The sequence below is a fragment of the Rummeliibacillus sp. POC4 genome, from assembly GCF_003576525.1.
Lineage (GTDB): Bacteria > Bacillota > Bacilli > Bacillales_A > Planococcaceae > Rummeliibacillus.
In genome coordinates this window covers 1-46,468 of record NZ_QWUA01000032.1, presented here as the reverse complement: position 1 = coordinate 46,468, position 46,468 = coordinate 1, and the positions used below count along the sequence as shown (strand labels likewise).

The window sequence follows — 46,468 nt, the reverse complement described above, 5'->3', positions numbered from 1 at the left end:
AATAACTAAAAAACATGAATTCTTAGAGTAAAAAGAAGCTGAATAAACGATGTATATAAGTATTTTATCAAAAACACTCTAACAAAATAAAAAACGCCTGAGTATTTATTTATATACTCAGGCGTTTTTTTATTTAAAATATTAAAGACTAATTTTTAGAATTTAATCATTTTACTTGGGACAACCCATTCGTTGAATTGTTCTTCTGTTAGAAGACCAGTTTCAAGTGCTGCAGCTTTTAAAGTTAAGCCGTTTTTATGAGCATGTTTTGCGATTTTAGCAGCATTTTCATAACCGATGTATGGGTTAAGAGCTGTAACTAACATTAGTGAGTTGTTTAAGAAGTGTTCAAGTTTATCTTTGTTTGCAGTAATACCCACTAAGCAGTGTTCATCAAAGCTGCGGATTACATCAGATAATAATTCAACTGATTGCATGAAATTGTGAAGGATAATTGGTTTGAACACGTTCAATTCAAAGTTACCTTGTGATGCAGCAAAGCCGATTGTTACATCGTTACCCATAACTTGTACAGCTACCATTGTAACAGCTTCACATTGAGTAGGGTTTACTTTACCTGGCATGATAGATGAACCTGGTTCGTTTTCTGGAATTGAGATTTCACCAAATCCAGAACGTGGACCTGAAGCTAACCAACGAACATCGTTTGCGATTTTCATCAAATCAGCTGCTAATGCTTTCATCGCACCATGAGTAGTAGCGATTTGATCGTGTGATGTTAATGCATGGAATTTGTTTGGTGATGGTACGAAATCTAAGCCTGTTTCTTTTGAAATTTCAGCAACAACCTTTTCATCGAAGCCATCTGGAGTGTTAAGACCAGTACCTACTGCAGTACCACCGATAGCAAGTTCGCGCATGTTTAATGCTGCTTCTTTGATCATTTTTTCAGAAGACTCGATCATGTATAACCAACCACTAATTTCTTGGCCAAGTGTTATTGGAGTAGCATCTTGTAAGTGCGTACGACCAATTTTGATCAAGTGCATAAATTCTTCAGATTTAGCTTTTAATGTTGCTTTAATTTGCTCTAAAGCTGGGATTAAATTTTTCTCAACAGCGATAGAAGTAGCGATGTGCATAGCTGTTGGGAATGAGTCATTTGAACTTTGAGATTTGTTAACGTCGTCATTTGGATGAAGGCGTTCTTCAGAACCTTTTGCTTCTAAGTATTCATTACCAAGATGAGCGATTACTTCGTTAACGTTCATGTTTGTTTGAGTACCTGAACCTGTTTGATAAATCACTAATGGGAATTGATCATCCCATTTACCTGCTACGATTTCATCAGCAGCATGAGCGATTGCTTCATATTTGATTTCAGATAGAGTACCAAGTTCAACACATACTTTTGCTACGGATTTTTTAAGGATTGCATAGCCGTGGATAAAATCGATTGGCATATGGTCAGAACCGATGCGGAAGTTTTGTTTACTTCGTTGTGTTTGAGCACCCCATTTGCTGTCTGCTGGTACTTTAACTTCTCCCATAGAGTCATGTTCAATACGGTATTCCAAGACATTCATCTCCATTTCTTTTGCTACGAGTTTTGTTCTCACTCTAACAATATGATAGCGTTTTCCCCTCTAATTGTCTGCAATTCTGTATTAAATTATAGTAAAAACCTTTTGAAAAAGTAAAAATTCTAATTACTTTACATTTAACCCCTATTCTAAGAAGTACTATGATGGCATAGGAGTTGGTGTTGGTGTTGAATATCCTTCTTTATAATCCTGATCAATTTGTTTGCGTATCTCTTTAAGTGAGGCACCTTCTTGTGCCTGTTTAATGGATTTAATCGCAATTTCTACACAAACAATACAACGTGTTCCATGATCATCCCAAACAACAGCACCATTGTCTTTTACCTCTTTTATAAAGCAATTTAAATTACTTTTATGATTAGCACTTTCTGCACATCCACAATAACATGGCATCCATTTTAAAATCTCGGTAGCTTGTCCAGCAGCTTTATATACAAGTTTTAAGTCTTCAGTTTGATTTTCTAAAAAGCTAGGTAAGATTTCTGCTGATTTTGTTTCTTCTTGAAGATCACCATTCGCTAGTTTGTGTTGATGATTTGCATGATTAGTATGCTCCGTTGTTTCAGTTGTCTTTGTTTGATGATGGTCATTATGATCTTCCTTTGACGATTCTCCTGAATTGTTTCCGCAGGCTGCTAAAAGCATCGTGCCTGCTAATAACACCGATAACCATTTTTTCTTCAATTTAAAACTCCTTTAAATACCTTTTTTCTTCATTATACCTTAGGAGGGTATTATATATAATGACAAATAGAAGACAATCTTCCACAAAAAATTGCCCGGCAAACCACCATTGGTCTGCTCGGGCATATTAATCTATTCACCTTCAATAGTTGTTGCAGCTGATGCATCGTCTTGTTGTTTTACATTATCCGCTAATCGCTCGATACTTGGACGTATTGTATATTTACCAGAATAATTCTCTAACAATTCCTTCATATCAATACCTGATGATGCTTTTAGTGTTTCTTGTAAAGTGGCCATTAAGTCAGTTGCATATCCTGTTACCTTATTTGCGCCTCCACCTTCTCCACCACCTGTATCAACTACTGTAATCTTATCGATGTTCGCTAATGGGCTAGCTACTTGTTTTGCATATTCAGGCATCATACGGATAATCATATCTAAAACAGCTGCTTGACCAAATTGCTCGAAAGCTTCTGCAATTTTACGTTTTGCCTCTGCTTCTGCAAGACCTTTCAGACGGATAATTTCAGCTTCAGATTCCCCTTGTGCACGTTCTGAATCAGCTTTTGCCAAACCGTCCAAACGGATTTTTTCAGCTTCTGCCTTTGCTTTCGCTTCGATGCGATATTTTTCTGCATCTGCTTGTGTTAATTGTTTCATCTTTTCAGCTGCAGCATTTTGTTCGATAGCATAACGATCTGCATCTGCTTTTTTCTTTACCTCTGAGTCATATTGCTTTTCACGACGTAAAATTTCTTTTTCTTCCAATTCAATTTGCTTTTGACGTTCAATGATTTGAATTTGCATTTCTTGTTCTGTTACTTCTTGTTTTGCACGAGCAGTTTCAAGCTCGTATGCTTGGTCAGCACGGGCTTTTGCAATATCTTGTTCACGACGAAACTCTGCTACTTTTAGTTGATTTTCTTTTTCAGCTTCTGCAATCTCAGTTGCACGTTCAAGTTCTGCCTTTTGTGCTTCTTTATCCGCTTCTGCACGTTTAATACGAGTTTCCTTTTCTGCATCTGCTGTTGCAATATCCGCATCACGTCTAACCTGAGCTATTCTTGGTTTCCCAAGTGAATCTAAGTAACCGTTTTTATCTCTAACATCTTTTATCGTAAAGGATACGATTGTAAGGCCCATTTTCGCTAAATCTTGAGAAGCAACGCGTTGGACTTCTTGTGAGAATTTATCGCGATTTTTGTAAATTTCTTCAACTGTCATAGACCCAAGAATCGAACGTAAGTGACCTTCAAGTACTTCTTTTGCTTCGTTTTCACGGTCTTCTTTCGGTTTACCTAAAAACTGTTCTGCTGCTGTTGCAATTTCTGAAATTGAACCACCTATTTTAATAATGGCAATCCCATCAGCCATCACCGGTACACCTTGTTCTGTATAAACTTCAGGTGTTGTTACTTCTAGTTTACTGGATAGTAAACTAAGAGGTTCAGCTTGTTGAAATACTGGTAAAACAAACGTACCACCACCACGGATAATTTTAATACGGTTTCCACCTTCATCCGTATGTACGTTTTTAGACCCTAAATAACTCCCTGTCACAATAAGTGCTTCATCGGGACCTGCAGTTCGATATTTTGTTACATACACTCCGATTATAGCTAATAAAATAACCACTACAATTATCCCAACAATTAAAATCGGTGATGCTAAAAATGACATAATAATTCCCCCTATTTTTATATAAGTAAGCCATTAAAATAATGGTTCATACTCTCTGACATATAACGTTCCTTCTTTCACTTCTACTATGAGTACCTTTGAATCATATGGTATTGAAACATGATCATAACTTGTTGCACGTTTAGATATAATGCCGTTAACTGTCTCAACAACCACTTCACCAAAACCATCGATGGGAATAGGTACAATCACCTTTCCTACTTGACCACCCAAGGATTCTTCCGTATACGCCATCGATACTTCAGCTGATTTCAAAGGAACGAGGATGAAATAATACATCAGGATATCTAGTACGATTGAAAAAATGGCAGAAATAATGGCGATAACGTAACTGTTCAAGGAAGTAAATGTTTCAATAATAAAACCAGTTGCAGAGAAGAAGGTTAAAAAAGCTAGAATAACTGTCGGATTAAAAAATGGAATTCCTTCTCCAATCCCATCAGCAATGTCACCAAAAAAAAGATATAAAATCATACAAATTGCTAAGAATAATAATGAGTACAGATACCATTGTTCAATAGACCATAAATTCAGCTCAATCATCTTCACCCCCTTTTCTGTTAATTTGTTCCTTTCTTTCTATATGTTATACGTTTGAATACAGCGGAAAGTTTCAAATTTTTCTAATTATTACAAGCGTGATTTTCAAATGTTACGGGAATGTAAATTTTAAAAAAATTCACAGGATTATTGTATTGGTTTCTCGTACAATTTGTTATGATTATAGTTGCGTTCAAAAATAAGATAGTAATGATTTATAGACAAATTAGGAGGCTTTATATGTTTAGCTCAAAAAAAGAAGACCCTTTCTTTACTGCGCTTTTGAAAGTTGCTAAAAATGTAAATGAAGCAGCTCATTATGCTGATGATTTTAAAATAACAGGCGTTGCAGATTTGAAAGAGCTTAGCGTAACACTTAAAAAATATGAAACAGATGGAGATTCGTTAATCCACGAATTAATCCAAATGCTGAATAAATCATTTATGACGCCAATCGAACGTGAAGATATTTTGGAATTAGCTGTACGAATGGATGATATTTTGGATGGTGTTGAAGGTTGTATTGCTCACTTTGAAATGTTCTCACTTACAGAAGTAGATGATTATATGAGAGATTTCTTAAAATATATTGTGTTAAGTACAGATGAAATCGCAACTGCGATGGAACATTTAACGAATAAAAAATTAATCAACATGCGCGAACATGCCATTCTCATTAAGGATTACGAACGTAAATGCGATGAAGTATTACGTACTTCAATTAAACAATTGTTCTTACATGAAAAAGACCCTATCCGCATTATTCAATTTAAAGATATTTATGAACAACTAGAAGAAGTGGCTGACTACTGTCAAAATGTCGCCAATTCAATGGACACTATTATAATGCGTAATGCATAGGAGCTGTAGAAACACATGAATACTTTAATAATCGTAACTGTTCTAGTAGTAATATTCGCATTACTATTCGACTTCATAAACGGTTTCCATGATACTGCAAATGCTATTGCTACTGCAGTTTCTACCCGTGCGCTTTCGCCTCGTGTTGCTGTAGTTTTGGCTGCATCAATGAACTTCATCGGTGCCGTTACATTTACAGGCGTCGCTAAAGCATTGGCAAAAGATATTGTTGATCCATTTTCACTTACGAATGGTTCATTCATAATATTAGCTGCATTAATATCAGCAATTATATGGAACTTGATCACTTGGTACTTCGGTATACCTTCAAGTTCATCACACGCAATTATCGGTTCTCTAGCTGGTGCTGCCATTGCTGCTGCAGGTTTCTCTGCTATAAACTATAACGGCTTTCTTAAAATCATCAAAGCCTTAATCTTTTCACCATTTATCGCAATTATTGTCGGATATTTGATGATGTCTTTATTTAAATTACTATTTAAAAACTTAAATTTATATCGTACCAACAAAAGCTTCCGACGAGTACAAATTGCTACAGCCGCACTTCAAGCATTTACACATGGTACAAATGATGCCCAAAAGTCTATGGGGATTATTACTATGGCTTTAATTTCTGCAGGATTTTTAAGTGGCAGTGATGGTGTACCTTTATGGGTTCGTATTGCATGTGCTGTTGCAATGGGTCTTGGTACTTCGATTGGTGGATATAAAATTATTAAAACAGTTGGCGGTAAGATTATGAAAATCCGTCCTGTTAATGGTGTCGCAGCTGATTTGTCTTCTGCACTTATTATTTTTGGTGCTACACAAATACATCTTCCAGTTTCTACAACTCATGTTATTTCTTCATCTATCATGGGTGTTGGTGCTGCACAAAATGCTAAAGGGGTACACTGGGGTGTTGCACGGAGTATCGTTATCACTTGGGTGATTACATTACCTATATCTGCATTAGCTGGTGCCGCCATTTTCTCTATATTTAAGTTATTTTTATAATTTGCAACCTGAAAAACTGTTAGAATTCTAACAGTTTTTTTATATGATCAATTTATTATATGGTATTTAATTTAGTCAGATTAACATAAAAACTCACTTCACAAATTGAAGTGAGTTTCTTTAATACGGGGATTTTAATGTATAAATATTGTTCTTGATAAAGTTCCTTGTGTCACTTCTGTTGAAAAACCTAATGATTGTTGGTTTGGTTGATGAGGGTTATTTTTATAAAAAGCTGATATCGAAATATAAACAAGTAGCAAACAAATAAGGACAATACCAACAACGATTAGTGCCATTCTTTTACCTGACATCTAGATCCACCTCTTCCTTTCAGAGTCCAAACTATTTGTTAGAAGGTTTAAATCCTTCCGCCAATAGATACTCTTCAGCATCTGAGCGTGTACCAAAGCTTTCTTCTAAGTTAAATCCATGATAGATATTCCAGAAAGGCTCATCATTAACAAGTAGTAATTGATCACCTGTACGATTGCGCCATATTTGTTCAATTTTCACTTCTTCAACGGGTTCATCTACTTCTGATAAATACATAATAGAATCTTCAATTACTTCGCGCAATTCTTGTTCAGAGAAGTCACGAATATTGACTAGTCCCTTTTCATCTGCCTTATAGCGAAGTAAATCTCCAACATAAACGAAGCCATTGCCATTAGGATGTAGTTTTTCAACTACAATTTTCTTATCATATTGACTACCTTCAAAATGGTAGTTTAAACGATTCATTGAAATTTCTTTACGTGTTAGTTCAGGAAAACTTTCAATGATTTGTTGTTTTTGTTCAAATGTTAACATAGTGATCTCCTTTGTCTTTGACAGTCTTTATTAGTATAGCATTTTTTGTCACTCAATCCTCTAAGACTAAAAGAACGAAATGAGTTGATATTCAAATCTCTCAACTCATTTCGTTATTATTCTTCGTCATTTCAACATAAAAATACTTATAAAAACCTTTTCTTTAATATTGTTGTTAATAACGTCATATATTTGTTATTATAACGAACAAAATCGCTTGGCTTAGCATCTAGCGTGAAATTTACCTTTTCTCCATTTTCAAGAATCTTAAATCCAGTTAGGGGAAGCAATGGTAGATCTCCTTCAATAAATTGCACAACATCCATAAGCTTTGAACATACTATACCTGCAACTTCCTCTACTTGAAGATGAAAATCAGTGAATGCTCCTTTTTGAATGGCCAAGAATACATGAGCAAATTCTCGATCAATCATTAGAGGCTTCTCAATAATACATGGTATAACGGCAATTTTCTCTAAATCCTCTTTTAACAATGATAAGCCCAGTTCTTCTCTCAATTCTCTAATACCGTCCTCAGGACTTTCTGTTGCCAATAAATGACCTGCAGCTGTAATATCAAAAAGCGAAGGATAGTCTTTTTTATCTGCACTTCTTAACTGAAAGTACAAATAATACTCCCCGTTCACCTGACTAATTAGCCAACAATGGAATGTCTCATGCCATAATCCATTCGCATGTATTTCCGCTCTTGTGGCAACACCAGTTTGTTTATGATTTTCATCAAAGGTTTTTAAAATCTCTGTCTCCACTAATTTCACCTACACATTTTTAGTTGCAGTAGTACGAATCTCTTTCCAATGTTGATAGACATTTTTTACAACAACTTTACCTACAGCATATAATGGAACTCCTAATAGAATACCTACAAACCCAGCAATATTACCTGCAGCTAAAATAATCGTAATAACAGTTAGTGGATGTATATCAAGAGTTTTCCCCATTACATTTGGTGTAATAAAGTTACTATCAATTTGTTGTGCAACTAGTGTGACTACACATACCCAAACAGCTTGCATAGGGTCATGTATAAGACCTACTATTACTGCAGGAACCAACGCAATCCATGGTCCAATGAACGGTACCATATTCATAAAGAAGGCAAAGAGAGCTAACAGTAATGCATATTCTAGTCCAATAATTTTATAGCCGATGAAAATAATAACTGCCAAGATGAAACTTATCAATAATTGACCTTGAATATAATTTCGTAAAACATCATCAATTTCTGATAAAGTTTTCTTAATCCATGCACGTCTTGATCCAGTGAATATATTATAAATTGTTGGAGCAAACTTTTCGTGGTCCTTTAGCATGTAGATAAAGAAAAATGGAACTAGTATTAAAACAAATGCTCCTGAAACAATACTTGAAATAAATTGCACTAAAAATTTACTTGTAAATACTGCGTAACCTTGAATTGAATTTGTTAAATTGTCTATCGTGTCATTTAGTTGTTCTGGAAGGTTTTCACGGTTTTTCAAGACATAATCGACCATATCTGAAAGTTCGTTAGCCAATGTTGGCGTTGCTTTCACTAAATTATTAATCTGAGTATTAATCGGCGGTACAACAATAGCTATAAACCCATAAACTACAACACATAGTAGTACTATGATAGATAGTATACTTGCCCAACGTGGAAATTTTCTCTTTTCTAAAAAGCGTTGAATTGGCTCTGTTACATAGTATAATATTCCACCCGCTAATAACGGGATAAATATAGCACTCAAAATAACTACAATTGGATAAAAGAGAGATTTAATTTCAAGAAAATACTTCAAGATTAACAAACCTAGAAGTATACCTACGCCTGCTTGAAACCATAGTTTTTTTGTCAATTATTTGCACCTCATTCATAATATTACCGAATTGTTATTCTCATAGTTTAAGTATACGCTATACTCTAAAAAACAGGAAATAACAACATCCATAAAAAAAGAATCTACCTTATAGCAGATTCCATCTTACATATAAAACTATACTCCCCAATTTGACTAGATTATGCATATATAATCTTCGGCGCCTTGCGAATAGAAACTACCCAATTCGTACCCGTCCCAACATGGTAGGCATCTGCAAAAGAGCCTTGGTTAATCGCAATCCCTACATTATCCAATGAATTAATATATAATAGTGGCTCACCCACACGTAAATCTGCGAAGGAATGGCCATACGTCATAATACTTTGATAAATTTTGCGATTATCCGTACTAATCGTTACCTCAAAGGTATCTCCATATTTTTTTGCTAATCGTTTAAACAGACTACGACGAATATTTGTCCATAAATTTCCGAAAGGTTTATCCACAATATCGATAAATCCAGTAATAATGTCATCTTCTATCGTAGATTCTTTAATATTCAGTTCTACAATATCTGAAACTTTAAGGGCTGGGCCTACTTCTTCAAATGAAATAATTCCTGCAGCTAAGCGTGCTCCCGTATAGGCAAAGATATCACGGCCATGAAACGTATGAGATTCACCTGAATTCGGTAGACGGTTAATCGTTTCATCGATCTCACGAATTTCCGCAATGCCATAGTAACGCTTTATATGAGTTAATGTCCCATTATCAGGTGTTACAATAAATTGATCATTCACTGTTTTTACAACAACTGCTTTACGGTCTGAACCAACCCCTGGATCCACTACAGACACAAATACAGTTCCTTCTGGCCAATATTGCACTGTTTGTAGCAAACGATAGCTTCCTTCCCAAATATTAAATTGTGGAATTTGATGTGTAATATCATATATTTTAATATCAGGATCTACACAATGTGATACACCATACATCGCACTAACCGCACCATCACTAATACCAAAATCTGATTGTAATACAAGTAACCCTTTTCCCATTTGAAACATCTCCTTATTGAAAATATATCTACCTAGGAACATTAGAAGTAAACGAGCTGATCATTCCCAATAAAAATAAAAACTCGTCCCCTCAATCATTTTGATTGTTAAGGACGAGTTGTATACTCGTGTTACCACCTTTTATTTGCCACTTACTCACATAAGTAGCCTCCATCAGTACAGAATGCAAAATAGCTTCTAGACTGTGATATAGGTAACGGGTATCAAATCCCGCTGTATCCTACTATTGCTTATTGCAAGTTCAGAAACAGAGCTCAGAGGCCATCTTTCAATTGATCAACTCCTACTTCTTTTCAGCTACCGAAGCTCTCTTTTAAGAAATACAATCAATTTACTTCTTCTCATCATCGCTTTTCATATTTCAACTATTAATGTATAGCTAATTAGTATGGATGTCAATGAATTGTTTGAAAATTTTTTATAGTTTATCATCTTGTACTGCATCTAAATATTCTTTAATTGCTTCCATAACAGTTTCTACGCATCCTTCGTTGAATGGTGATTCAAGATTTGCTTCAGCTACTAGTTTTGTAAATGACATTTTACCGCCTAATTGACATAGGTGGATATAATCCTTCCACGCTTCTTCGTGATTTTCACGAGATTTCTTCCAGAATTGGAATGCACATACTTGAGCTAATGTATAGTCAATATAATAAAACGGACTATTATAAATATGTGCTTGACGTTGCCAGAACCCGCCGCCTTCTAAATAATCAATACCATCATAGTCACGATGTGGTAAATAGGTCTGTTCGATTTTCTTCCAAGCTTCTTTACGCTCTTGGGGTGTCATTTCTGGATTTTCATAAACTACATGCTGGAATTCATCTACCGCTACACCATATGGTAAAAATAATAAGGCTTCACTTAAATGAGAGAATTTATATTTTTCTGTATCTTCTTTAAAGAATAGTTTCATCCAAGGCCATGTGAAAAATTCCATACTCATTGAATGGATTTCACAAGATTCGTATGTTGGCCAAATATATTCTGGAATGCCAATATTACGACTAGTATATACCTGGAATGCGTGGCCTGCTTCATGTGTTAATACATCAATATCACCTGATGTTCCGTTAAAGTTTGAGAAGATAAATGGTGACTGATAATCTTCGATAAATGTACAGTAACCACCGCCTTCTTTCCCTTTCTTTGCAACCAAGTCCATAAGATCTCTATCAATCATAAAGTTAAAGAATTCTGCTGTTTCAGGAGATAATTCCTCATACATTTTCTTGCCGTTTTGAACAATCCACTCAGGTGTTCCCTTTGGTATGGCATTACCACTTAAGAATTTTAGACCTTCATCATGGAATTTTAGTTGATCTACACCAATTCGTTTTGCTTGTCTTTCGCGTAATTGTGTCGCATATGGTACTACAACATCTCGGATTTGATCTCGATAATTTTTCACCATTTCTGCATTATAATCAATGCGATTCATCAATACATAGCCGAGTTCTACGTAGTTTTTAAAACCTAGTTTAAGAGCCATTTGATGACGCACTTTAACTAGTTCATCATAAATACGGTCGAAGTCTTCCTCATGTTCTTTAAAGAAGCCAAAACGAGCTTCTGTTGCAGCCTTACGTACATCTCGATTTGTAGACTCTGTGTAAGGTCCTAATTGTGCTAACGTTAACTCTTTGCCATCAAAAGAAATTTGAGCCGAAGCTACAAGTTTAGAGTATTCAGAGCTTAGTTTATTTTCCTTTTGCATGAGTTCCATAATTTCAGGTGCAAAACCTTTAATTTGATTTTCAGCTAAATCAAATAATTGAGCACCCCACTTATCTTCTAATTCATTGCGGAAAGGAGAAGCTAAGAGCGCTTTATAATACTCTGTTGTCAGTTCTTCCATTTCAGGCGTTTTTTCATCTAAAAAATCTCGTTCTTGTTGATAGAATTCATCGTTAGTATCTATAGAAGCACGAATATATACTAAGTTATATTGAGTTGAAAAATCATTACGAAAGGCATTAATTTTTTCAATAACTTTACTTTGTTCGTCAACTGACTTTGAACTATTAAACTCCTTTAAAAGCTCGTAGAAGTATTTTTTCCCTTCTTCAAGATTCGGACGTTTGTATTCATAATCTTTGAAAGTAACCAAAGTCATTCCCCTTTTCTTATATTTTTCGAAGTTCGAAGTATTAGGTTAATTATTTATTATATTCTGATAAAATGCAACTGATGATGTGAAATATGCGCTATTTTTTTGGAAATAACCCCTTATTTCAAAATAGTATAATGAAAACACTTATTTTTTTCACGAAATTGTGCTAACCTAATTTTATGCCCAATTTTTAAAGAGAGGTGCTTTACATTGGTAGGTCGTAACGATCCTTGTCCATGTGGCAGTGGCAAAAAATACAAAAAGTGTCATGGTAAAAATGCGCTAGGCGATATCACTACGATTGTTAGTGAAGAAATCGATCGTATTGTAGAAGGATTTGTCAAGGAAACTTTCCATTCTGCAAATTATCATGAATTAGAAAAGAGAAATCATCTTTGGCAAAACACTTTGCATCATGCATTTACAGATAAATTACTTGATACAATAGCAATGGAAACATATATTTACATTGATCACCCAGAGCTTTGGCAAAATTATATAAATAAACAAATAACTAAACAAATGCGCCAACAAGTAAAAGACATATTACAATCATGGTTACAACCTGTCTTTATGCTTGCTAGAGTCGACTCCCAAAGTCCTGAAGTAATAGCTATTACAGATATTGTGACAAATAAAAGCTATGTAATGAACGGAACACCTGCTAAAACGTTCTCAGGTAAATGGTTGTTTGGTATTTTCATGCCAGATGCACGTAAAGGTGAAAATGGACTAACTGCAACAAGTAGTGTAGTTTTCTTGCCAAATGAAAAGGAAAACATCGTAGAAGCTTTACGTCTAAAACTTCAAAATGGTTATGCCGATTCAATGGATTTATACAAAACATTTTTAGAAGACAAAAACGAATCTAATTCTAAAGTAAACGAAAAACCAACAGATCCTACAAAAGACGTTAAGGATGAAGTTGCAGCAACCAAAGAAACTTCAACTGAAATGGCTCCATTTACTACAGAAGTACTAGAATTTGTTAACAAATATGTAAATGAGTATAAACTTGATGCAGCTGAATTCTTAGAATCTCTTACAAGTTTCTTAGAAAATACAGCTATTAAAGCGAAAAAAGCAGAAACAGTTGCTGCAGGTGCTGTTCTAGCTGGACAAGCAAATAGCGCCATTTCTGAAGGTGGTTTAACCAAAGTCAAAGATGTTGCAGCATACTTTGGAGTATCCGCATCATCTATTTCTAAATATCGTGATCAAATAACTGAATTTCTTGCTAAATAATGCCACAAAAAATGCGCCTCTGAGGATTCTCAGGAGGCGCATTTTTATATTTATCGAAATGCTCTAATTATTAATCTAGAATCTGTACTAAACATAGTTTCTATTTTCCTGTTACGAAAGATTTTAAAAGCGCGAAACGTTCTCGAAATCTCACTTTGTTTTCAATACTCTTAGGTGTTTTCGCCGAAATAACATCACATTTTATATGCAGTTCCTTAGAGAGCATTTTGGCACGAGCTAAATGATAATCGCTCGATACAATTGTTAACCCCTTCAATTCATCCCCAACAATTTCCTTTGAATTTAGTAAGTTCTCATAAGTAGACGTAGATTGATCCTCCACGATAATTTGAGATTCAGGAAAACCTCGATCGATTAAATATTGTTTCATAACGGAAGCTTCAGTCGCATCTTCGTCCGGCCCTTGACCACCTGAAACAATAATTTGGATGTCCGGATATTGCTTAGCATAATCTAATGCCGCATTTAAACGAAATGCCAATGCTTTTGAAGGAATGGCTCCCCTTTTCACTTTCGCTCCAAGAACGATAACATATTTGTACTTTCCATTTGCTTTTGGTTTTTCTCCATCTATTAACCATAAGGTTGTGATAGTCCAAAAGAATAAGATAGGTATACAAAAAATCAGTAAGATTACCATAAGCTTCTTCCTCACCTCAATGTCACCTTCTTTTTAATAGATACAATTACAGATCAAGCTATTTTATCTCAATAATAACTTATTACTTCTTTAAGTTTAATCCTTTCGAACAATTCCTAAAAGCTAACTTATCAATAGTATAAGTTATTAGTACTGGATATTTCCATCTACTTACTTAAAATTTTCAATATTTTTCTGAAAATTAGCCTAAAAAAATCCAGTGGACAAAACCACTGGATTTTAATATCTATAAATTATGATACGTATTACATTTCAACATTGTGATAAACTTGTTGAACATCTTCTAAATCATCTAAAAGGTCAATAAGTCTTTCAAATTTTTCAAGATCTTCGCCTTCTAGTTGAACTTCAGTTTGTGGTAGCATTGTTAACTCTGCAACACCAAATTCAGTAATACCTTGTGCTTTTAATGCTTCTTGAACCGCATTGAATTGATCAGGTTCAGCATAAATAATTGTTGAATCGCCTTCTTCGAAAACGTCGCGAACATCTACATCAGCTTCGATTAGAATTTCTAGAATATCATCTGCAGATTTACCTTCTAAAGCAAAAACTGCTGTTGCATCGAACATATATGCTACAGAGCCACTGACACCCATGTTACCGCCGTTTTTACCAAAAGTAGCGCGTACATCTGCTGCTGTACGGTTTACATTATTAGATAAAGCGTCAACAATAATCATTGAACCATTAGGACCGAAACCTTCATAACGTAGGTTATCGTAGTTTTCTTCGCCGCCGCCTTTTGCTTTTTCAATAGCGCGATCAATAATATGCTTTGGTACACTGTATGTTTTAGCACGTTCTAAAACAACTTTTAATGCTCCATTAGATTCTGGATCTGGTTCACCTTGTTTTGCAGCTACATAAATTTCTCGGCCAAATTTCGCATAGATACGTGCTGTTCCTTGGTCTTTTGCAGCTTTTTTCTCTTTAATATTATTCCATTTACGTCCCATTGGATTCACTCTCTTTCAATATAATATATATATAAATTAAGAATGGGTAAACACCCATATAGTTTAGGACATTAATTTACTGTTGTATTATACACTATAATAAAAATAATTTGTATATTTGTAAAAAGAGAAAACTGTCATAGGTAAGAGTATATTGTACTAAAAGTAATTCTAATTCTTACTATTAATCAATTAAAAAATACAATAATGTCTTCTACAGTCTACTTTACTTCTAACTTTCTATTAATGCTCCATATTATTATCTTCTTCAATTTTCTGCAATAATGCTTTACAGCCCTTTAAGCATAGCTGATAGGTCTCTTCAAAATCCCCTGTAAAATATGGGTCCGGTACATCTTTAGGAACATCTAACAAATCGAGCAAGCGAAAAACCTTTAAACTATCCTTTTGCCCTAGCATTGGTAATGCATTTTGAATATTGCTTTCATCCATACAAACGATATAATCAAATCGATCATAATCATTTCGTTTTAGTTCCCGACTATACATCCCTTGAGTAGAAATATTATGCTCAGCAAGTTTTTTGACTGTTCCTTGGTGTGGCCCTTCTCCTATATGCCAATCACCTGTACCTGCCGAATCGATAATAAATCGCTCTTCTATCCCACGTTCATTTACAAGATTACGAAATATTGCTTCAGCCATTGGTGACCTACAAATGTTTCCTAAACAAACAAATAACACACCTATTTGCATAATTAAGCTCCTCTAAAAACATTATTTATCATTAAATTTAAATGGATAAAATTGAAATTTGACTTCGCCTGTTACTGATGATTTTTTGATAAATCCGTATTCACGACTATCACTACTATTTTGACGATTATCCCCCAAGACAAAATAAGTATCCTTTGGAACTTTAGATTCACCAGTCACTTCTTTTAATGTGAAATCCTCTGTAAAATGATCCCCCATATCTTGATACTCTTGAATACCTTTTTTCAAGTAAGGTTCACTATATTTTTTTCCATTAATATATAGCTTATCATTTTTTACTTTAATCGTATCACCCGGTAGACCTATAACGCGTTTAATATAATGATCATCCTCTACAGGAGATTCAAAAACGATTATGTCAAAACGATCAATATGACTTGTCTTACTAATAATAATTTTATTATTATTTTCGTATGTAGGCTCCATTGATTCACCCTTAACAGTTACCGGTGAGAACAAATATTGTCTACATAAAACCGCAATAACGACCGCAATTAGAATTGGCCATATCCATGATAAAACTTCTTTACTGAGACTTCTTTTTTCCATTTTATTTCACCCTTTAATTTGTGGCTTCAATTTTTTATATAGCTATCAATATTATGCCACCCTTATTGGAGTTCTGTCATCGAATATTGATAAAATTAAATAAAACTGTGCTTTCATAAGCTAATAGCTAGACTTTTATGTATCTAATAATTGGTTGTAACGTGTTTCAAATCAACAAAAAAAGATGTCTATTTAGCTTAATATGCTTTAAATAGACATCCTCTTGAAGAAGATCACGCCTGCTATGTATTCGGCTGTTCTTTCAAAGTTTCTAAATGCTTCTCTGTAATACCCAAAACCTCATACACCTTCTGTAGAGTAGTTTCTCTCACTTTACTGTCTCCACGTTCAATTCGGCTTACAGTTTTTTGTGTGACATTCGCACGTTCCGCCAATTCTGATTGTGTTAATCCCACTGACATGCGCTGTTTAAAGATGATTTGACTACGCTTTTCCGCCATCACTTCCAAAGGAGTTTTCTCCCTTTCAACATTATCATCTTCCCGTTCAAATAAATCTACAGAAACCATCTAACCACCCCTTAAAAGAAATTGTGTTCTACAGTATTCTTTTATTTCGTTACTTTATAAAATAAATCATTGAACTTAGAAGAAAGTAATATTGCCCTAAGATACAACAGATACGAAAGAATTAATGTTCTTGTTGTGAAATTTTTTCTTCTAGCTGCTCTTTTAAAGTAACTAGTTGCTCCTCCAAGTAATGTGTAAATTCTTCCCTACCTTCTCTCCCTCTTGCTGTAACATAAAAAGGTTCCCCATAGATTAAATATCCTTTTTTACGTACAAAAACCTCTTTTGGTGAATTGGGTCCAATATAAGCTGCTGGGATAATAGGCGCTTTTGAAAGTTGAGAAATTGTAACAGCGCCTTGTTTCAAAGACGCGCCTTCTGCATTTCTTGTACCACTCGGGAAAATTCCTACGACTTTTCCTTCTTTTATCAACTTCATAGGTACTTTTAAAACACTGGGGCCAGGATTTTCACGATCTACTGGAAAAGCATTCATCTTTGTTATAAACCACCCAAGTAGTTTATGATCAAAGAGCTGTTTCTTAGCCATAAAATGAATTGGTTTCGGGTAAATAGAAACACCAAGATTCAAAATATCAATCCATCCAGTGTGTGTACAAGCAATTACATAGCCACCCTCTGCTGGCAAATAACGCTTATTATAAACCTTTACCTTATTAAATAAGCCTAAAAACTTTACAACAAATAAACCTACAAATTTATACACTTTCTTACTCCTAACTCTCAAGAATATATGAAACCATCCTGTTCTATATATTCTTGCTTAACCTATACATGTAAAATGTATCTTACTTAAATTAAAAAATGATAGATGATTCATATATGAATCTATTCTCTATTTCCCTTAATTTATATTGTAATCTAATTTTTCAAAATGTGTACCAATTGTACAAAATTTGTTAAAAAATAATTTGTTTTTTCAAACATTTTAAGTTAGTTAAGAAATACTAATAGGATTTCGAGCAACGATTATTGTTTATGTAGAAAAATACATGAAATTTACTAAAGGAACATAGCTATAATTCTTTGATTATGTCTACTGTGCGTGGGTAAAATCACAAATCCATTTAAGGGAATTATCTTATTTAAATTTGGATTTGGTTACTTTACTATCTGTTTTTGCAAGAAAGATCATCAGTGCAAATAAGCTTATAATATTTAATAAAGTACCTCCAATTAGTAATATCCACTGTATATTAAGTGGTATATCCTTTGTTACCCCAAAAGTAATACAAAGTGAACCAATTGCTATCAAAATCAAATAAAGTGGTAACCTTTTAAACAATGTTATGCACCTCTTTCCTTTAGAACTTTTAAACTAATCTTATCCCTTATTGTTTGAATCTTCAATATTCACCAAGCGTGAAGTGAGTATTTATCATCAATCACTTTCGGCAATAATATAAGTTGAATAGATTCAAGAAATTGTTTGTACTTTTTTTCTATAATATTATAAACGTATTCATCTGTCACAAAATAATATCGCCTTGTTGCTTTAGTCTTGCTTAGTAACCGACAGTCCTGAAAGAATATACTTCGCTGACTCGGATTAAATTCGGAAGATAAAGTTTCTGGAGTAGTATTTAAAATAGCAGCAACTTCTTCTCCATTCGGTGCTTGTTCTTCAAATATAAAAGTAAATTCGTCCTGTTTTTTAATCTGTGAATGAACTAATTTTAATAAGTGCTTTTCTATTAAGTATTGCTGCATCAATTGTATGGCCATGTAGTTAATAGCTTGATCAACTTTTCCAAAAATTCGTCGACATTCACATAACACTTCGAATTGAGATAATAATGATTCATCAGAAAAATGCCGATACCTATTTTCTTCAAAGAATTGTTGAGCACTATTCAATTTCTCCATAATATTACGAAGAGATTCACTCTCCCTATATGGTGTATCTTTCGTAGGAATTGTTTTAGAAATCAATGCCTCTCTAATTATCCTATTCTTCTTTTTTGTTAAGATTTCCTTTGATACTTTTACGAACTCAATACACCGACCATACTGTATAGTATCTACACGAAAACCAGCTTCAATCCATGCAGCTGCTTGAACATACGTGCCGCTTTTAGTATTTCCCCACCAAGCTTGATATTTGTATGCAGATTTCGGTAATTTTGCATGTATGATTTCTTCTATTTCTTCAAATGTGAGTACAACATGTTTCTCTTCCTGTTGTAAAAGATATTTATATAACGGAAAATATTTGCCTTGTACGTTATGTTTGGCCATCTAAATTACCCCTTCATATTGGAAGTTCTAAGTTGTTTTATTTTAACATTATTGTACTAAAAATTCTAAATATTCTTTCTGCAAAAAGAAGTGGAAGACATATTCAAATTAGTCCGCCATTTCGAGATTATAACAACGATAATAAATTTGCTGACAAATGACAGCTAACTTAAAATAAGCAAACGAAATCTCGTGAACGATGAGAATAATTAAGAAAGAGGCTGCCCCATAAGTAAAAACTTACGGGGCGGCCTCTTCTCTTTGTAAAAATATCAGCTATATAGTTCCTGCAGTGATCAAATCAAGACCACCATTTCTAAGGCAAGCTATGTCTTAAAAAGTTTTTTTCTCTGCGTAATATTCTTTTAATTCATTGTAATACTTATTCAATGAAGAAGTGGAAACGCCGAATTGTTCCGCTAAATCTTTGACTGTGATTTCTACAGGTTCAAATAGCCCCACTTCTCCTCCAAATCGAATAGCACCAGCTGCAATTGCAACTGCCTTACGTGCTTTCGGTTGTTTCTCCACAACATAATCTTCTACAATATCTAATACTTCTTTTGGATTTCGATCATGGGATTCCAAAAATTCTAGAATTTTTAAGAATACATCAGCTTCAAAATCAGTAAATTCTCCGCCTTCAAATCCATGCTCCCCAAGGTCCTTCCAAAAGCTTAAAGAATGTTCTTTCCAGAATCCTTCTTCATCAAATTGATGTTGGCCTTTATATTCAGTAGCAAGTTTTTCAAATACTTCATGATGATCTTTCGGGAAGAAAATCATGCTAGAAACAGCTAAGTAATGGTTTTCTTCGTTTGAACCATCTGGTAATTTAAAGCAAAATACATGAACATCAACAGGAATCGGTTTATCACCTTCACGACGTAAGTGAACTACTTCTTCAGTTAAAATATTTTGAACAACCATATACTTTTCTTCTACATCAATAACTTTAGCAACCATCATTGTTGGATGATCCCAAGTATTAAGTACTGCTAATGTCGATGGTCTTACAGTTTCTTTTTTTGTCTTTTGTAAATAGCCTGTCCAAATATCGGTTCTTTCATGGAAAAAGAAAGCATCCATTGCAACTGCTTCAATCATATCTTCCACTAAATATGCTCCGACAGCCTTTTGCCATTTATCTGCAACTTCACCGTAAGCTCTGTAGTCTTTTCTTAACGGATAGACATCATAGAATGTCTGTAAAACCCGTTCAAGTTCTTCTGCATATACCTCTTCAACTGTAACTGCTTCTTTTAAGGCACAGCATTTTTTGTACTTTTTACCACTACCGCATGGACATGGATCATTACGTCCTGGCATTTTAACACGTCCTTTATTTTTAAGTGCTGTATAAGCATAACATGTTTCTTTCATTATCAAAAGTTACTGATTGATGGAGTTACAACCCGACCTCATGGCAAATAACCCTTTTTCTACCCTTAAATTATTAGAAAGATTTACTTATAGAACCTTTACTTTTACTAAATAATCAATGAAAACTTTGCGTATGTGTGGTACGGTTTATTTATGAAAAAATTTATTCCTTTAATCATTTTATTGTTGGTTATTTTTATCTCATCAAGTCAAACGTATGAGCAACAATCTATTGTTCCTACATTAGAAACATATTTTCCAAGTAAACCCCTTGAACCACTTCTATCAAAATTACATTTTCATTATTACGGGATGGAAATCTCTGTAGAATCAAGAGGCTACTATTACTTTTTAGAATTTCTAATTCGAAAAGCAGCACATTTCGTTACATTTGGTGCAATCGGAATAGCCATTTTACTAGCACTATCCAACTTCAAACAACGAATACTTATTTCTATATTAATGTCATTTCTATTTGCAATAATGGATGAAACACATCAATATTTCACCTCAGGTAGATCAGCCTCTTTTCAAGATGTTTTGTTAGATACTTCGGGTGCTATTACATTTATAGTAATCTTTATATTTATTAGAAAGCTCATACGAAAAAAGCCCACAAAAGCGTAATTCTTTTGTGGACTTTTTATTTATACTTTTCCAATTAATATATCTAAATCTATCGTGATTTCTTTCACTCTAGTTTGATCAATAGCAGCTACTTGGTGCCACCCCATTGGCGTCATGTGCAATAACATAGGCACAAGTTCTTCATTGATGGCGACTGTTTGAGTAATTCTTTGCACAGTAACGTTACTAAAGTTTTCTTTAAATCGTTCTACTGTATGATTGTTTGAATAAGACTCTTTATCTGAATCAGCAAAAAACAATTCACGTAGTTGGTGAAGATATCCACTTTGCGGTACTACTTTTACCACACAGCCATTGGGACTTAAAAGCCGTCGGAATTCCTTATAATTTGCTGGGGATAAAATATTTAAGATCACATCAAAGCTAGACTTTTGGAATGGGCTTTTTGCTAAATCTCCTACACACCAAATCATCTCTTCATAGTTTCTTCCAGCAGTAATAATACCTTCTTTTGCAATATCAATTCCTGCTGAGACCATTTGCAGACCTATTGCATCTTCAAACTTTTGTTTAATCTTTGCTAAATGAGAACCCTCACCACAACCAGTATCTAGAACTTTGATATCTTGTTTAAATGTTAGTAATAATTCTACTATAGCTTGATGTAAAGGTGCATAAAGACCGCTTCCTATAATTTGCTTTCGTGCTTCAAACAAATCTTTGCCGTACATGGATGTAGCGGCGTGCGTCATAAAATTTACATATCCTTGTTTTGCGATATCAAATGTATGATGATTTTCACATGTCACTACACATTCGTCAGTCACTTCCATTTTCTCATGGCAAACAGGACAAGCAAAGATTGCTTGTTGTTCTCTCATATAATTTGCACTTGCTACCTTTCTCGATAATCCCATGAAAACACCTCGTTTAAACTTCTCTTTCATTAGTATATAACTTACTTTTCTTTGTAGACATATCTTTTAGATATCGATGAAGTACTTTCTACTAGTGTTCCACTTTGTTTGGCGATACAAGTGCATAACGTTCCCACTTGCGGCTCTTCCACCTAAAGAATACAAGTATAGCACGGCACCACTCATCTGCAGCAATCGCAAGCCAAACTCCAACAAGTCCTAAATGCAAATGGAAGACTAAGAAGTAACCCAATGTTAAACTCATACACACCATTGAGAAGAAGCCAATCACAACCGGATATTTTGCATCTCCCGCTGCTCGCAACGTGTTTATAATCGTAATATTAAATGTTCTCCCTGTCTCCAGTAAAACACTTAAAAGCAAAACAGAAGCCCCGATTTTAATCACTTCAGGATTGTCTGTGAATATTCTCATCAATGGGTACCTGAAAATCATAACAAAAACTACCATCACGAGAGTAAAAGAAATTGCCCATTTCACACTAGTCCATAGTTGTTCATAAGCATCGTCTTTTCGATTGGCTCCAACATACCGGCCAACAATAATTGCTGTACCAGAACCAATTGCCATAGCAAATAGATATGTAAACATCGAAATATTATAAGCATATTGTCGAGCAGCTAATGCTTCTGAACCTAAAAAAGTAACATAATATAAGAACGTAATTTGACATCCCTGATAGAGCACTTGCTCAAGAGCAGAAGGAATTCCAATCGCCAAGATTTTCTTAATATATTCCTTTGGTAAAGCTAAATAATATTTGAAGTCAATTCGAAATTCTAGAGCCTGATACAATAACCAGAAGAAAATCGCAAGTGCGATGACACGACTAATAACTGAAGAAATTGCTGCACCCTGAACACCTAATTCCGGAAAACCAAATTTACCAAAGATTAAAATATAGTTTCCAATAATATGTAGTACATTCATCGCAACGGATACATACATTGTTTGTCTAGTCCAACCGTGTACACGTACAATGGCTGCTGCTGCATTGATCAATGCTTGTAAGAATATTCCGCCACCAATGATTGCTAAATATTTATCTGCATATATCAGTACATCGCCATGCAAATTCATTGCAAGCATCATTTGCTTTGAAAAGAGCACAAAAAATGTACTTAATACCAATCCAATAACAAGATTCATCGAAATAGCAACAGCTGCAATCTTGGGAACCTCTTCGTATCTTTTAGAACCTAAATATTGTGCCACCACAATCGACGCACCGTTACCAATCACTTCTAATATTAATATTGTTATATGAATAAATTGATTGGCCGCACCTACACCTGCCACTGCATCATCTGCTAAAGCACTAAGCATGAATGTATCTGCTACACCCATCAATGTAAATAAAAATACTTCTAAAAAAATGGGCCATGTTAAATGGAATAAGCTTAATTTTTCTTTAGAACCGTTTCTTTTCATTACTTGTTCCATGTCATCGCCTTTCTTTCTTTATTGAATTTTGAAACAATGTGTGTATCGTATCATATCCTATCCTACTACGCTATCGAATATGAAAAAAATTCGCCGAATACTCGACGAATTTAAAAGTACATATTTCAAAAAGTTCTTATTTTTACTACATGAAAGCGTTTAAAGAAATCCACCAATTTTTATGCAAAAAAGTAACTTAAAATTAGACCTACTGAAGATAATAAACCATAAAATGTGTTTGTCATTGCCGTTGACTTCATAGCAAGTCCTAATTTCGCTGGTTCTTTTTCTCCCTCTTTAAAGCTTTTAATAGCAGTGATAGGCTTAGGAATACTGATAAATACCACCAGTAGCCATGGACTTACAATTCCCATTATGATTAAAACAACCATCCATGCATATGCAATCACAAAAGATAGTCCTAATAGATTAATAGCATTTTCTCTACCTACAAGAATCGCTAAAGTTTTTCTACCACCGAGAGTATCCTCTTTTATATCTCGAATATTATTAGACATATTGATACCGCCTACTAAAATACCGACCGGAATCGATACAAGAAGGCTTGTCATGCTAATACTTCCAGCTTGGATAAAATAAGATATTAATACAAATGCAAATCCCATACTAAGGCCAGCGAATAATTCACCAAATGGAGTATATGCAATCGGATACGGTCCTCCAGTATACAAGTAACCAATTGCCATCCCTACTACGCCAATAGCTACAAGCCACCAACTACTACTCATACAAATATAAATGCCAAGAATAACAGCAATTGCATATAATAGTAAGGCAAAATTTAATACGGTTTGAGGTTTTGTGCCATGTCGTACTAATGCCCCACCAATTCCAACAGATTCAGCTGTATCTAATCCTCGTTTAAAATCGTAGTATTCGTTAAATAAGTTGGTTGCAATTTGGAGGCATAGACAGCATACAAGCATAGCAATAAATAATATCCAGTTGATTTGGACATCAAACATTGCAAGTACTGTCCCCAAAATTACAGGCGAAAATGTTGCCGTTAAAGTATGCGGACGCGTTAATTGCCACATCAGCTTTGCTGTACTAATCTCCTCTATTTGTTGATTACGATTGTTACTCATAATCTACTTCCTTTCAATCTTTATCTACAACTATTCTATATTAACTGATTTTTTTCATTCGTGCCAAAAATGCTTCTTCATAAATTTCCAAACATCCTCTAATTTTTATGCCACTTTTAATGATTTTTACATATAATGCAGAATGAAAAATCAATAAGATTTAAGGATGTGATCATATGTGCGGAATTACTGGTTGGTGTGATTTAAAAAAAGACTTAACAACACAATTACCCTTATTACATACAATGACAAACACACTACAAAAAAGGGGCCCTGATGCAGATGGCATTTGGTGTGATGGACCAATTGCATTTGGTCATCAACGTTTAGCCATCATCGATCTTGAAGGTGGAAAGCAGCCAATGACTTATGAAAAAAGCGGTCATCATTATACCATTACGTATAATGGTGAACTGTATAACACAGATGATTTACGAAATGAATTGATCCAAAGAGGCTATCATTTTCAAACAACTTCTGATACGGAAGTGTTACTCGTTTCATATATCGAATGGCGCGAAGAATGCGTAGATAAGATTAACGGTATTTTCGCCTTTGGTATATGGGACTCTACAGAAAAAAGTTTATTTTTAGTACGTGACCGACTAGGTGTAAAGCCTCTATATTACAGTGACATACAACATCAATTATTATTTGCCTCGGAGATAAAAGCATTACTTGCCCACCCGGATATCCCCGCGACTGTTGGTTATGAAGGATTAGCTGAACTATTTGGCGTAGGTCCTTCCCACACACCTGGTAAAACTATCTACAAACATATTAAAGAGCTACGTCCAGGACATTTCCTAAAATATGACGTAAATGGTCTAAAAATAAATCGTTATTGGAATGTTACAAGTAAAGTCCATGAAGATACTTTTGATGAAACTGTCGAAAAGGTACGCCATTTAGTTGTAGATGCTGTCGAACGACAGCTAGTATCAGATGTACCAATTTGTACATTGCTATCTGGTGGCCTCGATTCAAGTATTATCACTGCAATCGCTGCAAATAAGTTCAAAGGAACGGACAAATCACCCCTCCATACTTATTCTATTAACTACGAAGACAATGCACAATTTTTCAAAGCTAATGATTTTCAACGATCAGATGATACTTTCTGGATTAACAAAATGTCTGAAACTTTCCAAACAATTCATCACTCTGAAGTCATCTTACAAGAAACTTTGATCAAAGAACTTACAGAATCCGTTTATGCAAAAGATATGCCTGGAATGGCCGATATCGATTCATCTTTACTATGGTTTAGTAAACAAATTAAAAAGAACTTTAAAGTAAGCTTATCTGGTGAATGCGCAGATGAAATTTTCGGTGGATACCCTTGGTTTTTTGCTAAAGAAACAGAAGGATTCCCTTGGATGCGATCTACAAAAGAGCGGATTGAGTTATTAAGACCTGAGTGGCGTCAAAAATTGAATATTGAAGATTATGTACAACAAGCCTATGAAACAGCTAGAAAAGAAACACCTATTCTAGAAAATGAATCGCTTGCTGATGCAAAAAGAAGAGAATTGTTTTACTTGAATATGACTTGGTTTATGCCTACTCTATTGGACCGAAAAGATCGTACGACTATGCGTGCAGGGCTTGAAGTACGTGTGCCTTTTGCTGATCACCATCTTGTCGAATATGTGTGGAATATTCCCTGGGAAATCAAAAATTGCGGAAATATGGAGAAAGGTGTCCTTAGAAAAGCAATGGAGGATATATTACCGTCTGAAGTACTTTATCGCAAAAAAAATCCATATCCAAAAACACATAATCCTGCATATACAGAAGGAGTAGGAAAATGGCTTTCTTCTATTTTAGAGGACAAAAACTCCGTACTTCTCGAATTCTTTAACAAAGAACAATTAGATTCGCTTATTGAATCAGGTGGAGCATCTTTTTCCGCACCATGGTTTGGTCAATTAATGACAGGTCCACAATTACTTGCCTATTTAATACAGACTCATCTCTGGTTCGAAGAATATAATATTAATTTAGTTAAATAAGTATCACCACCACAATATCAAAGAGAGTTTTGTTGAAACAAATCGTCTCATTTGCTAAGATAATATCAACTTAATAACACAATGATTTCTAGGGTTCCGTAAGCACTGCTTGGTCTGGTCCAAGAGAAATCACATAGCATATATGCTATGCCACGGAAGGATAAAAGCCTGGGAGATTACTGATTCGTTCAGTTTTCTCTTAGGCTTTTTTTATGTAGGAAGGAATGGTAAAAGATGAAAAAACAATGGTTGATTGTACTACTAGCTGTATTATTTGAAATTTTATGGGTAGTTGGTTTAAAACACTCCCATAACGTTTGGGCTTGGGGAGGAACTGCTTTTGCTGTAGTTTTCACTTTCTATCTTTTGTTGCTTGCCGGTCGATTTTTACCTGTCGGAACGGTCTATACCGTCTTTACAGGTCTCGGGACTGCAGGCACAGTCATCGTAGGTATTCTCTTTTTTGGGGAATCAATCAGCTTAGCAAAGGTCTTACTATTAATACTTTTATTGACGGGTGTTATTGGCTTGAAAGCAATCACTACAAAAGGCCAAAAGGAAGGTGAAGTCTAATGGCTTGGTTGGCTATTATCATTGCCGGTTTGGGAGAAGTTTTTGGTGTAGCTATGATGAATCGCTGGCAAGAAAAACGAACTCTCTCTACTATTATATTTTTGATTGTTAGCTTTGGTTTAAGTCTTATGCTATTGTCTTTTGCGATGAAAACTATTCCTATGGGCACTGCATACGCTATTTGGACTGGTATTGGTACTTCAGGTGGTGCGATAATCGGAATGTTATTCTTTGGAGAATCAAAAGAATGGAAACGTATTATGTTCATCTGTATGATTTTATTTGCAGCAATCGGTTTAAAACTTATTTCATAAAGACGTATATCTATTACTCTACTTTCAAACATTTTTCATATATAATATGCAATATTATAGACCTGTTATTGAATATCAGAAGAAAGAGGGAATTTCATGAAAGTTTTTGAAATTACAACTCAAGAGGATTTACAAAGAGAGTTTAAAATTCGCATGAAGGTATTTGTAGAAGAACAAAAGGTCCCTAAAGAAGAAGAAATCGATTCTTACGATCATCTTGGTGGGGAATGCTATCACTTTCTTGTTACAACAGATGAAAACCAAGCAATTGGCACTGGACGAGTTAGACTTGTTGACGGTATTGGTAAACTGCAACGTGTGGCTGTACTTAAAGAATATCGTTCACATGGAGTCGGTCGTATCATCATTCAAGCATTAGAAGATAAGGCCAAGAAACTTGGTGCCTCTAAAGTAAAACTTGACGGACAGTTACAAGCTCAAGGTTTTTATGAAAAATTAGGATATGAAGTTAAGTCTGGTATCTTCCTTGATGCAGGTATTGAACATGTATTAATGGTTAAAGAAGTTTAAATAATTAGGACACTTAAGGAAAAGCTAAGTGTCCTAATTATTCTAAAGCAGTTCGGTTTGGCTTCCATAAAGTAAAAATAATACCTACGAATATGAATACAATTCCAAGTGTTTGCCACATGGTAGGTCTAAAATCCAATATTAAAATATCAAGTAAAATAGCAACAACAGGATCCACAAATACTAACGCCGAAGTAATAACTGTCGGCAAATTACGTAAGCTATCAAAGAATAGATAATATACTATACCTGTATGTATCAATCCCGTTCCTAAAATATAAAACCAATTCCATTTAGTTAGCCCATCGAAAACTGAAAAATCCATAAAAGGCAATAACATTACAATACCAATAATCGTCTGAATAAAAGTCATCGCATATGCACTTAAATGTGTAATTCCTTTACCAACTATCATCGTCATTGCATAACAAAAAGCTGATAGAATCGCCCATACAAAGCCTGAATTAAAGAATGTTTCAATCGATGTAAACTGTTCTATCCCTATGATGAATATACTTCCTAAAAAACAAACAGCTACGGCAATTGCAGAACCTACTGACATCTTCTCTTTCAAGAATAAACTACCTAAAATCAGTACAAAAATAGGTGCTAAATTGTAAATAGAAATAGCGACTGATATCGACATTTCATTGAATGCTTTAAATAAAAAAACCCAATTCATAACTAAAAAAACGCCACATAACATCGTTTGTAAAACTTCTTTACGCGACCACTTTTCCGTTTTATAACTACCGGTAAAGAACCACACCCCAGATAGAAATAACGTCGCACAAATACATCGTACGAAAACCAATTCTTCTGCCGGGATACCTGTATTCACTGTGAAAAATCCGATAGATCCGAATATGGCCATTGCGAGTGTCATCTTCAACATTGCATTTATATTCAATCTCATAAATCCTTCCTAAATCCAAATTATTAGATATATCATAACACTTTTAGAAAATATAAAATATTTAAAATTTAAGTTGTCTTATTCAAGGTAATAATGTTGCAACTTTTGGCGTTTCGAAAAATCCAAGCCATATTCTTCTTCAAAGAAACGATTTTCATCTCCATATTTTTCATCAATGGCTTGAAATACTGCTTCCAAATATCTTTCTTTCGCACTCATGATATCTCCAAATCGACGCATTTCTGTTTCATTTAAATGCTTAGTTAATATCGGTATCATTGCATCTCTCATTGGTTTCATATAATCATTTGTCAATAGATAATCGGCTAATATTAGATTTCGTGGAACACCCAACGCCAATAATATTAATGCCCCTCCTACTCCTGTACGATCTTTTCCTGCAGCACAATGATGTAAAATCCCAAGCCGGTCTGGCTCTTGAATAATCTCTATTAGTTTTTGATAAGAAGGATTGTTAAAGGCTAATTGACTATACATCTCAGTGAAAATATCTGCATTGATACGCTCTAAAAACTTTTTGTTATCTATATCCTTTAATGTAACCGATGGCATTTTAATTCCATCATTTCTCTTCGCAGGAATACGAATATTGGCCACATCTTTAAACGTCGGATCGGGCTTTGCAATAGCTTCATCATCATCTCGATAATCAAAAATTGTGCGAATGCCTAATGATTCTAAAAGGGCTTTATCTTTATCGGTCATTCTAGACAAATCACCTGAACGATAAAATATCCCCTTCTTTACTCTCCTTCCATCACTGGTCTCATAGCCACCCATATCTCTAAAATTCATCACTTTTTCAAAAGAAAGATTGTACGACTTATCCTTATTTGCCAAATATATTCCCTCCCATTAATCAAAATAATATCCTTTTAAGATAGATTAACAGAATTGCATTCAAAAATAAAAACCACAGAGGTATACTGTGGCTTTTATTTCAAGAATCAATAATTATTCAATTGGTATCCAAATTTCAATTTCACTTTTCTCTGTTCCATCTTTTTCATGAAACTTTTCAAAGCATGGCGCATGTCGGAATTTAATCCCCTTAACATTCAATAATGCTTCAATGCTTGCTGGGATTCCTTCAACACCATTCTCTACTATGCCGACAAGATACCGTCCTGCCGCAACTAATACTTGGTCTGTATCACTCAATCCTTTTGCGGCATTAGATACTATTCCTGCTATATAATGATAACCTTCGTCGTCCATTGATATATATACGCCATATTTAATTTTCGGGTGAATATTTGATTTTTTTAATTCTGCCTCAAGTTTCTTCCATTGAATTGGTAGGTCTTCTTTTTGACCGTTTATAATTGCGTATCCTTTTACGATAAAACCTTCAATCTCTTCAAATCTCGCGAACATCTTGTCACCTCATACCGACGCTTTTCAAAGATGGAGCTCTTTCCAAAATTCATTCACTTATATTCCTTATTAGGTAACAGCAAGACACCAACTCCAAAAGCAATAATCCCAACGTAAAGAATATATTTAAATATGTCAGAATCCACTATTCCTAGTGGATGTGCTAATCCTAATACTAATAAGATTAATCCAAAATAAAACACAAATACCCTCATTGGAATCTCACTCCTTTACGTATTAGCATTTCTATAGTCTAATTACTGCATAAAGCAGATTTCATAATGTTACTATTCCCTAATTTCTAAAAAACACACGATTATTAACTCAGCATCATCCATTTATTTTTTTAGATGATATGGTACTGTGATTAATACAACGTCTTTTCGATATAATAAGGATGTTCGTATTAACAGACTCGATTGGTTATGCAATATATTATGCCAACCTTTCTTAGGTATAAATTGAGGAATAACAATAGAAACTTGACGATTTTCTTGTTTTGTCTTGCGCTCAATTTTATCGATTACTTTTGTTAATGGTGATATTAGACTCCGATATGGTGAATACAACGTCAATAATTTCACATCAGGAAATCTATGTGCCCATTTTTCTTCAAAGGCGTGCATCTCTTCTTTATCAAATGCTACATATATTGCGATTAAATGTTCTGGGTGGAGTAACATTGCATAGCTTATTGAATGTTCAACTACCTTACTGATTCCACCTACTGGCACTAAAACTACATTCCCCTCAATTTTAGGAAGCACTTTATTCAATTGGTCAACTCGAAGTTGTTCACCTACTAAGGTATAGTGATTTTTAATTCGATGAAAAACGAAAATAAGTGTTGGTAAAAAGATTAGAACTGGCCAAACATGATCAAATTTAGTGATAAAGAAAATCATAGCTACAACAAAAGAGATAAAGGCTCCGACTGTATTAATGATAAATCTTCCAATCCAGCCCTTTGGTTTTTCCTTCCACCACTTCACCATCATTCCTGTTTGCGCTAATGTAAACGGAATAAAAACCCCTACAGCATACAATGGAATGAGCTGTTCTGTTGATCCTTGTGTCATTAATATAAGGATGACAGCAAAGACACCTAAGAAAATGATTCCATTTGAATAACCTAAACGGTCGCCACGAACTTGAAACATTCTAGGAATATACTTATCTTTTGATAGGTTAACGGCAAGTAATGGAAAAGCAGAGTATCCAGTATTTGCTGCGAGTACTAAGATGAGCGCTGTCATTCCTTGAATAACAAAATAGAAAACTGTACGACCAAAACTTTCTTTTGCTATTTGGGATACTACAGTTTCAGTCGAACTTGGACTAATCCCCATATAATAGGCAAGAAAGACAATTCCAGAAAATAGTATCGCTAATAATCCACCCATTGCCATTAAAGTTTTAGATGCATTTTGCGGTGCAGGTTCTTTAAAATTTGGAATAGCATTTGATATTGCTTCTACCCCAGTCAAAGCAGAACTTCCTGAAGCAAAAGCTTTTAACAAGATAAACAAACTAATACCAGCCACAGGAGTTCCAATCGATGCATGAAGATCTGGAGATACCTGACCTGTAGCAATTTTATATATTCCAACAACGATTAATATAAGCAATGATGCAACGAACAAGTAGACAGGATAAGCTAAAACAGATGCAGATTCAGTAATTCCTCGTAAATTAATAATGGTTAAGATGAGTACAAATAGAACTGACATCTCTACACTATATGCATGTAGCTCTGGAAATGCTGATGTAATCGCATCTGTACCTGCTGAAACACTAACAGCTACTGTTAAAATATAGTCCACTAAAAGTGAAGCACCGGCTATAAGGCCCGCATTTACTCCTAAATTTTCCTTTGATACGACATAAGCTCCACCACCATGTGGATATGCAAAAATCACTTGTCTATACGATAGTATAAGAGCAACTAACAGTATGATGACCAAAAATGCTATTGGAATAGAGTACCAAAAAGCTGCAGCACCTAAAGTCATTAAGACAATCAATATTTGCTCAGGACCATAGGCAACTGAAGACAACGCATCAGAGGACAAAATGGCAAGCGCTTTTGTTTTGTTTAACTTTTGTTCTCCTAGTTCGGTTGACTTTAAAGGTCTACCTATTAACATTCGTTTCAATGATAATTTCAACTAAAACACCTTCTTCACTAGAATGTGTTTCGTATTTCTAGCTGAAAGAAAAAGAAAAAAGCCTACAAGTCATAACAAAACAGACTTGTAGACATAGATGTTTGTCTAGCAAGCTCCATTTTTCTTCTCCTATAACGCTTACGAGGTTAGCTGTCGGATTCGGGCCTCGAAGTAGCCCTACCTATATAAAGGATTCACCCCAAGGATGTATATCATACACCCCAAAATTGGTTCCCCCGCGTATTTACTTCAGCGATTTAGAAATATGAAACTTTTTAAATTGTGAAGTTATACTACTCTCATTTTTTGAAAAAGTAAATACTGTAAGACAAAAATTTACTAGGCATTTAAGATTATTTTTCAAGAAGTATCTATTTACTGTCTTATTTCATGAGTTCTAAAACATCAACTGACAAAGCCACTCAAAATTCTCCTCGACATATGTCAGAAATATTTCTTTATGTTATTTATCAAAAAGGTGCATCAATTTTTGATGATGCACTTTTGATTTACTGAGTGGATGTAGTTTGTCTTTGTAATATTTTATGCAATTCTGCTAAATGTTCAATTTCATACATTGGTTGATCTTGTGTAAGATTCACCTTATGTTTTGGGTTAAACCAACATGTATCAATACCAGCATTTAAACCTCCCTTTATATCTGAAGAAAGTGAATCACCAATAATTAAAGTCGAAGATTGATCAATTGATGTAATATGTGAAAATACATAATCAAAGTATTCCTTCATTGGTTTTTGATAACCTGTGTCTTCTGAAACAAATATATCTCTGAAAAACGAATAAAGACCTGATTCATGTAAACGTTTATATTGAGTTTTTGAGACACCGTTTGTCACAATATACAAATCAAATTCGGAAGCAAGACTCTGGATTAACTCAGATGCTCCCTCTATCAAATCGTGATTTTCTGCTAAAAATTGTTGATAGCGAGAACCTAATCTTTTACCATCAGCCCTCTTACCATAAGCGTTAAACAGGCGTTCAAAGCGCGTGTCTACAATCTCTTCTCGAGAAACTTCTCCCCGTTCAAATGCTGCCCACAAACCTCCATTAATTTCTTTATATCGGTTCTCTACTTCGTCTGTTAAACTTAAACCATTTTCGGCAAAGAGACGATGTAAAGCCTCATCTTCAGCTGAAGAAAAATCTAGTAAAGTATCATCTATATCAAATAATAATGTTTTGTACTTGCTCATAGTCATTCCCCCAATACTAATAGTTATAACAGAAATAAAAGAGAAATAACATTGAATCGTTATTGTATTGGAGTAGACTGTAATCTTTTTAATTTACCTTTCATATTCTTTTTACTGATTTTAATTCTTGTCCTATAAACTCAAGCCGATAAACATCGGGCATTGCAAGCTGTTGCCAAAAGGAAAAGTCAAAACGACGATCAAAATATTGCATAATGAGTACCATCAAATTACCATGGGTACCTACTACGATCCTTTTCCCTTCATATTGTTTTAATACTTCTAATGTTGCATGTACTCCCCGTCTCTGAGCATCGATGTTGGATTCTCCTCCTGGCCATACAAAGGCTGGATTACTCCATACTTTTGAAATCGCTTGATGAAAGTCATCTACAGGTTCAGAAGACAGTAGTCGTTCACGAAATGCTTGATTGATCATAACTTCTTTTCCATTTGCCCTTGCGATACCTTCAACTGTTTGAATTGCTCGTTTATATGGACTAGCTATAACTAAATCGATTTCCTTATTTGTTAACATCTTAGTTAATCTATCCGCATCACATAATCCCTGTTTTGAAAGTGGCCTTTTCAATTCATCAGGTGTGTAGATTGAATGTGCATGTCGAACAAAATAAATAGTAGTCATTTAGTTCCTTTCCCCTTGTTATAGAAATAAAACCATATGATATTCGTCCCAATAAGTTCCATCAACTGTTTTCAGTGCTCTTTTTTCTGTACCATATATTTCAAAATCTAATGCTTGGTATAGAGCAATTGCGGAAATATTTGTTGTGACAACAGATAGATAGATTTGTTCAATTCCATCAATTTTCTTTGCTTGCTCTATAGCAGCTTGCATTAATTCTTTTCCAATACCCCTTTTACGCACCTTTTCTGTAACATACATCGCTACAATTGATGAACGGTGATGTAGTTTTGGACCTTGTTCTCTTAGTAAGGTAACAATACCAACTAATTCGTTCTGAACAAAATAGCCATAAGTCCAAAACTCATTTCTTTTCAACCTTTTTTGATAGTATTCTAATGGATTTTTTTGTTCATCTTCAAAAATTGCCGCAAAAGCTTCAGGATTCTTTTGCAATGCTTCTAACCTTAAGTCACGATAGGCTTGAGCATCTTTTTCTGTTAATAATCTAACAGTCAATGTAATCCCCCCTTGTTATTTGGCTATCTGCTTTAACCGTTCCTTGATGGAAAACCATTTTCCATACCCCATCAAAAATCTTCCAAATGGAACTACGTAGAGAATAATTGTGACGGGTTCTATTTTCCAGAAGGTATGTTACTAATACAATATCCTCTGATAGTGGATGTATGCTGAAGTTTGCAATGGAAGCATCAATTATACCTGCTCCATTTTCTCCAAGATAGCTTTGCATATGCCAAATATGCCCTGAGCTTCCGAACTCAAAAAAATCCTCTGCTAGATATTTTTTTAACTTAAGTGGATCTAAACGCACTTCATCTGTTAGTAGATTTTCTTCTAGTAGTTGAAGATGTTCTTTTAAATCAGGAATTGTCATATCGGTCACAATCCTTTTGAATTTTTAGAAAATTATAACATAGTGAAATATGTTTGAATATAAATATATTCTTTTTAGACATGGATGGTAGACTTCTTATGGATTAGAATATTTTGATCGATATTTGTTTCTTTTTTGAATGGGTATTTCCTTTTCACCATTAAATAAAAAATGAGGCCCCCAGGAAGGTAGCCTCATCTTCAAAGGTAATATTCTATTTCACCGATGTAGCAATCTTTAAAGCATTAATCGGGTCTTGTACTTTTTCTACTGAAAACACAATGTTGTTATTTTGCCATTTCACATTATTTTCAGTTGATTTTATGGCATCTAAATGAATCGAACCATTTGGCTTTGGAACCGGCAAAGTATTTGTTTCTAAAAATTCTACTGCTTTCTTCGCTAGTTCGAGCCCTTGTTCTGGCTTTGTCGCTCTTGTATGTGTTGCAAGTGCCCAGCGGCCTTCATTCCAACTAGTCCATAGCGCTCCAGCCCCTGCATCTTGATATCCAATAATTTGATGGCCAAGATTCACCTTTTGGCCACCTACCTTGCTAAAGTCTTCATAGGAAATTTCTGTATTTGCTTTATTTAAGTCAATGTATTTTATGACTTTATATTTTGCTATTATTGATTTTTTAGGAGCTTTTCTTAAGGATGGATCATTTATTTTAACGTTTTTATCACTTTCATAGAACACAATTGAATAGTTATTCTTTCCAGCTTTTGTTGTTGCGCTTAAATATTTTCCGTCCTTCAAAGGTAGTATGGTTGGAAGTTCGACTGGTAATCCTGACGTTTTTACTTCTTTTTTTATTGTTTCGATCATTTTTGTTTGATCTTCTTTGTTTGTAACAGATGAATTATTTGTACTTGAAGTTGTTGTATCATCTGTTGTTTTTTTAATTTCAGAAGTCTGTTGTTGTTCATTTTCATCATCTGTGTTGGTCTTTTCTTCAGTAGTTTGCGAATTGGTATCAACTTGTACAGTTGACTCACTATTCGTATCACTATTGCTTGTACCTTTTTCAGCATTCGCTGAGCAAGCACTTAACAAACACGTTGCTATTATGCAGCTAACCAGCTGTTTTGAATATTTCATAGTTTGCACCTCTTTAACAATCTTTTTTATGACAGGTCCTTATTTTATTATATATAACCGTAAATTATGTAAATGGCAGGGAAATTAAAATTAAATGACAAGCACGTAACAAATATATAAAACAAAAACTTCCATATAAAGAAAAAAGGGCTACCTTATTGTGGTAACCCCTCCTATCTATTCTTTAACTAATTATTGTTGTTGCATTTCTTTCGTTGGTCCCATGACACCTGGTACAGGTAATCCAGCTTGTCGAAGTAATACAGTCATTTGTCCACGATGATGTGTTTGATGTTCGATCAGTTTGTTTAAAAGTTTCCCGCGTAATATAGGACCCCCAAAACCACTTACTTCTTCTAAAAGGTCAGCATCTGTTAGTTTTGCTACTTCTTTTTTGAAGGCTTCTGAAAGTTGTTCATAAGCGTCCACGATTTCAGCAATATCTGTTGGAATTTCTTGACTGCGGCCTGGTCCAGGTACTTGAAGTTCTGCTAAATGCCCAAATGCAGCCCCTACACCTACTAAATGCCATGCTAACCAACCAAGTGTATTATGTCCTTCAACAATCGCTTGATTCATTTTGTCATTTGTAATAGCTTTAATGACTTTTAATGTGCCATCTGAAGAAGCTGTCCAATCTTCTAAAAAATCTTCTATTTTTCGATACATTTAGGTGATACCTCCATATTATGATTATCATTTTAATCATATCGAAGCGCATAAATGCATGCAATTATAAAGCGTTTTATCATATTTACTAACCCCTGTTATTTTTCCAGATGATTGTAACTATTATTTAACACTCTAATATATTTGTCTTGCTATGTAAAAAGTGTTTAGTTCAAAATAAAAACTTCTAAATATAAATAGGCCATCTTCAATTAGATAGCCCTTTATTAAAGCTTTTCTTTTCTAGTAACTCTTCTATCAAAATTAGTCTTCATCGCTTTCACTAGTTGATACCAAAAATATAACTACGCTTAATACAAAAAATATAAAGGGCTTCATAGCAACTTCAATACCTTGTCCTACCTTTAAATGTGTAGTAATCGCACCGACCATTACAACAGCCAATGCTCCACTTGAAATAGGAACAAAACCTTTTTTCATAAAACCAATTAATAACCCTATACCAGATGTTACTTCAATTGCTCCTATACAATACATAATAGTCTTTCCATAGCCATACACCTCAGTGAAATTCTCTACATGCATAGGATGAGCGGTTAGTTTTAAATAACCAAAATACATAAAAGCAAGTGAAAGTAAAAACTGAATCAACGCAACAAGAGATTTCTTTAAAATAGCAACTCCTCCTCTATCACAAATTTTCTATACTACTATTTATAGTATCGATGGATAGAGTTTAGAAGTAGAACTTCTTAAAAACATAGATTTGAAAAAATAAAAGCACACTAACTGATTAAGTTAGCATGCTATTACTATTCAGTATAGATTAAGCCGCTTTTGTTCGAGGCTTATTAATCTTTTTAAATCTAGGACTCTTCCATAATTCTGCCCATTTTTTAATAGCAAGAATTACGACGATCAGGCCAAGAGCTAACATAATAACCGATAAAATACCATTTAACGGTTTATACCCAGCAGCTGCACTATTCCAGTAGACATTTTTGATCATCCAGAATCCTGCATAGTTTACTGTTACATATAGGTAAGCTAAAGGAACTAAACAAGTTAGTGCATACCAACGTTTATCGGCAATTTTTAAGACAACGGTTGTTCCGATTACAAGACCAATAGATGCCATTAGTTGGTTTGATACACCGAATAGGACCCAAATCGAACTAATATCGCCTGAATACAATAAATACCCCCATATGAAACAAGCTAGAGCACTAGCAAAAATTGAGCCTGGTAACCAATCTACACGTTTTAAAGGCTTATACACATCGCCAAAGAAATCTTGGATCAAATAGCGAGCTACACGAGTACCTGCATCAATTGCAGTTAAGATAAATACTGCTTCGAACATTATGACAAATTGATAGAAATAAGCTGCTAAATCATAGAACCAAGGAATCTTAGCAAAAATATAGCTCATCCCGACAGCTAGAGTAACTGCACCACCTGTTCTACCTTCTAAATCCATACCAATTTCTTGTGACAGTTCAGGTAAATGCACTGTTTGCATACCTAATGTTTTGAATACTTCTGGTGTTGAGTTAATCGCAAAATAATCACCAGGCATTAGAGCAGTTGCCGCGATTAAAGCCATAATCCCTACCAAACATTCTACAAGCATAGCGCCAAAACCGACGGCTCTAATATCTCCCCATTTATTGATCATTTTAGGTGTTGTACCCGATCCAACAAATGCATGGAAACCAGAAATCGCTCCACACGCAATGGTGATGGAAACAAATGGCCACACTGGGCCTGCGATAACAGGTCCTCCACCATGGATAAAGTCCGTAACAGCTGGGAATTGAATCATCGGATTTACAAAGAATACACCGATGATTAATGCAATAAACACACCAATTTTCATGAAACTACTTAAATAATCACGAGGCGCTAATAGCAACCATACTGGAAGTGCTGCAGCAAAAAACGCATAAACAGGTAAAATAATTGCGAGCGTTTTCATATCAAAGTTTAAGAATTCGCCTAGGGCTGTATCCTTAATATAAGGTCCCATAAATACACCAATCATTAATAAAATAAAGCCTATTGTTGAAGTAGCCACTAAGTTTCCTGTCTTCTTATAGGCAATACCAACAAGCATAGCAATTGGAATCGTAATCCCTACAGCAAATGTTCCCCAAGGATTATGGACAAGTGCATTTAATACAACCATTGATAAACCTGCCATTGTAATTGTGATAATAAATAGCATGGCTAAACCTGTACAAAAACCTGCTACAGGACCAAGTTCCTCTTTAGCCACTTCCGATAAAGATTTCCCCTTTTTCTTCATCGAAGCAAACAATACTACTGCATCATGGACAGCTCCACCTATTACTGCCCCTATTAATAACCAAAGCAATCCTGGCAGATAACCAAACTGTGCAGCTAAAATAGGGCCTACTAGCGGACCTGCGGCAGCAATTGCAGCAAAATGATGTCCAAATGTTACCCATTTGTTTGTTGGAACATAGTCTTTACCATCTTCCAATTCATGCGCAGGTGTTGGTTCTGATTCGTTGATTTTTAAAACCTTATTCGTAAAAAAGTATCCATAAAGACGATAAGCAATTACTAAAATACAAATTGAACCAATAACAACTGAAACCGCATTCATTTCCCTCATCCCCCTTAAACTAAAAACATTAATTTATATAGCATTCTAATTATTTGAAAATATAGAATACTTAGAATGAAACTATTATATAACAGTTATATATGATAAATAAAGGATTATTTAAATACTCTATCAAAATTACATTTCTAAAATTAAATATCCTAAAAAGGAATTTATATTCCATATGACACAAAATTCTTTGAAAAAACTAATTTATTTTAATCTCCTCTTCAAAGTAGTATAAAGGTATTAATTTATCTTAATTATAATCACATTTTCCTATACAATAATTATTTTTACCCATAAAAATAATAGGAGTTTTGACCGATGAACAAGATATGGTTTAAATAAAGATTTTAAGAAAGGAGCTATTATACTTGAATTGGAAAAAGAATATTTATGTAATTTGTTTGTTACTTATCATTGTCCCTAATGGGTTATTACTTGCTAATGCTCTAACTTATGGATTTCATTTGTTGATCTTACTTTCAATGGTTTCTTCGATTGCAATCTCCTTGCTTCTTTTCTTTAGAATAAGAGATATTGTAACAACAGAAAAAGAAACTATTATTGAATCCATTGATACACCATCAGAGTTATCGGCAGCAATTGAAACAATAACTACAGATTCTTCTTCAAAGGAAAAGGTAGCCACAGATGAAGTTAGAGATAAATTCAAAAAACTAAGTACATTAACAGAAAAGATTATGGATGGTGCAAACATTCAATCACAAAATGTAGAAAAAAGCACCGAATTAATGATTAGTATTTCAGATGGTATAGAACAAATTGCAACAAGTACAGAAGCAGTTGCAAGCACTTCGCAATCAACAAATGAGGCTACCACAAAAGGATTTGAATCACTTGATATCGTTCTAAACCAAATGAATGCCATTAATGAATCTGTTGAAAACGTATCAAATGTTCTTACGGATTTATCAAAATTCTCTAATGATATTGGAAAAATTGTTAATACGATAACAGATATCTCTAGTCAAACTAATCTATTAGCATTAAATGCAGCCATTGAAGCAGCTCGAGCAGGTGAGCACGGACATGGATTTGCCATTGTAGCAGATGAAGTTCGCAAATTGTCAGAAGAAGTGAAATATTCTTCCAATCAGATAATAGATATCGTTTCATCTATTCAGATGAATGTTGGAAAATCTGTGGACTTGATCGAAGAAGGTAGAGAAAAAGTAAAATATGGCGTGCAAGGTGCAAATGATATTAAGCATACCTTTAGCACTATTCAAAGTGAAATTGTGGAAGTATCAAATCAAATCACCGATGTTTCAGCAGCAATCCAACAACTAGCTGCAGGGTCTGAAGAAATTACTAAAACTGTAGATTTCACAAAAAAGGTTCAGCTGAGCGGTGGAAATATGATAGAAGAACTCCATTCGACTATTCAAGAATATTTAACTAAAAAGGATAATATCGATTAGTTTGTTTCGCTTTTCAAATTAAATTGTTATTTAGGGGGATTTCACTATGAATAATAAGTTCTTTATAGAGAAAGCATTAAAGTCTAAATTTTATCAAAAAAAATTAGATAGTATAGATTTAGAAAACTGGAATAGCATTCCCTTTACCACTAAGAATGATTTAAGAAATGTAAGTCCACAAGACGTCCTTGGTGTTAACCAACGAGACATCTCTACATATCACGAAACGAGTGGAACTACTGGAACACCAACACCAAGTTGGTTCAGTCATAATGATGTAAAACAAGAGGCAGATGTATTAATACGTTCGGATCTCAAGTTAACCGAAAATGATCTTATTTTAAACCGATTTCCGTTCGCAGTAGCATTACCAGCTTTTATCTTGTACTGGGCAGCAAATAAAGTCAAAGCAGGACATATTGGGGTCGACCAATGGAGTAAAGCAACTCCCCTTAAAAGAGTAATCGAAATAATAAATAGAACTTCGCCCTCTATTTTAGCATTGGGCCCAACTGAAGCAGTAAAACTTTATCAAACCGGAAAACAAATGGGGCAACAATATCCTATTCAAGGTTTAAGAGCACTTGTTTTAGGTGGAGAAGTAGTTTCTCCTGCCAGAAAAAAATACATTGAAAAATTATGGGGTATTCCAGTCTATTTATTGTTCGGTAGTACAGAAACAGGGGGATTATTTGTAACTTGCCAAAATGGACATTATCACATTAACCATCCTCAAGTAAAAGTTGAAGTTGTAGATGATAATGGAGATCTAGTACAACCAAACACAATTGGTAATTGCGTACTATCTTCTGGTAGAGAAGGTATGCCTCTTCTTCGATATTATAATAATGATCTAGTAGAAATTCGTAAAGCAAACAACTGTAGTTGTGGCGATAAAAACGATATTCTTGTTCATTATGGTCGTAAGGATGACGCAATAACAATTAATACAAAAGAGATAAAATTGTACGACATTCAAGAAGCAGTATACTCTCTTAGTCAAGTTCCATTTATGTGGAAAATGAGGATTGAAAATGGTTCAATTGTTTTTATTTCACAATATTTAATAGAAATCGATAGTAAATCAATACAAAAAGAACTATCTACTTTACTTGGAGTTAATGTTTCTATCGAATTACAAGATATTATACCAATTGAAACATTAACTGAGAAACCGGCATTTGGTAAATACTCCTACATTGAATATTGATCATAAACTTTGTGTTACTCACTGATTATTCTAATAAAGGTAACTTATCTTCCAATTTCAGACGATAAGTTACCTTTTTTTATTAAAATTATTTAGAGAATGATTTAAATGATTCTATAGTTTCATTTATGTTTTTACTATTGCAAATTGCCGATATAACAGCAACACCATCGGCTCCAGCTTGTATAACTTGTGATGCATTTTGTTCAGTTATACCACCAATTGCAACAATCGGAAACTCTGGATACAGGGTTCTTGCATGATGTAGAAAACTTACACCTGAAGGTTTTTTGGCATCTGATTTTGACTTTGTTTCAAATATTGGACCAATCCCTACATAATCCGCACCACCATTTACAGCATTGTTCATTTCTTGTTCTGTATGAACGGATACACCAACAATCTTACCCTTGAATTTTGTTCGAATTACTTCTAGTGCAGTATCATCCTGTCCTACATGAACACCATCTGCGTCAATCTTCAATGCTAGTTCCACGTCATCATTGATGATAAAAGGTACATTGTATTCTTTACAAAGAGTTTGACAAGCTATTGCAAAATCTTCTAGCTCAATACCTTTTAATGCATTCTTCCCTTTCTCTCTCAATTGAAAAAAAGTTATTCCTGCCTTTAATGATTCCTCTAGAACTCTAAGTGGAGCACGGTTACAGTTTGTTGTTCCCATGATAAAATAGGTAGCTAAATCAGTTCGATTCAACGATTTTCACCTCACAAACCCCTTGTGCAATTTTATAAGAAAAATGATTGGTAGGACCATGACCATGACCAATATTTAAAGGGTTCTGAATTGCTAATTGTACAAATTTCTTTGCCTCGATAATAACTTCACGTAAATTTAACCCTTGTCCTAAGAATGCCGCTATTGCAGATGAAAAAGTGCACCCTGTTCCATGTGTTTGTCTAGTTTCAATTCGCTTTGTTTGCATAGAAAATGTTGTACCATCACGAAAGTACACTCTATCGATTGCAGCTTCTCCCTCTAAATGTCCACCCTTCATCACAACACATGAAACGCCCATATCCAATATAATATCGGCTGCCTTTTTAATATCTGTGGGTGTTCCAATTGTAATTCCACTGATTACTTCTGCTTCAGGAATATTGGGCGTTAAAACAGTAGCAAGTGGAAGTAATTTGTTTTTCAATGCTTCAACGGCATCTAATTGAAGAAGAGATGCTCCTCCTTTGGCAATCATTACTGGGTCAACCACGAGACGAATATCTTTATCTTTTAAACTTTCAGCAACAACTTCTATAATTTCAGCAGAAAACAACATACCTGTTTTAACTGTCTTTACTGGTAGATCCTTCATCACACTATCAATTTGTTGTTTAACAAAAACAGATGATGTAGGGAAAATACCTTCTACCCCCAATGTATTTTGAGCAGTTAAAGCAGTAATAGCAGATGTGCCGAAAACACCTAGTTCTTGAAAGGTTTTTAAGTCAGCTTGAATACCAGCACCACCACTACTATCAGAACCTGCTATGGTCATTACAATATCCATCATTGATCACCTCTAGATATATCGTGTAATCCATTAATCACTTCTATTTGAAAAGATCCTAGTAAATTCGCAGATGCAGCACGTTCTGCAACTACCTTATAATCTTTTAACACATCATGAAGAATTGTCATCTTATCTCCCTCTACTGCTAAAGCAGCCGCACAAATGGAACTAAGTAAGCATCCTGTTCCTGTCACTTGTGTCATCAATAGATGACCACCTGTAACACTTCTCACTTCTTCACCATCTGTTAATATATCTGAAGGTCCTGTTATAATAACTAAACAGTGATATCGACTCGCTACTTGTTTTGCCACTTGTTCAATATCAATTTCCCCTTCACCACTGTCTACACCTTTCGCATGCCACTCTACACCTGCAATTGTTGCTAATTCCCCAGCATTACAGCGGATTAAATCGACTTGCACTGCTACCAATAAATCTTGAACGGTTTGTTTTCGATATGCCGTGGCACCAACACCAACAGGATCAAGTACAACAGGTATCTGTCTACTATTTGCCTTACGCCCTGCAAGTATCATTGCTTTCCTAGTACGATTGTTAATCGTTCCAATATTAAGCAATAACGCAGATGCATTGGATACCATTTCTTCTACCTCTGACGATTCATCTGCCATAACCGGTGAAGCACCAATTGCTAGCAACCCATTAGCAGTAAAATTTGCTACTACATAATTCGTCATGCAGTGAATAAGAGGATTAGTCATTCGAATTTTAGATAAACTCATAGCTAGTCACTTCACCTTTCCAATCTTCAAATGTCCAAGGCATCTCCCAGAACTTCCATTCATAATAACAGCTTTTTTTAAAATGCGATTTTAATCGTGCTACTTTTTCAGGTTGCTCTTCTGCAAAGCGATTCATCATCGACTTTTGCAATTCAATTTTTTCTTTATAATCTGGGGAACTGTACATAGCAATCCATTCTTCATACAATTTGACACCGGGTTTCGCATTTTTATACTTTTCTCCGATTTCTTGATACAGCCAAGGACACGGCAACATTGCTGCGAATGCTTCTGCAACATCACCATTATGGGCTGCATTATACATATGACTTACATAATTATATGCAGCTGGAGCAGGTTCAAATTCTTCTAATTCTTTTTCTGTACACCCGAGCTCTTGAAAAACTGTTCGATGTAATTCAAGCTCAGCTGCATTGATAAAACTGGCTGTTTCTAGGAAATAGTTAATATCTTCATTCGCCGTTGCTTTTGATGCGGCAATAGCCAGTACTTTTGTGTAATTTTTTAAATAATAAGCATCCTGCATCATATAAAATTTGAATTTTCCAATTGGCAGCGTCCCATTAACCAATCCTTTTACAAACGGATGCTCAAAACTTCCTTCCCAATACAAATTTGTTTCTTTTCTCACTTCTTCACAAAATGTCATTCTAAGTCCTCCTTAGTAGTTGGACGTAGACGCAAAAAAGTCTCCATGAATGGACATAGAGACTTAAAGTGTTACGTTGCTCCCTACGTCAGTATTAACTGTCAGGTTCCAAGGGTCAGGTTTTACCTTCTCAACACAAAAGTGTCCCCCCGCACATAAATATTTGTTTTGGGTACAAAAAAACTCTCCAAATTATGGAGAGCTACTGTACAAAATTTCTTTGAATGTACTTTGCTCCCTACGTCAGTGTTAACTGCCAGGTTCCAAGGGTCAGGTTTTACCTTCTCAACACAAAAGTGTCCCCCTGCAAATATTTAAGTTACTTTTATCGTAGCATTTATGAATTAGCTACTCAAGGATAAATTTACCTACTCTTACTATTCCATTTTGGAATCAATACTTCCTTTATCAATCATATCTCTACTTTCAAATTCTCTGTTAAGCTCATTAAAAGGAGATGGTCAAATGATTGAATGGAATGCAGTTTTATATGATCAAAAGCACAATTTTATTTCAAAATTTGGCGGAGGTTTAGTCGAATTGCTAGCAACCTCCCATCAACTGTATTCAAACAAGTGTTTTTTGAAGCTTTATTTCATCTCTAATTGGAATACCATCATATCCTATCAACGGTATCTCCGGTTTGTATGTTCTTGCTTTTTCTACTGCGTTTGGCAAGACTTGAGTTAAGTGATATCCTCTTTTTTGGTAAAACTTTAGTGCATTTAAGTTATCGTTTGTTGTTATTAATATAACTTGTTTGCAACCCTTTTTTAGAGCCACTTTTTCTACTTCTTGGACAAGTTTTGTACCAATTCCACGACTTTCTTCGATGCTATCTAATGAAATAATTTCGCATTCTTCATCTCGAAGAATATATGTGATGAGTCCAATGATTTCTTGTTGATCATTAATCGAAACAAATCCATCTAATTGGCTACAATCATATATTCCCGATGAAATAACCATTTCAGTAGTCCCCCAATGTTGCATAAAGAAATGGACTACTTTTTGCTTCGGGTATAATTGGAGCGATGTAATTTTCATTATCATTATCCCTTTTTATTTATTAGAATATTATGTCTATTCAATTGTAACAAACTCCTTATTAAAAGAGGAACTAAATATTATTTATTCTGAGAGAAATATAATCATGATTTTTAAGGGTAATTAAAATGACTCCTTTAATAGGG

49 protein-coding genes, 4 riboswitches and 1 other annotated feature are annotated in these 46,468 nt (G+C 34.5%); of the genes, 10 read left to right on the top strand and 39 right to left on the bottom strand.

Annotation, left to right across the window (positions count from 1 at the left end; all coding sequences use genetic code 11):
- Positions 1-155: 155 nt before the first annotated feature.
- The 4 genes from fumC to D1606_RS11450 all read right to left on the bottom strand — a co-directional run bounded on the left by fumC (position 156) and on the right by D1606_RS11450 (position 4,493).
- Positions 156-1,538, bottom strand: a complete 1,383-nt coding sequence (gene fumC, locus D1606_RS11465) for a class II fumarate hydratase (RefSeq protein ID WP_119416152.1) — start codon at positions 1,536-1,538, stop codon at positions 156-158.
- A 165-nt stretch (positions 1,539-1,703) separates the two neighbouring features.
- Positions 1,704-2,249, bottom strand: coding sequence for a PCYCGC domain-containing protein (locus D1606_RS11460; protein WP_233548088.1), 546 nt, complete (start codon positions 2,247-2,249; stop codon positions 1,704-1,706).
- Between the two features lie 132 nt (positions 2,250-2,381).
- A complete protein-coding gene (locus tag D1606_RS11455; protein ID WP_119416145.1) occupies positions 2,382-3,932 on the bottom strand; it encodes a flotillin lipid rafts scaffold protein FloT in 1,551 nt (516 codons plus the stop codon).
- A gap of 33 nt (positions 3,933-3,965) precedes the next feature.
- The gene (locus D1606_RS11450; RefSeq protein WP_164489598.1) at positions 3,966-4,493 is read right to left on the bottom strand and encodes an NfeD family membrane protein; all 528 of its coding nucleotides are present in this window, start codon (positions 4,491-4,493) and stop codon (positions 3,966-3,968) included.
- Positions 4,494-4,733: 240 nt separating this feature from the next.
- Here D1606_RS11450 and D1606_RS11445 point away from each other — a divergent pair, with 240 nt between their 5' ends.
- Together D1606_RS11445 and D1606_RS11440 are read left to right on the top strand one after the other, a co-directional pair.
- Complete coding sequence (locus D1606_RS11445; RefSeq protein ID WP_119416144.1) at positions 4,734-5,354, top strand: DUF47 domain-containing protein; 621 nt, start codon at positions 4,734-4,736, stop codon at positions 5,352-5,354.
- 15 nt (positions 5,355-5,369) lie between these two features.
- A complete protein-coding gene (locus tag D1606_RS11440; RefSeq protein ID WP_119416143.1) occupies positions 5,370-6,371 on the top strand; it encodes an inorganic phosphate transporter in 1,002 nt (333 codons plus the stop codon).
- A 134-nt stretch (positions 6,372-6,505) separates the two neighbouring features.
- Here D1606_RS11440 and D1606_RS11435 read toward each other — a convergent pair whose 3' ends face one another.
- The 6 genes from D1606_RS11435 to D1606_RS11410 all read right to left on the bottom strand — a co-directional run bounded on the left by D1606_RS11435 (position 6,506) and on the right by D1606_RS11410 (position 12,202).
- The gene (locus D1606_RS11435; RefSeq protein ID WP_119416142.1) at positions 6,506-6,685 is read right to left on the bottom strand and encodes a hypothetical protein; all 180 of its coding nucleotides are present in this window, start codon (positions 6,683-6,685) and stop codon (positions 6,506-6,508) included.
- A 31-nt stretch (positions 6,686-6,716) separates the two neighbouring features.
- Complete coding sequence (locus D1606_RS11430) at positions 6,717-7,184, bottom strand: hypothetical protein (RefSeq protein WP_119416141.1); 468 nt, start codon at positions 7,182-7,184, stop codon at positions 6,717-6,719.
- 146 nt (positions 7,185-7,330) lie between these two features.
- Positions 7,331-7,954: an NUDIX hydrolase gene (locus D1606_RS11425; protein ID WP_119416140.1), complete on the bottom strand. Its 624-nt coding sequence runs from the start codon at positions 7,952-7,954 to the stop codon at positions 7,331-7,333.
- A 9-nt stretch (positions 7,955-7,963) separates the two neighbouring features.
- On the bottom strand, positions 7,964-9,043 hold the full coding sequence (locus D1606_RS11420) for an AI-2E family transporter (RefSeq protein WP_119416139.1): 1,080 nt from the start codon (positions 9,041-9,043) through the stop codon (positions 7,964-7,966).
- A gap of 161 nt (positions 9,044-9,204) precedes the next feature.
- Positions 9,205-10,065 carry an SAM hydrolase/SAM-dependent halogenase family protein gene (locus D1606_RS11415; protein ID WP_119416138.1) on the bottom strand — a complete coding sequence of 287 codons (861 nt, stop codon included), beginning with the start codon at positions 10,063-10,065 and terminating at the stop codon, positions 9,205-9,207.
- Between the two features lie 106 nt (positions 10,066-10,171).
- Positions 10,172-10,443: a binding site (T-box leader), on the bottom strand.
- Between the two features lie 61 nt (positions 10,444-10,504).
- On the bottom strand, positions 10,505-12,202 hold the full coding sequence (locus tag D1606_RS11410) for a M3 family oligoendopeptidase (protein ID WP_119416137.1): 1,698 nt from the start codon (positions 12,200-12,202) through the stop codon (positions 10,505-10,507).
- Between the two features lie 213 nt (positions 12,203-12,415).
- Between D1606_RS11410 and D1606_RS11405 the strand changes: the two genes are divergently transcribed.
- Positions 12,416-13,450 carry a YecA family protein gene (locus D1606_RS11405; protein ID WP_158582363.1) on the top strand — a complete coding sequence of 345 codons (1,035 nt, stop codon included), beginning with the start codon at positions 12,416-12,418 and terminating at the stop codon, positions 13,448-13,450.
- A 100-nt stretch (positions 13,451-13,550) separates the two neighbouring features.
- On the opposite strand, the gene D1606_RS11400 is transcribed toward D1606_RS11405, so the two are convergent.
- The 8 genes from D1606_RS11400 to D1606_RS11360 form a co-directional block, all read right to left on the bottom strand.
- Positions 13,551-14,126: a YdcF family protein gene (locus D1606_RS11400; protein WP_233548087.1), complete on the bottom strand. Its 576-nt coding sequence runs from the start codon at positions 14,124-14,126 to the stop codon at positions 13,551-13,553.
- A gap of 251 nt (positions 14,127-14,377) precedes the next feature.
- Positions 14,378-15,091 carry a YebC/PmpR family DNA-binding transcriptional regulator gene (locus tag D1606_RS11395; protein WP_119416134.1) on the bottom strand — a complete coding sequence of 238 codons (714 nt, stop codon included), beginning with the start codon at positions 15,089-15,091 and terminating at the stop codon, positions 14,378-14,380.
- A gap of 243 nt (positions 15,092-15,334) precedes the next feature.
- A complete protein-coding gene (locus D1606_RS11390; RefSeq protein WP_119416133.1) occupies positions 15,335-15,808 on the bottom strand; it encodes a low molecular weight protein-tyrosine-phosphatase in 474 nt (157 codons plus the stop codon).
- 21 nt (positions 15,809-15,829) lie between these two features.
- Positions 15,830-16,378, bottom strand: a complete 549-nt coding sequence (gene lepB / locus D1606_RS11385; protein WP_119416132.1) for a signal peptidase I — start codon at positions 16,376-16,378, stop codon at positions 15,830-15,832.
- A 242-nt stretch (positions 16,379-16,620) separates the two neighbouring features.
- Positions 16,621-16,908 (bottom strand): helix-turn-helix domain-containing protein, encoded by a 288-nt coding sequence (locus tag D1606_RS11380; protein WP_119416131.1) that lies wholly within the window; start codon positions 16,906-16,908, stop codon positions 16,621-16,623.
- A 121-nt stretch (positions 16,909-17,029) separates the two neighbouring features.
- A complete protein-coding gene (locus D1606_RS11375) occupies positions 17,030-17,635 on the bottom strand; it encodes a lysophospholipid acyltransferase family protein (protein ID WP_119416130.1) in 606 nt (201 codons plus the stop codon).
- A gap of 647 nt (positions 17,636-18,282) precedes the next feature.
- Positions 18,283-19,167, bottom strand: coding sequence for a DUF7662 domain-containing protein (locus D1606_RS11365; RefSeq protein ID WP_119416128.1), 885 nt, complete (start codon positions 19,165-19,167; stop codon positions 18,283-18,285).
- Between the two features lie 333 nt (positions 19,168-19,500).
- Positions 19,501-20,550 carry an SEC-C metal-binding domain-containing protein gene (locus D1606_RS11360; RefSeq protein WP_233548086.1) on the bottom strand — a complete coding sequence of 350 codons (1,050 nt, stop codon included), beginning with the start codon at positions 20,548-20,550 and terminating at the stop codon, positions 19,501-19,503.
- A gap of 153 nt (positions 20,551-20,703) precedes the next feature.
- Here D1606_RS11360 and D1606_RS11355 point away from each other — a divergent pair, with 153 nt between their 5' ends.
- Positions 20,704-21,177, top strand: a complete 474-nt coding sequence (locus tag D1606_RS11355) for a VanZ family protein (protein ID WP_119416127.1) — start codon at positions 20,704-20,706, stop codon at positions 21,175-21,177.
- Positions 21,178-21,197: 20 nt separating this feature from the next.
- Here the strand turns inward: D1606_RS11355 and D1606_RS11350 are convergent, their stop codons facing one another.
- The 3 genes from D1606_RS11350 to D1606_RS11340 all read right to left on the bottom strand — a co-directional run bounded on the left by D1606_RS11350 (position 21,198) and on the right by D1606_RS11340 (position 24,629).
- On the bottom strand, positions 21,198-22,055 hold the full coding sequence (locus tag D1606_RS11350) for a putative RNA methyltransferase (protein WP_119416126.1): 858 nt from the start codon (positions 22,053-22,055) through the stop codon (positions 21,198-21,200).
- Positions 22,056-22,146: 91 nt separating this feature from the next.
- Positions 22,147-23,520, bottom strand: a complete 1,374-nt coding sequence (locus D1606_RS11345) for an MATE family efflux transporter (RefSeq protein WP_119416125.1) — start codon at positions 23,518-23,520, stop codon at positions 22,147-22,149.
- Between the two features lie 179 nt (positions 23,521-23,699).
- Positions 23,700-24,629: a 1,4-dihydroxy-2-naphthoate polyprenyltransferase gene (locus D1606_RS11340; RefSeq protein ID WP_119416124.1), complete on the bottom strand. Its 930-nt coding sequence runs from the start codon at positions 24,627-24,629 to the stop codon at positions 23,700-23,702.
- Between the two features lie 176 nt (positions 24,630-24,805).
- On the opposite strand from D1606_RS11340, the gene asnB reads away from it, so the two are divergent.
- The 4 genes from asnB to D1606_RS11320 all read left to right on the top strand — a co-directional run bounded on the left by asnB (position 24,806) and on the right by D1606_RS11320 (position 28,062).
- On the top strand, positions 24,806-26,644 hold the full coding sequence (asnB, locus tag D1606_RS11335) for an asparagine synthase (glutamine-hydrolyzing) (protein WP_119416123.1): 1,839 nt from the start codon (positions 24,806-24,808) through the stop codon (positions 26,642-26,644).
- A gap of 77 nt (positions 26,645-26,721) precedes the next feature.
- Positions 26,722-26,821, top strand: a riboswitch (guanidine-I (ykkC/yxkD leader).
- Positions 26,822-26,878: 57 nt separating this feature from the next.
- The gene (locus D1606_RS11330) at positions 26,879-27,217 is read left to right on the top strand and encodes a DMT family transporter (protein WP_119416122.1); all 339 of its coding nucleotides are present in this window, start codon (positions 26,879-26,881) and stop codon (positions 27,215-27,217) included.
- A complete protein-coding gene (locus D1606_RS11325) occupies positions 27,217-27,531 on the top strand; it encodes a DMT family transporter (RefSeq protein ID WP_119416121.1) in 315 nt (104 codons plus the stop codon). The genes D1606_RS11330 and D1606_RS11325 overlap by 1 nt, the downstream gene beginning before the upstream one ends.
- Before the next feature lie 96 nt (positions 27,532-27,627).
- A complete protein-coding gene (locus D1606_RS11320) occupies positions 27,628-28,062 on the top strand; it encodes a GNAT family N-acetyltransferase (RefSeq protein ID WP_119416120.1) in 435 nt (144 codons plus the stop codon).
- 37 nt (positions 28,063-28,099) lie between these two features.
- On the opposite strand, the gene D1606_RS11315 is transcribed toward D1606_RS11320, so the two are convergent.
- The 13 genes from D1606_RS11315 to cstA form a co-directional block, all read right to left on the bottom strand.
- Positions 28,100-28,972, bottom strand: coding sequence for a DMT family transporter (locus D1606_RS11315; RefSeq protein WP_119416148.1), 873 nt, complete (start codon positions 28,970-28,972; stop codon positions 28,100-28,102).
- An 84-nt stretch (positions 28,973-29,056) separates the two neighbouring features.
- Entirely contained in the window at positions 29,057-29,839 is a 783-nt protein-coding gene (locus D1606_RS11310; RefSeq protein ID WP_233548085.1) for a tyrosine-protein phosphatase, read from the bottom strand.
- Between the two features lie 114 nt (positions 29,840-29,953).
- Complete coding sequence (locus D1606_RS11305) at positions 29,954-30,376, bottom strand: GyrI-like domain-containing protein (RefSeq protein WP_119416119.1); 423 nt, start codon at positions 30,374-30,376, stop codon at positions 29,954-29,956.
- Positions 30,377-30,429: 53 nt separating this feature from the next.
- Positions 30,430-30,591: a hypothetical protein gene (locus D1606_RS18755; protein ID WP_158582362.1), complete on the bottom strand. Its 162-nt coding sequence runs from the start codon at positions 30,589-30,591 to the stop codon at positions 30,430-30,432.
- 123 nt (positions 30,592-30,714) lie between these two features.
- Positions 30,715-32,544 carry an APC family permease gene (locus D1606_RS11300; protein WP_119416118.1) on the bottom strand — a complete coding sequence of 610 codons (1,830 nt, stop codon included), beginning with the start codon at positions 32,542-32,544 and terminating at the stop codon, positions 30,715-30,717.
- Between the two features lie 119 nt (positions 32,545-32,663).
- Positions 32,664-32,809, bottom strand: a riboswitch (cyclic di-AMP (ydaO/yuaA leader).
- Positions 32,810-33,053: 244 nt separating this feature from the next.
- Positions 33,054-33,761: a YjjG family noncanonical pyrimidine nucleotidase gene (locus tag D1606_RS11295; RefSeq protein ID WP_119416117.1), complete on the bottom strand. Its 708-nt coding sequence runs from the start codon at positions 33,759-33,761 to the stop codon at positions 33,054-33,056.
- Between the two features lie 100 nt (positions 33,762-33,861).
- The gene (locus D1606_RS11290; protein ID WP_119416116.1) at positions 33,862-34,407 is read right to left on the bottom strand and encodes a histidine phosphatase family protein; all 546 of its coding nucleotides are present in this window, start codon (positions 34,405-34,407) and stop codon (positions 33,862-33,864) included.
- Between the two features lie 18 nt (positions 34,408-34,425).
- Entirely contained in the window at positions 34,426-34,926 is a 501-nt protein-coding gene (locus tag D1606_RS11285; RefSeq protein ID WP_119416115.1) for a GNAT family N-acetyltransferase, read from the bottom strand.
- Positions 34,916-35,305, bottom strand: coding sequence for a nuclear transport factor 2 family protein (locus D1606_RS11280; protein ID WP_119416114.1), 390 nt, complete (start codon positions 35,303-35,305; stop codon positions 34,916-34,918). The genes D1606_RS11285 and D1606_RS11280 overlap by 11 nt, the downstream gene beginning before the upstream one ends.
- Positions 35,306-35,519: 214 nt before the next feature.
- Positions 35,520-36,407 carry a hypothetical protein gene (locus D1606_RS11275; protein ID WP_119416113.1) on the bottom strand — a complete coding sequence of 296 codons (888 nt, stop codon included), beginning with the start codon at positions 36,405-36,407 and terminating at the stop codon, positions 35,520-35,522.
- A 192-nt stretch (positions 36,408-36,599) separates the two neighbouring features.
- Positions 36,600-37,076: a DinB family protein gene (locus D1606_RS11270; RefSeq protein ID WP_119416112.1), complete on the bottom strand. Its 477-nt coding sequence runs from the start codon at positions 37,074-37,076 to the stop codon at positions 36,600-36,602.
- A gap of 264 nt (positions 37,077-37,340) precedes the next feature.
- Positions 37,341-37,688 carry a DoxX family protein gene (locus D1606_RS11265; protein ID WP_119416111.1) on the bottom strand — a complete coding sequence of 116 codons (348 nt, stop codon included), beginning with the start codon at positions 37,686-37,688 and terminating at the stop codon, positions 37,341-37,343.
- Between the two features lie 175 nt (positions 37,689-37,863).
- The gene (cstA, locus tag D1606_RS11260; protein ID WP_119416110.1) at positions 37,864-39,669 is read right to left on the bottom strand and encodes a carbon starvation protein CstA; all 1,806 of its coding nucleotides are present in this window, start codon (positions 39,667-39,669) and stop codon (positions 37,864-37,866) included.
- A 377-nt stretch (positions 39,670-40,046) separates the two neighbouring features.
- Between cstA and D1606_RS11255 the strand changes: the two genes are divergently transcribed.
- Both D1606_RS11255 and D1606_RS11250 read left to right on the top strand, forming a co-directional pair.
- Positions 40,047-41,117 (top strand): methyl-accepting chemotaxis protein, encoded by a 1,071-nt coding sequence (locus D1606_RS11255; RefSeq protein WP_119416109.1) that lies wholly within the window; start codon positions 40,047-40,049, stop codon positions 41,115-41,117.
- 46 nt (positions 41,118-41,163) lie between these two features.
- A complete protein-coding gene (locus D1606_RS11250; RefSeq protein ID WP_119416108.1) occupies positions 41,164-42,327 on the top strand; it encodes a phenylacetate--CoA ligase family protein in 1,164 nt (387 codons plus the stop codon).
- A gap of 88 nt (positions 42,328-42,415) precedes the next feature.
- Here the strand turns inward: D1606_RS11250 and thiE are convergent, their stop codons facing one another.
- The 5 genes from thiE to D1606_RS11225 form a co-directional block, all read right to left on the bottom strand.
- Complete coding sequence (gene thiE / locus D1606_RS11245; RefSeq protein WP_119416107.1) at positions 42,416-43,045, bottom strand: thiamine phosphate synthase; 630 nt, start codon at positions 43,043-43,045, stop codon at positions 42,416-42,418.
- Positions 43,032-43,856 (bottom strand): bifunctional hydroxymethylpyrimidine kinase/phosphomethylpyrimidine kinase, encoded by an 825-nt coding sequence (gene thiD, locus D1606_RS11240; RefSeq protein WP_119416146.1) that lies wholly within the window; start codon positions 43,854-43,856, stop codon positions 43,032-43,034. The genes thiE and thiD overlap by 14 nt, the downstream gene beginning before the upstream one ends.
- A complete protein-coding gene (gene thiM, locus D1606_RS11235) occupies positions 43,856-44,605 on the bottom strand; it encodes a hydroxyethylthiazole kinase (RefSeq protein WP_119416106.1) in 750 nt (249 codons plus the stop codon). The genes thiD and thiM overlap by 1 nt, the downstream gene beginning before the upstream one ends.
- Positions 44,592-45,275 carry a thiaminase II gene (tenA, locus tag D1606_RS11230; protein WP_119416105.1) on the bottom strand — a complete coding sequence of 228 codons (684 nt, stop codon included), beginning with the start codon at positions 45,273-45,275 and terminating at the stop codon, positions 44,592-44,594. Before tenA ends, thiM begins: the two co-directional genes overlap by 14 nt.
- A gap of 63 nt (positions 45,276-45,338) precedes the next feature.
- Positions 45,339-45,436: riboswitch (TPP riboswitch) on the bottom strand.
- 57 nt (positions 45,437-45,493) lie between these two features.
- Positions 45,494-45,591: riboswitch (TPP riboswitch) on the bottom strand.
- Positions 45,592-45,842: 251 nt separating this feature from the next.
- Complete coding sequence (locus D1606_RS11225; protein ID WP_119416104.1) at positions 45,843-46,322, bottom strand: GNAT family N-acetyltransferase; 480 nt, start codon at positions 46,320-46,322, stop codon at positions 45,843-45,845.
- Positions 46,323-46,468 lie beyond the last annotated feature (146 nt).

Coding starts and splice junctions, on each gene's coding strand:
- D1606_RS11295 (WP_119416117.1), bottom strand. CDS start 33,761: ATGAGCAAGTACAAAACATTATTATTTGATATAGATGATACTTTACTA.
- D1606_RS11325 (WP_119416121.1), top strand. CDS start 27,217: ATGGCTTGGTTGGCTATTATCATTGCCGGTTTGGGAGAAGTTTTTGGT.
- D1606_RS11380 (WP_119416131.1), bottom strand. CDS start 16,908: ATGGTTTCTGTAGATTTATTTGAACGGGAAGATGATAATGTTGAAAGG.
- D1606_RS11350 (WP_119416126.1), bottom strand. CDS start 22,055: ATGGGATTATCGAGAAAGGTAGCAAGTGCAAATTATATGAGAGAACAA.
- asnB (WP_119416123.1), top strand. CDS start 24,806: ATGTGCGGAATTACTGGTTGGTGTGATTTAAAAAAAGACTTAACAACA.
- D1606_RS11270 (WP_119416112.1), bottom strand. CDS start 37,076: ATGTATCGAAAAATAGAAGATTTTTTAGAAGATTGGACAGCTTCTTCA.
- tenA (WP_119416105.1), bottom strand. CDS start 45,275: ATGACATTTTGTGAAGAAGTGAGAAAAGAAACAAATTTGTATTGGGAA.
- D1606_RS11430 (WP_119416141.1), bottom strand. CDS start 7,184: ATGTTAACATTTGAACAAAAACAACAAATCATTGAAAGTTTTCCTGAA.
- D1606_RS11225 (WP_119416104.1), bottom strand. CDS start 46,322: ATGAAAATTACATCGCTCCAATTATACCCGAAGCAAAAAGTAGTCCAT.
- cstA (WP_119416110.1), bottom strand. CDS start 39,669: ATGAATGCGGTTTCAGTTGTTATTGGTTCAATTTGTATTTTAGTAATT.
- D1606_RS11305 (WP_119416119.1), bottom strand. CDS start 30,376: ATGTTCGCGAGATTTGAAGAGATTGAAGGTTTTATCGTAAAAGGATAC.
- D1606_RS18755 (WP_158582362.1), bottom strand. CDS start 30,591: ATGAGGGTATTTGTGTTTTATTTTGGATTAATCTTATTAGTATTAGGA.
- D1606_RS11345 (WP_119416125.1), bottom strand. CDS start 23,520: ATGGAACAAGTAATGAAAAGAAACGGTTCTAAAGAAAAATTAAGCTTA.
- D1606_RS11455 (WP_119416145.1), bottom strand. CDS start 3,932: ATGTCATTTTTAGCATCACCGATTTTAATTGTTGGGATAATTGTAGTG.
- D1606_RS11415 (WP_119416138.1), bottom strand. CDS start 10,065: ATGGGAAAAGGGTTACTTGTATTACAATCAGATTTTGGTATTAGTGAT.
- D1606_RS11275 (WP_119416113.1), bottom strand. CDS start 36,407: ATGAAATATTCAAAACAGCTGGTTAGCTGCATAATAGCAACGTGTTTG.
- D1606_RS11395 (WP_119416134.1), bottom strand. CDS start 15,091: ATGGGACGTAAATGGAATAATATTAAAGAGAAAAAAGCTGCAAAAGAC.
- D1606_RS11355 (WP_119416127.1), top strand. CDS start 20,704: ATGAAAAAATTTATTCCTTTAATCATTTTATTGTTGGTTATTTTTATC.
- D1606_RS11250 (WP_119416108.1), top strand. CDS start 41,164: ATGAATAATAAGTTCTTTATAGAGAAAGCATTAAAGTCTAAATTTTAT.
- D1606_RS11290 (WP_119416116.1), bottom strand. CDS start 34,407: ATGACTACTATTTATTTTGTTCGACATGCACATTCAATCTACACACCT.
- D1606_RS11440 (WP_119416143.1), top strand. CDS start 5,370: ATGAATACTTTAATAATCGTAACTGTTCTAGTAGTAATATTCGCATTA.
- D1606_RS11280 (WP_119416114.1), bottom strand. CDS start 35,305: ATGACAATTCCTGATTTAAAAGAACATCTTCAACTACTAGAAGAAAAT.
- D1606_RS11320 (WP_119416120.1), top strand. CDS start 27,628: ATGAAAGTTTTTGAAATTACAACTCAAGAGGATTTACAAAGAGAGTTT.
- D1606_RS11365 (WP_119416128.1), bottom strand. CDS start 19,167: ATGGCCAAACATAACGTACAAGGCAAATATTTTCCGTTATATAAATAT.
- thiM (WP_119416106.1), bottom strand. CDS start 44,605: ATGAGTTTATCTAAAATTCGAATGACTAATCCTCTTATTCACTGCATG.
- D1606_RS11360 (WP_233548086.1), bottom strand. CDS start 20,550: ATGAAAGAAACATGTTATGCTTATACAGCACTTAAAAATAAAGGACGT.
- lepB (WP_119416132.1), bottom strand. CDS start 16,378: ATGGAAAAAAGAAGTCTCAGTAAAGAAGTTTTATCATGGATATGGCCA.
- D1606_RS11340 (WP_119416124.1), bottom strand. CDS start 24,629: ATGAGTAACAATCGTAATCAACAAATAGAGGAGATTAGTACAGCAAAG.
- D1606_RS11330 (WP_119416122.1), top strand. CDS start 26,879: ATGAAAAAACAATGGTTGATTGTACTACTAGCTGTATTATTTGAAATT.
- D1606_RS11435 (WP_119416142.1), bottom strand. CDS start 6,685: ATGTCAGGTAAAAGAATGGCACTAATCGTTGTTGGTATTGTCCTTATT.
- D1606_RS11445 (WP_119416144.1), top strand. CDS start 4,734: ATGTTTAGCTCAAAAAAAGAAGACCCTTTCTTTACTGCGCTTTTGAAA.
- thiD (WP_119416146.1), bottom strand. CDS start 43,856: ATGGATATTGTAATGACCATAGCAGGTTCTGATAGTAGTGGTGGTGCT.
- D1606_RS11390 (WP_119416133.1), bottom strand. CDS start 15,808: ATGCAAATAGGTGTGTTATTTGTTTGTTTAGGAAACATTTGTAGGTCA.